General features: G+C 52.7%; 28 protein-coding genes and 1 tRNA gene. 18 read left to right on the top strand and 11 right to left on the bottom strand.

Going from position 1 to position 40,535, the window contains the following annotated elements:
- The 5 genes from WH50_RS18925 to WH50_RS18945 form a co-directional block, all read left to right on the top strand.
- A partial coding sequence (locus tag WH50_RS18925) for a VWA domain-containing protein (RefSeq protein ID WP_116453728.1) occupies nt 1-3,736 on the top strand: 3,736 nt, incomplete at its 5' end.
- Nucleotides 3,737-4,042: 306 nt separating this feature from the next.
- A complete protein-coding gene (locus tag WH50_RS18930; RefSeq protein ID WP_110188867.1) occupies nt 4,043-6,187 on the top strand; it encodes a type I secretion system permease/ATPase in 2,145 nt (714 codons plus the stop codon).
- A gap of 4 nt (nt 6,188-6,191) precedes the next feature.
- Nucleotides 6,192-7,514 carry an HlyD family type I secretion periplasmic adaptor subunit gene (locus WH50_RS18935; RefSeq protein ID WP_110188868.1) on the top strand — a complete coding sequence of 441 codons (1,323 nt, stop codon included), beginning with the start codon at nt 6,192-6,194 and terminating at the stop codon, nt 7,512-7,514.
- 2 nt (nt 7,515-7,516) lie between these two features.
- A complete protein-coding gene (locus WH50_RS18940; protein WP_110188869.1) occupies nt 7,517-8,143 on the top strand; it encodes a response regulator transcription factor in 627 nt (208 codons plus the stop codon).
- Nucleotides 8,144-8,195: 52 nt separating this feature from the next.
- Entirely contained in the window at nt 8,196-9,851 is a 1,656-nt protein-coding gene (locus tag WH50_RS18945; protein WP_165838481.1) for a TolC family outer membrane protein, read from the top strand.
- A 91-nt stretch (nt 9,852-9,942) separates the two neighbouring features.
- Here the strand turns inward: WH50_RS18945 and WH50_RS18950 are convergent, their stop codons facing one another.
- The 3 genes from WH50_RS18950 to WH50_RS18960 all read right to left on the bottom strand — a co-directional run bounded on the left by WH50_RS18950 (nt 9,943) and on the right by WH50_RS18960 (nt 14,490).
- Nucleotides 9,943-10,452 carry a hypothetical protein gene (locus WH50_RS18950; protein ID WP_110188871.1) on the bottom strand — a complete coding sequence of 170 codons (510 nt, stop codon included), beginning with the start codon at nt 10,450-10,452 and terminating at the stop codon, nt 9,943-9,945.
- A gap of 156 nt (nt 10,453-10,608) precedes the next feature.
- Nucleotides 10,609-11,481 (bottom strand): AEC family transporter, encoded by an 873-nt coding sequence (locus tag WH50_RS18955; RefSeq protein WP_110188872.1) that lies wholly within the window; start codon nt 11,479-11,481, stop codon nt 10,609-10,611.
- Nucleotides 11,482-11,655: 174 nt separating this feature from the next.
- Nucleotides 11,656-14,490 (bottom strand): FAD-binding and (Fe-S)-binding domain-containing protein, encoded by a 2,835-nt coding sequence (locus WH50_RS18960; RefSeq protein WP_110188873.1) that lies wholly within the window; start codon nt 14,488-14,490, stop codon nt 11,656-11,658.
- A gap of 393 nt (nt 14,491-14,883) precedes the next feature.
- On the opposite strand from WH50_RS18960, the gene pdhR reads away from it, so the two are divergent.
- The 4 genes from pdhR (at nt 14,884) to WH50_RS18980 (ending at nt 22,178) form a co-directional block, all read left to right on the top strand.
- Nucleotides 14,884-15,642 carry a pyruvate dehydrogenase complex transcriptional repressor PdhR gene (pdhR, locus tag WH50_RS18965; protein ID WP_104152975.1) on the top strand — a complete coding sequence of 253 codons (759 nt, stop codon included), beginning with the start codon at nt 14,884-14,886 and terminating at the stop codon, nt 15,640-15,642.
- A gap of 341 nt (nt 15,643-15,983) precedes the next feature.
- Nucleotides 15,984-18,644 (top strand): pyruvate dehydrogenase (acetyl-transferring), homodimeric type, encoded by a 2,661-nt coding sequence (gene aceE / locus WH50_RS18970; protein WP_110188874.1) that lies wholly within the window; start codon nt 15,984-15,986, stop codon nt 18,642-18,644.
- 34 nt (nt 18,645-18,678) lie between these two features.
- The gene (gene aceF, locus WH50_RS18975; RefSeq protein WP_110188875.1) at nt 18,679-20,622 is read left to right on the top strand and encodes a dihydrolipoyllysine-residue acetyltransferase; all 1,944 of its coding nucleotides are present in this window, start codon (nt 18,679-18,681) and stop codon (nt 20,620-20,622) included.
- A gap of 170 nt (nt 20,623-20,792) precedes the next feature.
- Nucleotides 20,793-22,178 carry an aminotransferase-like domain-containing protein gene (locus WH50_RS18980; protein WP_165838482.1) on the top strand — a complete coding sequence of 462 codons (1,386 nt, stop codon included), beginning with the start codon at nt 20,793-20,795 and terminating at the stop codon, nt 22,176-22,178.
- Between the two features lie 10 nt (nt 22,179-22,188).
- On the opposite strand, the gene tdh is transcribed toward WH50_RS18980, so the two are convergent.
- Both tdh and WH50_RS18990 read right to left on the bottom strand, forming a co-directional pair.
- Nucleotides 22,189-23,214, bottom strand: a complete 1,026-nt coding sequence (gene tdh / locus WH50_RS18985) for an L-threonine 3-dehydrogenase (RefSeq protein ID WP_110188887.1) — start codon at nt 23,212-23,214, stop codon at nt 22,189-22,191.
- Between the two features lie 34 nt (nt 23,215-23,248).
- The gene (locus WH50_RS18990; protein ID WP_110188888.1) at nt 23,249-24,436 is read right to left on the bottom strand and encodes a glycine C-acetyltransferase; all 1,188 of its coding nucleotides are present in this window, start codon (nt 24,434-24,436) and stop codon (nt 23,249-23,251) included.
- A 333-nt stretch (nt 24,437-24,769) separates the two neighbouring features.
- Here WH50_RS18990 and WH50_RS18995 point away from each other — a divergent pair, with 333 nt between their 5' ends.
- Nucleotides 24,770-26,038 carry an Nramp family divalent metal transporter gene (locus WH50_RS18995; RefSeq protein WP_243410178.1) on the top strand — a complete coding sequence of 423 codons (1,269 nt, stop codon included), beginning with the start codon at nt 24,770-24,772 and terminating at the stop codon, nt 26,036-26,038.
- Between the two features lie 159 nt (nt 26,039-26,197).
- Complete coding sequence (gene mntR / locus WH50_RS19000) at nt 26,198-26,614, top strand: manganese-binding transcriptional regulator MntR (protein WP_110188878.1); 417 nt, start codon at nt 26,198-26,200, stop codon at nt 26,612-26,614.
- A gap of 41 nt (nt 26,615-26,655) precedes the next feature.
- Here the strand turns inward: mntR and WH50_RS19005 are convergent, their stop codons facing one another.
- Nucleotides 26,656-27,954 carry a hypothetical protein gene (locus WH50_RS19005; RefSeq protein WP_110188879.1) on the bottom strand — a complete coding sequence of 433 codons (1,299 nt, stop codon included), beginning with the start codon at nt 27,952-27,954 and terminating at the stop codon, nt 26,656-26,658.
- Nucleotides 27,955-28,136: 182 nt separating this feature from the next.
- Between WH50_RS19005 and WH50_RS19010 the strand changes: the two genes are divergently transcribed.
- On the top strand, nt 28,137-31,496 hold the full coding sequence (locus WH50_RS19010) for a transglutaminase family protein (RefSeq protein WP_110188880.1): 3,360 nt from the start codon (nt 28,137-28,139) through the stop codon (nt 31,494-31,496).
- A 223-nt stretch (nt 31,497-31,719) separates the two neighbouring features.
- Here the strand turns inward: WH50_RS19010 and WH50_RS19015 are convergent, their stop codons facing one another.
- From WH50_RS19015 to WH50_RS19025, 3 genes are all read right to left on the bottom strand, one after another.
- Nucleotides 31,720-31,962 carry a phosphatase gene (locus WH50_RS19015; protein WP_110188881.1) on the bottom strand — a complete coding sequence of 81 codons (243 nt, stop codon included), beginning with the start codon at nt 31,960-31,962 and terminating at the stop codon, nt 31,720-31,722.
- Complete coding sequence (ppk2, locus tag WH50_RS19020) at nt 31,959-32,954, bottom strand: polyphosphate kinase 2 (RefSeq protein WP_207780392.1); 996 nt, start codon at nt 32,952-32,954, stop codon at nt 31,959-31,961. The genes WH50_RS19015 and ppk2 overlap by 4 nt, the downstream gene beginning before the upstream one ends.
- Before the next feature lie 73 nt (nt 32,955-33,027).
- Nucleotides 33,028-33,936, bottom strand: a complete 909-nt coding sequence (locus WH50_RS19025; RefSeq protein ID WP_110188882.1) for a ketopantoate reductase family protein — start codon at nt 33,934-33,936, stop codon at nt 33,028-33,030.
- 69 nt (nt 33,937-34,005) lie between these two features.
- Here WH50_RS19025 and WH50_RS19030 point away from each other — a divergent pair, with 69 nt between their 5' ends.
- Both WH50_RS19030 and WH50_RS19035 read left to right on the top strand, forming a co-directional pair.
- Nucleotides 34,006-34,491 (top strand): YajQ family cyclic di-GMP-binding protein, encoded by a 486-nt coding sequence (locus WH50_RS19030; protein WP_104152964.1) that lies wholly within the window; start codon nt 34,006-34,008, stop codon nt 34,489-34,491.
- A gap of 181 nt (nt 34,492-34,672) precedes the next feature.
- Nucleotides 34,673-35,929: an AmpG family muropeptide MFS transporter gene (locus WH50_RS19035; RefSeq protein WP_110188883.1), complete on the top strand. Its 1,257-nt coding sequence runs from the start codon at nt 34,673-34,675 to the stop codon at nt 35,927-35,929.
- A gap of 72 nt (nt 35,930-36,001) precedes the next feature.
- Here the strand turns inward: WH50_RS19035 and WH50_RS19040 are convergent, their stop codons facing one another.
- Complete coding sequence (locus tag WH50_RS19040; protein WP_110188884.1) at nt 36,002-36,763, bottom strand: SDR family oxidoreductase; 762 nt, start codon at nt 36,761-36,763, stop codon at nt 36,002-36,004.
- A 319-nt stretch (nt 36,764-37,082) separates the two neighbouring features.
- Between WH50_RS19040 and WH50_RS19045 the strand changes: the two genes are divergently transcribed.
- The 3 genes from WH50_RS19045 to groL all read left to right on the top strand — a co-directional run bounded on the left by WH50_RS19045 (nt 37,083) and on the right by groL (nt 39,766).
- Complete coding sequence (locus tag WH50_RS19045; protein ID WP_110188885.1) at nt 37,083-37,613, top strand: FxsA family protein; 531 nt, start codon at nt 37,083-37,085, stop codon at nt 37,611-37,613.
- 167 nt (nt 37,614-37,780) lie between these two features.
- On the top strand, nt 37,781-38,068 hold the full coding sequence (locus WH50_RS19050) for a co-chaperone GroES (protein ID WP_104152960.1): 288 nt from the start codon (nt 37,781-37,783) through the stop codon (nt 38,066-38,068).
- A gap of 57 nt (nt 38,069-38,125) precedes the next feature.
- Nucleotides 38,126-39,766, top strand: a complete 1,641-nt coding sequence (groL, locus tag WH50_RS19055) for a chaperonin GroEL (protein ID WP_104152959.1) — start codon at nt 38,126-38,128, stop codon at nt 39,764-39,766.
- 116 nt (nt 39,767-39,882) lie between these two features.
- On the opposite strand, the gene WH50_RS26405 is transcribed toward groL, so the two are convergent.
- Entirely contained in the window at nt 39,883-40,047 is a 165-nt protein-coding gene (locus WH50_RS26405) for a hypothetical protein (protein ID WP_165838483.1), read from the bottom strand.
- A gap of 165 nt (nt 40,048-40,212) precedes the next feature.
- Here WH50_RS26405 and WH50_RS19065 point away from each other — a divergent pair.
- Nucleotides 40,213-40,302, top strand: a tRNA-Ser gene (locus WH50_RS19065).
- Nucleotides 40,303-40,535 lie beyond the last annotated feature (233 nt).

Raw genomic sequence — 40,535 nt, forward strand, 5'->3', positions numbered from 1 at the left:
CCCGTGCGGAGCGTCAGGCGTCACCGCCATTCAGGCCCAGGCCACCGAGCCTGCCGCCGATGGCAGCCAGACCCATGCCGTGTTCAGCATTGACCTGAGCAACCCCAGTGAATACGCCACCACCATGACCGTCAGCGTGGCCCCGGGCAGCAGCGGCAACCCCATCGAAGAAGGCGATGTGCAGACCATCACCGTCAGCGTCGATGGCACCGACTACACCCTGACCTGGGACAGCAGTGCCGGCGCCTACACCGGCGACGTCACCTTCGCCGCCGGCACCACCCGTGCCGAACTGACCCTGGTGGCGGCCGATGACGCCACCTACGAAGGCGTGGAAGGCTTCACCGTCAGCGTCAGCAACGCCCAGACCAACGGTCAGGCGCTGAACGACGCCAGTGCCGACGGCTCCATCGCTGATGAAGATGGTGATGAGCCAGGAGATCACGAAGGGGATGTGCCGGTACTGGATGTTGCTGCTGTAGTCGACACAGCGGTCGAAGGTGGGCAGGATGCCAGCTTCACGGTCACTCTGAGCAACCCGAGTGAGTACGAAACCACCATGACTATCAGTGTGGCTCCTGGGTCGACTGATCCGATTGAGGAGGGTGATGTTCAGACCATTACGGTGGATGTGAACGGAACGGATACCATACTGGTCTGGGACAGCAGTCTTGGCGCTTTTACTGGTGATATCACCATGGCTGCGGGGCAAACCGAGGCAACCCTTACTTTAGTGGCTGCGGATGATGATCTGTATGAGAAGTTGGAGAACTTCGTTGTTACCGCAAGCAATGCCCAGACCAACGGCCAGGCTATTAACAGTGATAGCGCTGATGGCAAGATTCGCAGCAATGACATGCCAATGTTGATCGCTGCTGCTGCAATCGTCTCCGAAGAGGGGCTGATTGACGGTATCAAGGACAATGTCGGTAATGTTGACACGACCGACAGTACTGAGGACTCTGGCAACGTTGGCCTTGCTAATGCCAGTGTCGCCGACTTTACATTCAGCCTGAGCGCTCCTACTGATACCCTGACGTCTGATGGTACTGCGCTGAGCTGGAGCCTCTCTGGTGATGGCCATACGCTCACGGGCAGTGCTAACGGTGCTGATATCGTGGTAGTGACTATCGATGACAATGGCGACTACGACGTCAAACTGACGGGGCACCTTGATCACACGGATCCAACCAGTGAAGACAACCTGTCATTCAATGTGGGTGTCGCGGCTACGGATGGCTCTGCAACAGCCAACTCCACTATCACTGTGACCGTAGAGGATGACTCCCCCGTCGCTACTGCCCATCAGCTGACAGCGTCCGTCACTACTGGTGATGTCAATCTCATGATCGTGTTGGATATGTCGAAGAGCATGGATGGTGATTCTGGTGTGGCAGGCTATGCCAGTACCTTGGATCTGGCCAAAGCTGCCATTAACGATCTATTGACCTACTACGGGGAAAATGCCAACAACGTCAAGGTTTCTATCGTCACCTTTAATTCGGAGTCAGAGCAGCAGGGCACCGCGTGGATGGATCTGTTGACTGCTAAAGCTGTCATCGATGGGCTGACCGCAGCAGGGGGGACAGACTACGATGCAGCCATTGCTACGCTGGAGTCGTTAGTAAGCGATAATTCTGCTGGCATGATTTCTGGTGCGAACAATATCTTGTACTTCATCTCCGATGGCGTGCCGAATGAGGACAATAATACTGGCTCTAACGGTATTGTCGGTGCTGAGGAGACTGCTTGGCAGACGTTCCTGTCTGATAACAGCATAACGGCATATGCTATCGGATTGGGTAGTAGCGCCACTAACGAATATCTGGACACTATTTCCTATGATGGCGTTACGGGGACAGATACTGATGCCATTATCGTTACCGATTTGTCTCAGTTGTCTGGCGTCTTGAAGTCACTGGTAGAAGTGGAGACTGCTACTGGTACTACCGATGGTTCTAGCTTCGGCGCAGATGGTGGCCACATCCAGTCCATAGGTTACGATGGTGTTACCTATACGTTCGATGCTGGCAGTAACACTGTCGCGACCAGTGACGGCAGTGATGCTGATTACGATACAACTTCTACCACGCTGTCGATTGATACCGAGCATGGAACCTTGGTTGTTAATCTTGTTAGTGGTAGCTACTCCTATACTCCTGACAGTGAACAGGATGCCTTACAGTCACAGGAAAACTTCACCTATACCCTTGTCGACAATGATGGTGATACCTCCAGTTCTACTTTGACTGTCACCATTAATGCTAACCAGTCTGAGCTATATGTTGGCGACAATGACGACAATACTAAAACGTCTACCTTAGGCAGTGATGTATTGATTGGCGATGTTGCCGGGGTTGTCGTCACTCCGGGAGAAGCGCCAAACTATAACGTATCCCTGATACTCGATATTTCAGGAAGTATGGTGGGGGATCGCCTGGCAAATCTAAAAGAGGCAGTAAATACTCTGCTGTCGCAGCTAGCGGATTTTGAAGGCACCATCAATCTGCAAATTGTCGCATTCAACGGTAGCGCAACAACTGTCTATAGCATTGATGACTTTGACTCGAACGAATTGTCGGATGCTCAGACTGCAGTGAATGCGCTGACGGCTGATGGCACTACCAACTATGAGGCTGCGTTCAATGCAGCCAGTGACTGGTTTAGTACTGAAGCAAGTGCTGGCTATGACAGTGGGGCTGACTACAGCAATATCTCCTTCTTCCTGTCTGATGGTGAGCCACGCAGCTACTATGACGACAGTGGCAAGTTGCAATATAGCGACAGTGTTGGCTACACCGAAGGCTTGGAGGCCTATAACAATCTTGTCAGCAATAATCAGGTTACTGTCAGTGCCATTGGTCTAAATATTGACCCTGACAGCACTTTTGGTCAGCAGCTGACCAATTTTGATAGTGATGGTAACCCTGATTATGTTGAAGATTCTGCGGATGCTGATGCCTTGACAGCTGCATTGCAGGGGGCTTTGGATGATCTGACTGAAGTACCATTAGGTAATGACACCCTGGTTGGCACTGCCGGTAATGATGTCATCTTCGGTGATACCGTCAATTCCGACAGTCTCAGCTGGGATGGTTATGCGGCTGGCACTCATGACGGGCTCGGCTACACAGGTCTGCTCGAGTATCTGACTCAGCTTAATGGAGGTACTGCGCCTACTGATGCGGAGATCCGCAACTACATCATCAACAATGCAGATGCGTTAAATGATGACACTGATACTCGTGGTGGCAATGACATCCTGATTGGCGGTGAAGGCGACGATCTGATCTTCGGCCAGGGCGGAGATGATCAGATCACCGGTGGCGCTGGTGACGACGTCATGCATGGTGGTCAGGGACAAGATACATTCATATGGCTATCGGGAGATCAGGGCTCTACCGGAGATCCTGCCAGCGATGTAGTTGCTGACTTCCATATTGCAACCAGTAGCTCGGATAGCAATGCTGATGTGCTGGATCTTTCGGATATGCTGCCAGATACCTCAGGACAGGATCTGAGCAACTACCTGCACTTTGAGACAGACTCCAGCAGTGGTTCTACTGACACTGTTCTCTATGTCAGTACATCTGGTCAGTTTGCTTCGGGTGATCACAGTCAGGCTGATCAGGTCATTACTCTTAAAGGCGTTGACCTGTCGTCTTCAGGCAGCAGCGATACTGAGATCATCAATAATCTGCTCAACAATCATCAGCTGGTGGTGGATCACAGCTAACACTTGATGTAAATCCGAGCAAAGAGCCCATGCGTTGCATGGGCTTTTTTTTGCCTGTTGGAAACATAAAGCGATCAGACTAGTTCTTTATATTTGGAGGCGAATAGTGGGATGGGTGTACTACACTTCAAAACCATAAGGAGTCCTTAAGTTTTTATTCAGAGTTTTGTTAACTCACTTTGTAATCATGTGTTTACTTGTTTTATTGACACTGTTTGTGTTGCAAATGAACGCATTGTTTTCTAGTCTAGCGATGCTGTTTATTTATTAATTCAAATGTAAATAAAGGTAATTGAGAGTAATTTTATGTTGTTGGATGAGCGTGAAGTAGTCGCTAACATGGCCAGCACTGACCCGTTGCTCGAGTGTCTGATGATATTTTGTCGTTTGCTTGGTGTATCCAAGTCAAAAGACCAACTCATTGCAGGCCTGCCTATGGAGGGAAACCGCATAGGTATCAACCTGCTTCCCCGTGCTGCGGCCCGAGCAGGGCTAGCATGCAAGATCATACAAGGTGATCTTGGTCAGATTAGCCAGCTGGTACAGCCGACGTTATTGCTCACTCAGGATAATTCAGCCTGTATTCTGGTAAGAAAGACAGCCGAGGAGGCTATCTTACTTTTTCCAGAAGATCCGCAAATGGAGGTTGCTGTTCCACTTGCCGAATTGCAAAAGAGTTATGCTGGCTATTATGTTCTACTCAAAAAAGAATATCGGTCTGATAAGAGTAATAGGGAGATATATCAGGTAAAGACCGATCATTGGTTTTGGGGGACAATTAAAAGATATAAACCCATTTATCGTGATGTATTGATCGGCAGCCTGTTTATAAATCTACTCGCTTTAGTCAGCCCACTGTTCACTATGAACGTTTATGACCGGGTCGTTCCCAACCAGGCATTTGATACGCTTTGGGTGCTGGCTCTAGGGGTCGGCATTGCCTACAGCATGGATTTCATACTGAAGAGTGTGAGAGCGCATTTCCTGGAGGTGACTGGAAAGAAGATTGATGTCGTGCTGTCGTCTAAATTGTTCGAGCACACACTCAATTTGAAAATGAAGGCTAAACCTCATTCTGTCGGGAGCTATGCTTCCAATCTGCGTGAGTTTGACTCCGTCCGAAATTTCTTTACCTCTGCTTCACTGGTTACCCTCATAGACTTCCCCTTCTCTATCATTGCTGTGCTCACGATTGGCTGGATCGCGCCAATGATGATGATAGTACCTGCGGTCGCGATGCCGTTGGTGTTTGCTTATGGTTACTTTGCACGTGTTCCGATTATGGCTGCGATGGAGCATGTCTACAGTTCCGGCTCGCAGAAAAATTCTGTTCTGGTGGAAACCCTGACAGGTCTTGAGACCGTACGTATTCTCGGAGCTGAGTCCTGGGCGCAGCGCAAATGGGAACAGGCTGTGGCCCATTCCAGTAACTGGGGAATCAAGGCCAAGGCGTGGACGTCATCGGTCTTCCATGTTTCAGCTGTCATTCAGCAGCTGGCTTCAGTCGCCACCGTTGTGTTGGGTGTCTATCTTATTTCTGACCAGAATATGACCATGGGTGGTTTGATTGCCAGCGTTATTCTGACCTCCCGAGCTATTAACCCCATGGCTCAAGCTGCAGGATTGGCCGCAAACTTTCAGCAAACCAAACTGTCTCTGAATGGTCTCGAAGAAATTATGCAGAGGCCCGTGGAGAATGACCCAGAAAGAGAGTTTGTTGAGCGTTCGCATTTTGACGGTGATGTGGAGTTTATCGACGTATCCTTCAAATACCCGACTCAAGAATACAATGCACTGGAAAAGGTCAATTTAAAGATTCGTAAAGGCGAAAAAGTAGCCATTATCGGAAAGATCGGCTCAGGGAAATCCACAATCGGAAAATTGATCATGGGTCTTTATGATCCGATTGAAGGGTCTGTCCGCATGGATGGTATTGACCTTAAGCAGGTCAGTATTGCCGATATTCGACGAAATGTCGGATATGTGCCACAAGACATCATTCTCTTTTCCGGTTCTCTTAAAGAGAACCTGCTTATTGGCTCACCTTTTGCTACCGATGAACAGCTAATCAGTGCCTCGGTTCTGGCCGGGGTGTCTGACTTTGCCAATCATCATCCCAAAGGGTTTGACATGGCCGTCGGTGAGCGGGGTGAGGGGCTCTCTGGCGGGCAGCGGCAATGCATTGGGTTAGCGAGAGCGCTAATCAACGATCCTCAGGTACTCATTCTGGATGAGCCAACCAATTCTATGGACTCCAGTACAGAGGAGCGTTTCAAAAAGCACATCAGTGTACTGCTTGAAAATAAAACGTTGGTGCTGGTAACTCACAAGTCTACGTTGCTGCCGCTGGTGGACAGAGTAATTGTGTTGCATCAGGGCAAAGTAGTGGCCGACGGACCCAAAGAAGCTGTACTGGAGGCGCTGAAAAACGGGCGCCTCAAGGTGGGTTAAGAACATGATATTTACATCTGCAGGTAAGAAAGAACAGCATTTGGAGTTTGCTTCGGATCTGGCCGAGGCTTTGCGCAATCAGGATATTGAGCGGGGCAAATGGCTGTATTGGAGTGTGATTCTGCTGATTGTGTTGGCCGTCACCTGGGCGTATTTCGCCAAGTTGGATGAAATAACCCGGGGTAACGCCAAGGTCATTCCCTCTAACCAGTTGCAGACAGTGCAGAATCTTGAAGGGGGGATTGTCTCCGAGATTCTGGTCAAGGAAGGGCAGCATGTCTCAACGGGGGATGTATTGGTGAAAATCGATGCGACCCGCTTCAATGCCAGCTTTATGGAAAACCAGCAAAAGAAAAACTCGCTGGAAGCCAAAATTGCCCGTTTGCAGGCTGAAACCGAAGGAAAGCCCTTCGTTCCTAAAGGAAGCGATGACTTCTGGAAGGAAGAAGACAATTTTTATCAGATTCGCCAGCGCTCACAGCAAGAACAGCTGAGTACGCTGCAATATCAGGTCAAACAGCGTGAACGTGAGCTGGAAGAGGCTCAGACTAAACTGGGGCAGTTGAAGCGCAGCTATGGCCTGATCATGAAGGAGCTGAATATTACCCGTCCTCTCGCTAAGCAAGGGGTGGTGTCAGAGGTGGAGTTAATTCGTCTGGAGCGTGACGCGAATGATGCCAAAGGACAGATGGATGCCCTGAGTGTCTCTATTCCGCGCCTCACTGCGGCGTTAAACGAGAATAAGCAAAAAATTGCTGAGCTGAATGTTGGCTTCCAGCGAGATGCTCAGAAGGACCTCAACGATGCGCTGACTGACTATCGGAGTCTGTCTGAAATGGGGGGGGCATTAAAAGATCAGGTGACGCGAACTACGGTTCGGGCTCCGGTTGACGGGATTGTTCAGCGTATTTTGGTGAATACCGTTGGCGGTGTAGTGCAGCCAGGTATGGATATTATCGAGGTCGTGCCGACCAAAGACACGCTGCTGATTGAAGCCAAGATCAAACCCCGTGACATTGCCTATCTGCATCCTGACCAGAAAGCCATGGTGCGCTTTACGGCCTATGACTTTTCTACTTATGGAGGTCTTGAGGCAGAGCTGGTCAACATCAGCCCTGATACCGTGCTGGATGATGTCGACCATGAATACTATTACATAGTGAGATTGCGAACGCTGAAAAGCCATCTGGGAGATGCTAATTCCCCTCTGCCAATCATTCCGGGCATGACTGCCACAGTGGATATTATGACGGGCAAAAAGTCTGTCCTGGATTATTTACTCAAGCCGGTCTATCGGGCTAAAGAGACAGCGTTAAGAGAACGATAAGAATGGATATTCTTTTCAGCCGTAATGACTCCCTTTGCCAGCGTGTTAAACAGGCACTTCATCCTTACGATGTATGGTTGGTGGAAGCGCTAGGCGAATTCAAACCTGACGTGATCTGGTTGCACCATCATGGTGAGGATGGGCTAGACAAACGTGTGGCTAATCTGAAAGACATTGTGCCTGATACTGCCATTGTGGTGCTGAGCAATGTACCCGGGAATAAAGAGGGCATGTCAGTCATCATGGCAGGCGCTCAGGGCTACATGAACAGCTTTGCTCGCCCCGATGTATTCAGACTGGTCAGAGATACGGTAGTGTCTGGCCATGTCTGGTTAGGACAGTCGCTGATGCTGGCTTTGGTGGCTCAGCTGGGCAATGTGGCCGGCATTGGTAATACGTTGAAAGAGCAGGGTCTTAATTCGCGTGAAGAAGAGTTGTTGCGTTGTCTATCGATCGGATTAAACAATCAACAAATTGCTGAGCAGCTCTCTTTGTCGGAGCAAACAATAAAAAATCAGCTTAGTGCTTTATATAAAAAGTATGGCGTGAAAGATCGGCTATCCTTAGTTTTGGCAGTCAGCAATATGCGAAGGGAAGCTGAATACAAAAGATATGGGGAGGACGCTTAAGGTGAAGACTACAAAGCCATTTACACTGACATTGCTTGCTACATCTGTGTTGATGATGGCGAGTGCAAGCCAGGCAAAAACGTTACAAGAAGTCATTAAGGAAAATATCTACACCAGTCCCTATGTGGAGCAGGCCAAGTATCAGCAACGTTCTGATGCTTCGGCAATTGATGAGGCGCGTGCTGGCTATTTTCCTAAGGTCGATGTGAGTTTTGGCTCTGGACGTGAGCACACCTATTACACCAATGGTGTGAAGGTTGATAAAACCCTTAACCGTCGTGAGGGTGCATTAACCGTTACACAAATGCTGTTTGACGGCTTTCAGACCCGCTCGGAAGTAGCGCGTGAAACGGCAGCAGCGGATGCGTCAGCCTGGAAGCTGTCAAGTGAGACTGATCGTGTGGCCTTGGAGATCGCCCGGGCTTACCTGAATGTCTATCGCCGGACACAGTTGATGCGCCTGGCTGAAGAGAACCTCGCCAAGCACCAGAATATCTATGAGCAAATTCGCCAGCGCAGCCAGTCCGGGGTTGCCTCGCAGGCAGAACTGGCGCAGGCCGAGAGCCGTTTGTCATTGGCTCAGGCCAACACGGTCTCTGCACGTAATAACCTGAGCGATGTCAAAGCGACCTATCAGCAGATCGTTGGCCAGCCTTCGGATGACGATGTGATCTTCCCAGACTTTGATAACGCATGGCTACCTCCAAGTGTTGATGATGCGGTAACTCGTGCCATTGATAACAACTACGTCCTGAAATCGGCCACATCGGATATCGATGAAGCCCAGGCACAGATCAAGTCACGCGAGAGTGCCTATCTGCCACGAGTGACTGTTGAGCTGGGACGCACCTGGAACAACAACATTGATGGTATCGAAGGTAAAGACTCTGATTATCAGGCGATGCTGAAAGTTAACTACAACCTGTTCAATGGGGGGGCTGATAAGGCTCGTCATATGGAGAGCGTTGAACAACTGGGTAAGGCCAAGGCGATTCGTGATCAGACCTATCGTGAAGTGGTAGAAAGCATGCAGCTTTCCTGGTCTGCTTATGAATGGCTGTCACAGCAGGTTCCTCATTATCAGGACCAGGTAAAAGCTGCCGATCAGACACGTGAGCTTTACAAGCAGCAGTTCAATCTGGGGCAGCGTTCCTTGCTGGACCTGCTTGATTCTGAAAACGAGCTGTTTGAAGCGCGTAACTCACTGGTGAATGCTCAGTCTGACATGCGTCTGGCGCAATATCGTATTCTTGCCGCATCCAGCTCACTGATGACCAGTGTGGAGAGCCCTGATGCAGCGCCACAACAGGCCGCCACTGAAACAGCTCAGCCTGAGGACTCAGTGCAGGGCAGTGTTGATCACAGTATGGATCAGGGTGATCAGGCGGTGCTGGCCTCTGTAGAAGGATGGCGGCAGGCTTGGCAATCCAAGGATGTAGATGCCTACCTGTCTCACTACGCCAGTAACTTTGCTCCTGAGAAAGGCAGTTATGCCGCATGGGAGAAAGATCGACGCTCTAAGCTGGCCTATCCACAGTGGATAGAACTGACGATTGGTGAGCCTCAGGTCTCTATGGTGGATGGTAAGGCGATCGTTCGTTTTGATCAGCACTATAAGGCCAATCACTTCGAAGATAACGTGGTGAAAGAGCTGACCATGGAACAGGAAAATGGTGAGTGGAAGATTGTAGAGGAACGTAGCATCTAATCTCTGCTGCATCGGAATATAGTGTTAAAAATGGCGCTTCGGCGTCATTTTTATTTTCTGCTATGCACCAGGGATCAATTATTGGAGAGGGCTACGCAATACGGTTGTGACCTTGAGGCGTCTTGAGAGCCAGCTCTTCTTTCTGGTTGGTGCCGTCACCGAAATAGCGTTGCAGGTTGTATACCTGCAGGCGTAGTTCTGCCTGTTTGATGAGCAGTCTGGGGCTATCCCATTGTGCCAGCAGGAGCTCAAGTGTCAGAGGGAGCAGCGACAGGCAGCGCTGGCGAAAGTCAGAAGGTCTGCCATAGTCGATAATGGCATCAATAAGGCCGTCATGGACCTGAAGCAAGTAGTCTTCCTGTCCTTGTTCGTCCCGAGTGAGTCCAAACAGGTGTGCCAGAGTCCGTGTTGCTTCGACATAGGCGTCAGGTACTTCCAGTGCTGATGGAGTGTAGTTTTTGTCAAAGAACAAGCGTTCCGCAGCATGATGAGCCTGAGTGTAGTGAGTCATCGCCTGGAAATAGTCAGCGGCTATATATGCTTTGCGCCCTGCTTGAATGTGGTAGAGATAAATACCTTCGTCGGCTTTACTGGCAGACATATCCTGTTCTCCTTTCACGGCAATGTGCTCCTGATTAAGGACGAATCTGCAGCCGCAAGAAAAACAAAATAATGAAAATAGTTCTCAATATCAAACTAGCTTCTCGCTACCGCAGAAGCGTGGCAGCGAGGAGGGCGTTGGCCTGTTCAGCTTAGACTAGATAGCCCACATCAGAGCCAAAGGAATGATCACCAGACTGGCAATATTCCCCAGCATGACGATTGAAGCGACCTTGGCGGGCTCCTGCCTGAATTGCTCTGCCAGCATGTAGTTCAGTACTGCAGGTGGAAGCGCTGCAAAAACGATCAGATAGGCCCACTGTTCTGCAGGCAGCGGCCATAAAGTTTGTACGACCCAGGCGAGCAACAGACCGGATGCGGGGCATGCTATTGCTCCCAGCACGCCTACATGCCAATCCTTCAGGTTGATATGGGTCAGCCGGATGCCAAGGGTGAATAGCATTAGTGGAATGGATATCTGCCCTATCATGTCGAGCGGCGTATAAAGCCATTGAGGCAAGTGTAAGCCACTAAAACTCAATGCCAGGCCCAGCAGCGTTGCCAGTGTAATGGGCATACGTAACAGTTGCCTGGGTGAGGTTCGGTGATCAAGCATGTAGATGCCCACCGTGAAATGCAGCAGCATCTCAACGATGAAGAGCACAACTGCCGCTGGCAGAGCCTTGTCTCCGAAAGCGAAAGCCAGCAACGGTATACCCATATTGCCGGTGTTGTTGAACATCATCGGAGGCAGAAAGGTCTTTAGCGAAACTCCTGGGAGCCTGCACAGCGGCAGCAGTACCAGGCCCGAGCCGAGCACAATTGCAGCTGCCATTATGGCCAGCTGCGAGTAATCGGTGAGTTGAAAGTTTTTGCCTGCAAGTACGCTGATAAGTAGGGCAGGAACGAAGAGCTCCATATTAATTTGATTCGCAACCCTGACGTCGGGACGGCGCAGGCGACCGTAAATGCTGCCAATCAATACAACAGCGACCACCGGGAAGACGGTCAGGAATATCCTTTCTAACATTAGCGTTTCACTTCCGGAGAGAGCATGTCAGGTGCCTGAATGCTCTCTTTGTTCATTGGCGAACGGCTTGCCATCCATGGATGCATCGTTCAATCCAACAACCGAAAAGCAAAGCCATGAAGGTCTGTGCAACAAATGCAGCAAGCAGACCTGGATTCCTTTCACGCTGTGAGTTCAGCCTTCTGTTGTAGCTTGGCTGCAGCGGTCGAGCAAGTAGACGATGGACTTGTAATCGACACCACTGTGATGCGAAAGGCCAATTTCGCAAGTCCGGCTGGTAGAGAAGCCTTCCTGACAATTCGCTGGGACTTGTCGTTTCAACGCGCGCAATGCCGATGCATTCAGCTCTGGCGTGGAGAAGCCTTTGTCACCTGCGAAGCCACAGCAGGTAATGTCATCAGGTATTACCACTTCCGTGGCGCAGCGCTTCATGATTTTGACCAGACGTTCTGCCAACCCCTGTCGTACCGTGCTGCAGGTAATATGCAGCATGACCGGCTCATCAACAGGAGTAATGCTCAGGTTATCGAGCACATGGCTGTCAATAAAAGCAACGGGATCATGGAGTTGCAAGCGCACATCCAGCTGTTCGCCGAGGCGCAGGGAGCATGGGCTGGTATCGCAGTAGATAGGCCATGCACCATTGTCAGTAGCTTTGAGTAGCGCAGCATTTACCTCTCTACGTTTCTGATCGGCCTGTTCAAATAATCCCTTGCTCTGGAACGGCATGCCGCAACACAGACTATCCAGCCCTTCTGGATAGATGACTTCAAACCCTGCTTTCTGTAGCAGGCGTTCAGTCATGGCGACCAGAGACTCTGTTTCCTGACTGCCTTCGGCTGGGCCCATAACGCGTGATGCACAGCTGGGCAGGTAGATTACTCTGGGCTTGTCACTTGTGCTCTGTGTTGAGTAGTGATGTTTGGAGGCTGCTGTGGGCATCGCTGGTGTCCAGAAGCCTACACTGTTGTGAGAAAGCTTGCGTACCCCCTGCGTTAATCTGGTCATGGCTGCCGTGCCCAGTATTTTGTGAGTAGCGTGGGCCGTTGCCAGAGTGAAGCGGGTGGCCGTAGTAATAGCAGCAAAATGATTGGCTATCCATGTACCTCGTGGGGCAAGACGCTGGCTTTGCTGTGACCTGATTTGGCGGGTCAGATCGCCGGTATTGATGCCAACCGGGCAGGCGGTAGAGCAAAGTCCGCAGGCGGCACATGTGCCGGTACCCTGATAATGATAATCCTGTTGTAACGCTTCCAGTCGTTGGGGGTCTTCACCTGAGCGCTGCAAACGTGCGATTTCACGCCAGATGACAATTCGTTGTCTTGGGGTGAGGGTGAGCGCCCGAGAAGGGCAGGTGGGCTCACAAAAGCCGCATTCGATACAGGTATCCACCAGAGTGTTAGCGGCAGGCAGGGGCTTGAGGTTTTGCAGGTGAACCTGAGGATCGCGATTCAGCAGGACACCGGGGTTGAGCAGATTGTCTGGGTCAAACAGCTCCTTGATTTCCCACATCAGCTGATAACCATCTGCTCCCCATTCCTTTTCAACATAGGGAGCCATATTTCGGCCAGTACCGTGCTCCGCTTTCAGTGAACCGTCGTATTTATCGACGACCAGTCTGGCGACGTCATCCATCAGGCCTTCATAGCGTTGAATTTCCTCCGTAGTATCAAAGCCCTGAGTGAAGACGAAGTGCAGATTGCCTTCCAGCGCATGGCCAAAAATGATGGCTTCATGATAGCCCCACTTATCAAACAGCTGATGAAGGTCTCTCACGGCCTCTGCCAGCCGCAGTACAGGAAAAGCGACATCTTCAATGATGACAGTGGTGCCCGTTTTTCGTACGGCGCCTACCGCCGGGAACATCCCCTTGCGAATGCCCCAATACTGGCCCGTCACTTTGGGGTCGGTACTAAAAGAAGGGGGAATAATAGGGGACAAGCCAGCTTGATCCAGTATGGTGGCTACCGCTTGCAACTGGCTTTCAAGTTGTTCTGCGCTGGTGGCGCGGCATTCAACCAGCAGCGCTGCTGCATCATCGGGCAGGGTACGCACATAGTCCGGCATACCCGGTTTATCTTGCACAGAGCGCAAGCTTGGGCGGTCCATCATTTCCACTGCGGCGACGGGAGCAGTCTTCAGTGCGGCGACGGCTTGGCATGTCGTATCCAGTGACGCGAAAAACAGCAGTCCTGAGGCCTTGTGGGCATGCTCCTCGACCGTGTGATAGGTGATTTCACTGATAAAACCCAGTGTACCCTCGGAGCCAATCATCAGATGTTGAAGGATGTCGAAGGGGTCTGTGAAGTCAATCAGTGCGTTCAGGGCATAGCCAGTGGTGTTTTTCAGTCGGTACTTATGGCGGATGCGTTCGGCGAGCATCGTGTTGGCACGAGCCTGATGTCCCAGGCTTTCCAGTGCGTCCAGCAAACTCCCATGGCTGTGCCTGAACGTGTCACGCGATTCCTGATCGCTGGTGTCCAGCTGCGTTCCATCCGCCAGAATCACCTTCATGCTTTTCAATGTGTTATAGGAGTTCTGTGCCGTCCCGCAGCACATACCACTGGAGTTGTTCGCGGCTATTCCGCCAATCATGGCCGCGTTGATGGACGCAGGATCCGGGCCGATCTTGCGTTGAAACGGAGCCAGATATTTGTTGGCCTGTGCACCAATGACACCGGGCTCCAGGCTAATGGCATGTGCCCCATCATGAATATGGTATCCCTGCCAGTTGCCGGCCAGCTGGATGAGAATCGAGTCTGTGATCGCCTGGCCGGACAGGCTGGTGCCGGCTGTGCGAAAGGTTACGGGAAGGTTGTGCTGGCGTGCTTTGCGGAGGATGGAAGATATTTGCGCTGAGGTTTTGGGGCGCAGTACCAGCTGTGGAATCAGACGATAAAAGCTGGCGTCTGTTCCATACGCAAGTAGGCGCAAGGGATCATCTATGATGCTGTCTGCAGTCAGGATGCCATCCATCTCGCTGGCAAAGGCACGGTACTCAGGTTTCATGGCTAATCACTTTATTTGTTGTTAGCAACCTCTCCCACGGAGAATGCGGAGAGCAGGCAATGCAGGATGGCTTTATTGGTATTACCAATTAACCATTGTGAATGCTGGAAGCATAGGTGCTTCAGATGATTCCTGTCAATTTAGCCGATGGCATTAGCTTACACGTGGACGTGAGTGAGTGTCTAAAGCATGAAGATTTCAAAGGGTGTATTGGTAAGACCTTTTTGTTGTATGCTCTTTCGTTACTCTGACCGCTCAATGTTGCTGATGAGCGCCATGAGTATGATGAGTTTCCAAAGGCCAACAGTGCTGGACTTTTATGGTCCTGAAGCTGTACGAATGCTTTTTAGTATCAATACTTATCCCCAATAACAAGGCGAGTCGGCGCAAGTCATGGCTTACGAACGTGTAAAACAACCCAAACTCTCTGATGTGATCATGACTCAGCTGGAGTCAATGATTCTTGAGGGAACTCTCAAGCCAGGTCAGAAGTTGCCACCCGAGCGGGAACTTGCCAAACAGTTTGAAGTATCCCGGCCTTCTCTTCGTGAAGCTGTGCAAAAGCTGGTGGCTAAAGGCCTTTTGTTCAGTCGGCAAGGCGGGGGGACTTACGTTGCCGAAGCTGTTGGAGAGTCATTCTCTGATCCACTGATTGAGTTGTTCGCCGCTCATCCTGAAGCTCAGTACGATCTGCTGGAGTTCCGTCATGCGCTGGAAGGCGTGTCTGCATACTACGCAGCCATCCGCAGTACAGAAGCTGATCGTGAAAACTTGAGACGGAAATACGAATGGTTGCAGCAGTGTCATGAGCGGAAGGAGTTTGAGCGAGAGGTAGCAGCGGATGTGGATTTCCATCTCGCTATCGCTGAGGCTGCTCACAACATGGTGCTTTTACACACTATGAGGTCGCTCTTCTCACTGCTGCAGAAGAATATTTTTGGCAACTTGAGCCAGATCTATCCTAAAACTGACTATCGCAAACAGATTCACAATCAGCATGCGATATTACTGGACGCCATCTGCAGAGGTAATCCAGAGGAGGCCAGGCGTGCAGCGCATACTCATCTGGCCTACGTTGAGGAGGTATTGCTGGAGTTCGGTAAGGAAAAAACGCGTTTGCTCAGAGCAATGCGACGTTCTGAATTGTCATGATCTGGGTTGCGTGATGTTTGCCGGAACGAGCTGTAGCTTTCTGTCCGGGCCAAACAGATGTTTTATTACACCTATCGCTCCTGATCGACTGGAGCAGGGGTCGAACAGCAGTGTCGCTGAGTTTTGTAGTCGCTGAAGGTGAGTGGCGGTTTTTCCTCTGACGTGGATCACGTCAGTAGCGTTCACCTCACTGTAACTCAGTAGATTTATGTTGTGTGCTTTTGTAGTATTACTACAAAAATAATAACAACCAGCCTGTTGCAATGCACAATGGGATAAGGCTTGTGTAGGAAAAATACACAAGTGCGGGTACAAAAAGAATTCAATATGGGGAATTCACAGTGCAAGACTTTATCGAAGATAAGGATCCTATCGAGACTCGTGAGTGGCTAGAAGCCCTTGAGTCGGTTGCCAAAAATGAAGGCGGTGAGCGTGCAACTTACCTGTTGCGACGCCTTGGCAGCCACGCACGCGAGATGGGGGTAGATGGGTTCGGCAGTCTCAACACTCCCTACATCAACACTATCAAACCCAAAGATGAAGCACGTATGCCTGGCGACCTGTTCATGGAGCGCCGTATTCGTTCTTTGATTCGCTGGAACGCTCTGGCCATGGTCATGCGCGCCAACGACAATGACGAAGGTCTGGGTGGTCACATCTCTTCCTTCTCATCCTCAGCCACTCTGTACGATGTGGGCTTCAACTACTTTTTCCGTGGGCCGGATGGTGAGCAGGAAGCGGATATGGTGTTCTTCCAGGGGCACATCTCTCCCGGTATTTACGCCCGCGCGTATCTGGAAGGTCGTCTGACTGAAGAGCAGCTGGACAACTTCCGTCGCGAAGTGGATGGCAATGGTCTGTCTTCGTACCCTCACCCTTGGTTGATGCCTGACTTCTGGCAGTTCCCGACCGTATCTATGGGCTTGGGTCCCATTCAGGCCATCTATCAGGCGCACATCATGCGCTACCTGTCAGCGCGTGACATGGTCAAGCGCGGCGATCGAAAAGTATGGTGTTTCCTGGGTGACGGTGAGTGTGACGAGCCAGAGAGCCTGGGGGCCATTTCTCTGGCTGGCCGCGAGAAGCTGGAAAACCTTATCTTCGTCATCAACTGTAACCTGCAGCGTCTGGACGGCCCGGTACGTGGCAATGGCAAGATTGTGCAGGAACTGGAAGGTATCTTCCGTGGCGCTGGCTGGAACGTCATCAAAGTGCTTTGGGGACGTCACTGGGATCCGTTGCTTGAGCGTGACGAACAGGGTCTGCTGCAGAAGCGTATGGACGAAGTCGTCGATGGTGAGCTGCAGAACTACAAGGCCAACGGCGGTGCTTACACCCGCGAGCATTTCTTTGGCAAATACCCAGATCTGAAAGATCTGGTAAAAGATCTGTCTGATCAGGACATCATGAATCTGAACCGTGGTGGTCATGACCCCTACAAGGTGTACGCTGCGTATCACGCTGCGGTCAACCACAAAGGTCAGCCAACCGTGATTCTGGCGCAGACCGTTAAAGGTTACGGTACCGGTCAGTCTGGTGAAGCGAAAAACGATACTCACTCACTGAAAAAAGTGAAGGTTGACGATCTAAAAGCCTTCCGTGACCGCTTCAATATCCCGCTGTCTGATGAGCAGCTGGAATCTGTTCCTTATTATCGTCCAGCACCTGATAGTGCTGAGCTGAAGTATATGTTCGAGCGTCGTAAGTCTCTGGGAGGTATGTATCCTGCCCGTCGTAAAGACTTCACCGCGCTGGAAACGCCGCCACTGGACTTCCTTGGCAGCCAGCTGAAAGGCACCGGTGATCGCGAAATCTCCAGCACCATGGCGTTTGTGCGTATTCTTTCCACGCTGGTGAAGGACAAGAATATCGGTTCCCGTATCGTGCCCATTGTGCCTGATGAAGCGCGTACTTTCGGTATGGAAGGTATGTTCCGTCAGCTGGGTATCTACAGCTCTGCTGGTCAGCGTTATGTGCCTCATGACCGTGACCAGATCATGTTCTACAAGGAATCAAAAGACGGCCAGATTCTCGAGGAAGGTATTAACGAGCCAGGTGCCATGTCAGCATGGATTGCCTGTGCAACCGCTTACTCCAACAGTAACTGCCCGCTGATTCCGTTCTATGTGTATTACTCCATGTTCGGTTTCCAGCGTATTGGTGACCTGGCGTGGGCTGCCGGTGACATGCAGGCACGTGGCTTCCTGATTGGTGCCACTTCTGGCCGTACTACCCTGAACGGCGAAGGCTTGCAGCACCAGGATGGTCATAGCCATCTGGTCGCCAGCACCATCCCGAACTGCGTAACGTACGATCCTACCTACAGCTACGAGCTGGCCGTGATCATTCAGGACGGTATCCGTCGCATGTATCACGAGAAGGAAAACAAGTTCTACTACATCACTACCATGAACGAAGCCTACCAGCATCCTGACATGCCTGTCGGTGCCGAAGAGGGCATCATCAAGGGTATGTATCTGCTTGAAGAGGCGAATCCTTCCAGCAAGCTGAGTGTTCAGCTGATGGGCTCGGGTACCATCCTCAATGAAGTGCGTGAAGCAGCCAAACTGCTGCGTGAAAATTTCAATGTCGATGCCAATATCTGGAGCGCTACCAGTATGAACGAGCTGCGCCGCGACGCGCTGGACTGTTCGCGCTGGAACCTGCTGCATCCTGAATCAGAGCCTCGTGTTCCATATGTGACCGAGTGCCTGAACAAGTTCAATGGCCCGGTAATCGCCTCTACTGACTACATGAAACTGTACTCTGATCAGTTGCGTGAGTTCGTTCCACATCGCTTTAAAGTACTGGGTACTGATGGTTTCGGCCGTTCTGATACCCGTAAGAAACTCCGTCACTTCTTTGAGGTTGACCGTTACTTTGTTGCCATTGCTGCTCTTAAAGCACTGGCGGAAGAAGGCAGCATCGACGTCAGCGAAGTATCACGTGCCATCAAGCTGTTCGGTATCAATCCCGACAAGTTGAACCCGGTAACGGTTTAACGCTAGCACTTGAAACGGATGAGAGGTGATCAACGTGAGTACTGAAATCATTAAAGTGCCTGACATCGGTGGTGGTGAAGCTGATGTCATTGAGGTCTGTGTCAAGGCTGGCGACAGCATCAACGAAGGTGATTCCCTGATCGTTCTGGAGACCGACAAGGCCTCCATGGAAGTGCCTGCACCCAAAGGTGGGGTGGTGAAGTCCATCATCATCAAAGAAGGTGACAAGGCTTCCGAAGGTCTGGATATCCTTGAGCTAGAACTGGAAGGTGCATCAGCACCCGTGGCTTCAGCGCCCGCTCCGGCGGCTGAGCCGGTTGCCGCAGCTCCAGCCCCTGCACCCGTTGCTGCACCTGCGGCGGCCAGTGGTGGTGAGGAGCAGGTTACTGTCCCGGATATCGGTGGTGCTACCGGTGTCGACGTCATTGAAGTGGTAGTCAAGGTAGGTCAGGAGATTGCTGAAGGCGATTCTCTGATCGTGCTGGAAACCGACAAGGCGTCCATGGAAGTACCTTCACCCAAGAGCGGTGTGGTGAAAAGCATTGCTGTTGCTGAAGGTGGCAAGGTTTCCGAGGGTGATCTGATTCTGGTCCTGGAAGTTGCGGCAGGGCCTGCGCAACCTACACCTATCGAGTCGTCTTCAGTTGCTGCTCCTGTGGCTGCAACCGCAGCTCCAGCAGCACCGGTTGCCGCTCCGGTGGCGGGTGGTGTTGAGGCGGTTAAGGTACCTGATATCGGTGGTGCGACCGGTGTGGATGTCATTGAAGTCTGCGTCAAGGCCGGTGACACCATTGCAGAAGGTGACTCGCTGATCGTGCTGGAAACTGACAAGGCATCTATGGAAGTGCCTGCGCCAAAAGGTGGCGTGGTCAAATCCGTTGCCCTGAAAGAAGGTAGCAAGGTCTCGGAAGGTGATCTGATTCTTGAGCTTGAAGTGGCCGGCTCTGTTGCTGTTGCCGCCCCTGCGCCAGTTCAGGCTGCTGCGCCAGCCGCACCTGCTGCTGCCGCTCCTGCTGCGAAACCCGCTGCTGCCCCGGTGGCTGCAACAGGTGAAGCAGGTAAGAACGTTCATGCAGGTCCTGCTGTGCGTGCTCTGGCGCGAGAGTTTGGTGTTGATCTTGGTAAGGTGACGCCAACGGGTCCGCGTGGTCGCATCCTGAAAGAAGATGTCCAGACTTACGTCAAGCAGGAGCTGGCCAAGCCCAAGGCGGCTGCCGCTCCCGCAGCCACCATGTCTGGATTGGGGATTCCTCAGGTACCGGCAATCGACTTCAGCCAGTGGGGTGAAGTGGATATCCAGCCAATGAGCAAGATCCACAAGGTGACGGCTTTCAACATGAGTCGCGCATGGCTGAATGTGCCACACGTGACTCAGTTTGATGATGCCGATATCACTGAGCTGGAAACCTTCCGTAAGGAAGTCAAAGCCGAGGCTGAGAAGGCTGGCGTCAAGTTGACTCCGTTGCCCTTTATCATCAAGGCGTGCGCCATTGCACTGCGTAACCATCCGAAGTTCAACGCTTCTCTGCACGCAGACGGCGAGAGCATTGTGTACAAGAAGTATGTGCACATCGGTATGGCAGTAGACACCCCTAACGGTCTGGTGGTCCCGGTTATCCGTGATGCTGACAAGAAAAGTGTCTATGAGCTGTCGCGTGAAGCCAACGAGCTGGCCAAGAAGGCCCAGGAGAAGAAACTCAAACCTGCGGAAATGCAGGGTGCGTGTTTCACCATCTCCAGCCTCGGTGGTATCGGTGGTATCGGCTTTACACCGATCGTTAACACCCCTGAGGTAGCGATCCTGGGTGTATCTCGTGCCGATATCAAACCACGCTGGAATGGTAAGGAGTTCGAGCCTCGCACCATGTTGCCGCTGTGTCTGTCCTATGACCACCGCGCCATCAATGGTGGTGATGCTGGCCGCTTCCTGACCTATATGGCTCAGCTGCTGGCTGACGTTCGCCGTATGCTGCTCTGAACGGACTTCGGGTAGCCTTTTCTGCCCCATAGCTTGTACCCTTAAAGGCCACTGTTCGCAGTGGCCTTTTTTGCTTCTGTTGCATGAGACTGTAGCGATACTTTGCTGCCGAGTGATCAGGCTGTGTGCTGCGGATACCAACGATTTTTAAGCGTGATCAGGAAGGTCTGGTGTTATATCAACAGGTTGCAGAGCAGTTAGCTGAGCATATCCGCACCGGGGTATTTGCCGAGGGCGAACGGATCCCTTCTATTCGCAAATTGCATCAACAATGGGGTGTCAGTCAGAGCACTGCTCTGGCGGCCTTGAGTGCGCTGGAAGCGCAGGGCTTGATTGAGGCGCGCCCACGCTCTGGTTTTTATGTGAAGGCTTTGCCGGAGCGTCTGCAGGTTGAAGAGCATGTGCCAGCCCCCGTGGCGGTTTCTCGCCACCAGCTGATCAATCATGTACTCAATCAGTCTCGCCAGCCTGGCCTGATGCATCTGGGTGCCGCGGTGCCTGAGGCGGTGTTCCTGCCTCAGGAGATCCTGAGGCGAATCTCCAACCGTTGCTTGCGTGAACAGCCGGGCCTGATTACCGACTATGCCTTTCCTCCGGGCAACAAGGTCTTGCGACAGCAAATCGCTGTACGTATGCAGGCTGCGGGGTGTTCAGTATCTGCCAGCGAGCTATTGATTACTCAGGGTTGCCAGGAGGCGCTCAGTCTTTGTTTGCGTGTGCTGGCGCGGCCGGGTGATCTGATCGCTATCGAATCGCCTGCCTATCATGGATTGTTGCAGGCTCTGGAGGCGCTCGGCTTGCAGGCTCTGGAGATTCCCTGTGATCCGGCCAGAGGTATGGACCTGGAGGCGCTGGCTGCAGCTATTCAGGAGTGGCCCGTCAAGGCCTGCGTGGTTTCAGCCAATTTTTCTAATCCTACCGGCAGTCTGATGCCGGATGAGCATAAGCAGCGTTTGGTTAACATGCTAAGCGAGGCTCAAATTCCTTTGGTGGAAGATGATACCTATGCGGATCTGCACTACGGCAGGCGTCAGCCGCTGCCGTTGAAAGCCTGGGACCGCGAAGGCAATGTGCTTTACTGCAGTGCTTTCTCCAAGACTATTGCACCGGGGTTCAGGGTCGGCTGGGTGGCGGGAGGTCGTTATCACCAGCCGCTACAGCAGTTGCTGACGGTGACAACTATGGCAAGCCATGCCCTGTCACAGCAGGTGATGGCGGAGTATCTGCACAGTGGTGACTATGATCGGCATCTGCGCAAGGTTCGTCGCCAGTATCGGCAGCAACTGCATAATCTGGTCGATGCCCTGCATGCCTCTGGCTTGCCTGTAGCCTGGTCCTTACCTCAAGGAGGTTTTTTGCTGTGGCTGATTTTACCTGCCGAGGTGGATGCACTTGCGGTGTATGAGCAGATGTTGCAGAAGGGAATCAGCGTGATGCCCGGCAGCCTGTTCTCAGCGTCCGAGCGTTTTCGCCACTGTATGCGTATCAGTATTGCGGTCAGTCAGCCAGACTGGTCACTGCTGGTAGCAGCATTGCGAGGCAGTCTGACTGACTGAGCCGGAAGGGTCAGGTCCAGTCCAGAATCACTTTGCCAGACTGGCCAGAGGCCATGGCTGCAAAGCCCTGCTCGAAATCAGCCACCTTGTAGTGGTGGGTGATCATTGGGCTAAGGTCCAGTCCACTTTGGAGCATGGCGACCATCTTGTACCAGGTCTCGAACATTTCGCGGCCATAGATCCCCTTGATGATCAGGCCTTTGAAAATAACCTGATTCCAGTCAATGGCTGTCTCCCCGGAAGGAATACCCAGCATGGCAATCTTGCCGCCATGATTCATGCTCGACAGCATGCTGCGAAACGCGGCAGGTACGCCTGACATCTCCAGACCCACATCAAAGCCTTCGGTCATATGCAGATCATGCATGACATCCTGCAGAGAGGTTGTCGCGACATTGACTGCACGCGTCGCCCCCATTTTCTCAGCCAGTTGCAGGCGATACTCATTGACGTCGGTAATGACCACATGACGGGCGCCGACATGGCGGCAGATCGCCGCAGCCATGATGCCAATGGGGCCGGCTCCGGTAATCAGCACATCTTCCCCGACCAGATCGAAGGACAGTGCGGTATGGGCTGCGTTGCCAAAAGGGTCGAGAATGGCGGCAATGTCATCGGGAATGTTATCTGGCAGTTTGAAGGCATTATCGGCCGGAAGGACCAGATAGTCGGCAAAGGCACCTGGACGGTTGACGCCGACACCGATGGTCTCTCGGCAGAGATGGCGCTTGCCTGCGCGACAATTACGGCAGTGCCCGCAGGTAATATGACCTTCACCGGAAACCCGGTCCCCCAGCTTGAATCCGCGTACATCGCTGCCCATCGCAGCGACTTCGCCGACATACTCGTGGCCAACATGCATGGGGACAGGAATGGTCTTCTGTGCCCATTCATCCCAGTTCCAGATGTGCATGTCGGTACCGCAGATGGCAGTCTTGCGAATGCGGATCAACAGGTCGTTGTTGCCGTATTCGGGCACATCGCTCTCGTGTGCCCATAGTCCTTTCTCAGGATGAAGTTTGGCCAGTGTACGCATGGAGATCATTCCCGAAGCGATATTGTTGTTTCTGTTAAATGATAGCGAGGGCTTGGCCGACGCGGATGAACGCCGCCAGCGCTTTATCCAGATCTTCCTTGCTCAGGGCAGCTGACATCTGGGTGCGAATGCGTGCCTGACCCTGGGGGACGACAGGATAGGAGAAACCCACCACATAGATGCCTTCTTTCAATAGTTCGTCAGCCATGGTTTTGGCCAGTGTTGCATCACCGAGCATGACAGGGATGATGGGATGCTCACCTGCGACCAGTTTGAATCCGGCTTTCTCCAGACCCTGACGGAAGTACAGGCTGTTCTCGGTCAGCTGCTGACGCAGGGTAGCAGATTGATCCAGTAGCTCCAGTGCTGCAATGGATGCTGCAGTGATCATTGGCGCCAGACTGTTGGAGAACAGATAGGGCCGTGAGCGCTGACGCAGCAGGTCAATCACTTCCTGACGGGCACTGATATACCCTCCAGAAGCACCGCCCAGCGCTTTGCCCAGTGTGCCTGTCAAAATATCGATGCGGCCCATCACCTCGCAATACTCATGGGTGCCACGGCCGTGCTCGCCCATAAAGCCTACGGCATGGGAGTCATCTACCATGACCAGCGCACCGTATTTATCCGCCAGGTCGCAGATGGCAGAAAGGTTGGCGATGATACCATCCATGGAGAATACGCCATCGGTGGCGATTAGTTTGAAACGACAGCCCTCGGCTGCCTGCAGCTGCCGCTCTAGATCGGCCATGTCGTTGTTGGCATAGCGGAAGCGCTGGGCTTTGCACAGACGGATACCGTCGATGATGCTGGCGTGATTGAGAGCGTCGGAGATGATGGCGTCTTCAGCGCCCAGCAGGGTCTCGAACAGACCGCCGTTGGCATCAAAGCAGGAGGAGTAAAGAATCGTGTCCTGCATGCCCAGAAACTGGCTCAGCGCTGCTTCCAGCTGGCGGTGTAATGTATGGGTGCCGCAGATAAATCGTACTGAGGCCATGCCATAGCCATAGTCATCCAGTGCACGCTTGGCTGCTTCAACCAGTGTTGGATGATTGGCCAGCCCCAGATAGTTGTTGGCGCAGAGGTTGATGACTTCGCGGCCATCCTGAGTCGAAACACGTGCCTGCTGAGCCGACTGAATCAAGCGCTCATGCTTGTAAAGGCCAGCGTTTTCGATGTCTGCCAGGGTCTTGTGCAAATGGGAGTAGAAATCCGGTTGCATGGCCGTCTCCATTAAACAGTCGAGGGATTAGGCATTGTCCTCAGATAAAGACTATCGGGAGACAGCTACCTTCGAAGTAAGTAAGAGCACTGTAGAATGTCGATCTGTTATTGAGTAGATACAGTTTTTCAATAAAACAGCATAGCAGTTGGTGCGGGAATTCACCGCTGGCCAATCGAATGTGAACTACCTAACGTTCGGGGAGGGGATAAATAGGCTCAGCCTATCAGAATCTTTAGAAAGCTTAATGAGAATGAATCTTGTTTTATGATTAACCAGTCGCTATCTTGTTAACCACGGTTAACTTTTTGGACGGTCATCATGATTCATGCAATGTCTGATCAGACTGTGCGTGTACAGGCCCAACGTGTGCTCTCTGGTCACGGCACAAGTCTGGTGCGGCGCTTTCTTCCTTTTATGGGGCCAGCAATGATTGCCGCTGTGGCCTATATCGACCCGGGCAACTTCGCCACCAACATTGAAGCAGGCTCGCGCTATGGGTATACCCTGCTGTGGGTAGTGCTGTGGGCTAACCTGATGGCAATGCTGATCCAGACCATGTCTGCACGGCTTGGCTTGGCAACAGGCAAGAATCTGGCAGAAGTGATTCGTGACCGCTATCCGCGCCCGGTAGTGTGGCTGTTTTGGGTGCAGGCGGAGTTGATCGCTATTGCGACGGATCTTGCTGAGTTTCTGGGCGCGGCACTGGCTTTCAATCTGCTGTTCGGCATGTCGATGCTGGAAGGCGCATTGCTGACCGGGGCGATTACCTATGCGGTGCTGCATATGCAGCGCTATGGGTTCCGCACCATGGAGATGATCATTGGGGCTATGATTCTGGCCGTGTCAGCGGGCTTCCTATTGGAAATCCTGCTGGGCAAGCCACCGGCAGAGCCCATCATCAAAGGCTTGCTGTTGCCTTCTTTCCCGGATAGCTATTCCATTTTTCTGGCGGCTGGGATTCTGGGCGCAACGGTGATGCCGCATGTGATCTATTTGCACTCGGCATTGTCGCAAAACCGTATCAAGGTAACGGCTGACAGTGATCGTAGCCGCATCATGAAGTACTACCGCATGGACGTCATCATCGGTATGGCACTGGCCGGGCTGATCAACATGGCTATGCTGGTTTTGGCGGCAACCGTGTTCTTCAACAATGGCGAAACGACAATTGCGTCCATTGAGGAAAGTTACAAGTTGCTGTCGCCTCTGATGGGGCACGATGCTGCCAGCATGATCTTTGGCTTGACGCTGCTGTTTGCTGGCCTGTCTTCATCGATTGTTGGCACCATGTCGGGGCAGGTGGTGATGCAGGGATTTGTTAACTTCACTATTCCTCTGTGGTTGCGACGCCTGATTACCATGGCGCCTGCTATCGTCGTGATCCTGATGGGATTGCCAGAGCAGCAGGTTCTGGTAGTCAGCCAGGTCGTATTGAGTTTTGGTATCCCCTTTGCGCTGGTGCCATTACTGCTCTTTACCGCCAACCGTCAGTTGATGGGGAATCTGGTGAATCATCGCTGGGTCAATATCGCAGGGGGAATCGTTGCAACGATCATTATTGCCCTCAACCTCTACGTTCTGGTGTTCGAGCTGATGTAAGCATCTGTTATCGCAGCAGCTATACTGACGAATCATCGAGAGTAAAAGCGCCTTCTTTGGAAGGCGCTTTTGTTTTAAGGTGTCAGGTCCGTGAGCAGATGATTGGCAACCGTCATTGCTGGAGCCGCAGCGGTACCGATGACAGGTAGCAGGAAGAACATGACAGAACCACATCGTTATGCCCCGTTTGAGCGGGTGCGCCAGGACCACCAGAGAGAGTTGGTGGAAGACTATGTCGAAGAGATCGCGTACCTCCACCAGCTGCACGGTGAAGCCCGCGCCAGTGATCTGGCTGAGCGTCTCGGCGTGACCGCAGCGGCTGTTTCTAAAGTGGTCACCAAACTCAAGCGTGACGGTTTTGTCGAGGCCCGCCCTTACCGTGGCATATTTCTGACTGAGGAAGGTCAGGAGCTGGCGGTGAAGGTCGCCGAGCGCCATCAAGTGGTGCTGTCGATGCTGATGGCACTGGGCGTGTCAGAAGAAGCCGCGTATGCCGACTCCGAAGGGATAGAGCATCACTGTAGTGATGAAACAGTGGCCGCCATGCGCCGCTATCTCGATTCCCTCGCTAGCTGAGTTTCCCCTGTATTATCTTTTGCTGGTTGGACTACTAATGACTAATGGTAGCTGTCCAACCAGAACAACCCAGCCCAAATAAGCGGTAGCAGCATCAGGAAGAACGGTGCCTGTGCCCGCCATATCTGCTTACTACGCACCCCATATCGTAACGCCAGCATCAGGTTCATGCCCGACAAAGGGCTGGAACCCGACCCCATTGCCCACGAACTCAGAAACATGAAGCCCAGCATGTTCGGGTTCGGTTGTAACGGCAGCAGTATGGGGCTCAAGACAGCGACGCTGATCATGGCATGAACACCAGACCATGCCAGTATCAGGATAAAGGGGAACAAAATACTGGCTTCCAATGCGCCAAAGTGGTGCAAAGGTAAGCTGAATCCGGTTTGCTGGGTAATCAGTGTCAAACCAACGCTCAGCACCCCGGCGGCCAGAAAGAGGGCCAGTTCTCCTCCCATGCGCCCCAGTCCAGCACTGACATGCTGCGTTATTGCAGGGAAACAGCTACTGCGCTGTCTGATGCCGCTCAACGCCAGCGCTACGCTCGGTGCAAGGATGGTAATCAGCAAAGTAACGGACAGCTGAGGGCTCCATTGATGTGCAGCGATCACCAGGGCGGCAAGACCAACGGGAAGCGACAACCCCTGTCGGTTCAGGGGATAGCCCTGAAAGTCTGCTGCATCCTGGCGCAAATGCCACCAGCTCAGTATCAATGCACATACGGCGATAACCGCACCCACCGGAAATACCTGAGCAAAGGACATCCCGGGGGCAGACAACAGCGAAACGTTCATGGCCACAAAGAAAGGCGACCACAGTGCAGCAAAGGTGAAGCCACGGCCGATCACCAGCACCTGTTTCAGTGTGAGCTGACTGCTGCGAGCCATACGGTCACCCATGATCGCGAGGATGGAGAGGTTGAGTACGGCACCCAGCAGATGTGCCGCCGCCAGTGTAGAACCAATGGCACGGCGGCCGCTGGGCAGTGCTTCCTCACTGCGGCTGGCCAGTAAGCGCAGGAAACTGACCGCTACCAGCATGCAAAGCAGTGGTACGTAATTACCCAGCAGGCTGCTCCAGGGGATGCGGGCGCCAAGACCTGCAGAAATAACCACGCAGACTACACCGATTGTCATTAATATCAGGCATTGTTGGCGATTAACGGGTGGCAACGCTGGCCAGACCAGTAGCAACGCCAGCCATGCCGCAATACTGGGAGCCAGGCTCTCGCTGCTGGTCAGATGTTGTAGTAGAAAGGTGACGAGCATGATGACGAGACTGAACCCGGTCAAGCCAGAGCGATGACGCGATATCAGAGAAAACAGGAATTGTATTTGCATGACTGCAGGGTGTGTCAGGAGGCAAGGGGGATGACCATTAAAGCACGTTCAATCCTCGCCATGACAGCAGGCTCATGCTGAATAACAGCGTTCCGGAGCAGTCATCAGATGTTCCGTGGTTTCATTCTTTGCGTCAGCGATGACGCTTGCGCGATCTGCCCGGTCGATAAGGAAATGTCAGAATGACAATACGTGTAGCCATCCAGCACAAGACATCCTACAAGTTTGACCGCCATGTGGGGGTGGGGCCTCATGTGTTGCGCCTCCGCCCAGCCAGTCATAGCCGTACCAAGATTCATGGCTACTCGCTGAAGGTCAAACCGGAATCGCATTTCATCAACTGGCAGCAGGATCCCTACGGCAACTTTCTGGCTCGTCTGGTGTTCCCGGAACCAACCACCGAGCTGAGCTTTGAAGTCGAAGTGATTGCCGATATGACGGTCATCAACCCCTTCGACTTCTTTATCGAAGAATATGCCGAAACCTTCCCGTTCCGTTATGACAAGCAGCTGCACAAGGAGCTGATGCCCTATCTCGAAGTCACCGAAACCGGCCCTCGTCTGACGGCGTGGATGGAGCGGCAGCTGCCCAGAGAGGAGATGTCGACCATTGACTATCTGGTGCATGTCAATCGTGTGCTGCAGGAAGACATCGGCTACGGCATTCGTCTGGAGCCGGGCATCCAGAGTTGCGAAGAGACCCTGGCGCTGTCAAAGGGTTCCTGTCGGGACACGGCCTGGTTGCTGGTGCAGATTCTGCGTCACAAGGGACTGGCTGCTCGTTTTGCTTCCGGTTATCTGGTGCAGCTGACATCGGATGTCAAAGCGCTGGATGGTCCTTCAGGCCCGGAGTCAGACTTTACTGATTTGCATGCATGGTGCGAAGTATTTGTACCCGGTGCGGGTTGGGTAGGGCTTGATCCTACTTCCGGCTTGCTGGCGGGAGAGGGGCACATCCCGTTGGCTTGTACGCCTGATCCTGTCTCTGCCGCCCCCATCACCGGCTTTACCGACAAATGTGAGGTGGAGTTTGACTACAGCAACGTGGTCACTCGTATTCATGAGGATCCGCGTGTTACCAAGCCGTATACCGACCATCAGTGGGAGTCGATTCTGGCGCTGGGGAATGCCGTGGATCAGGAACTACTGGACGGTGATGTACGCCTGACCATGGGCGGTGAGCCTACTTTCGTTTCCATCGATGACATGGATTCTCCGCAGTGGAATACCGAGGCGCTGGGTGAAGATAAGCTGCGACTGGCTAAGGATCTGCTGCTGCGCCTGCGCAATCGTTTTGCGCCGGGTGGGTTGCTGCACTACGGCCAGGGCAAGTGGTACCCGGGGGAAGAGATTCCCCGATGGGCGCTGGGCTGCTTCTGGCGTACGGATGGACAGGCATTGTGGCAGGACCCGCAATGGCTGGCGCGTGTGGACAAAAATTATGGTCTGAAGACTACTGATGCTGAGCGATTCGTGCAGCAGCTTTGCCAGAATTTGGGGGTGCGTTCAGATTTTGTGCTGCCGGGCTACGAAGATGCGCTTTATTACCTCTGGCGTGAGCAATCGCTGCCAGACAACATTGATCCGGTCAATGCGGATTTGTCTGACGATATGGAGCGTCGCCGCCTGGCACGCCTGCTGTCCGAGCAGGGGCTGAACACCCCCACAGGCTACGTGTTGCCTTTGGCATGGAATTATTTTGAACAATGCTGGCGCTCCAGCGACTGGCAGCTGCGGGCAGGGCGCCTGACGCTGGTACCTGGTGACTCACCCATGGGGCTGCGGCTGCCTCTGGGGTCTTTGCCACACATAGAAGAAGAGGAGCGCGAGCTGGAGCCTGAGGTTGATCCTTTCGCTCCCAAGCCAGAGTTACTCCCCCCCGGCGGCACGTTGTATGCCCAGACTCATGCTGCAACGGGGCAGAATGGCTTCTCTGCAAGTAAGTCGACCCTGAAAATCACCCGCGATGTTGTGCGCACAGCGCTATGTGTTGAAGTGCGAAATGGTCGTCTGTATCTGTTCCTGCCGCCGATGCAGCATCTGGAGCATTTCGTCGGTCTGATTGAAGCCATTGAACTCAGCGCCGCCGAGCTGAAGCTGCCTGTCGTTCTTGAAGGTTATGAACCTCCCCGTGACTTCCGGCTGCAGAAGTTGCTGGTAACGCCTGACCCCGGTGTCATCGAGGTGAATATTCATCCGGCCAAAAGCTGGCAGGAACTGGTGGACAACACCACCTCACTGTATGAAGAGGCACATCAGTGCCGTCTGGGAACTGAGAAGTTCATGCTGGACGGCCTGCATTCAGGAACTGGCGGCGGTAATCACATTACATTGGGAGGCGCGACGCCAGCAGACAGCCCGTTACTACGTCGCCCAGACCTGTTGCGTAGTCTGGTCACTTACTGGCAACACCATCCCGGTTTGTCCTATCTGTTCTCTGGCAAGTTTATTGGGCCAACCAGTCAGGCTCCCCGTGTAGATGAAGGGCGGGATGAGTTGCTCTACGAGCTGGAGGTGGCCTTCAAGGAAATGCCTGAGGGGCTATGTGACAAACCCTGGCTGATCGACCGCCTGATGCGTAACCTGCTGGTGGACATTACCGGTAACACGCACCGCTCCGAATTCTGTATCGACAAACTCTATGCTCCCGGATCATCTACCGGGCGTCTGGGATTGTTGGAATTCCGTGGGTTTGAAATGCCTCCGCATAGCCGTATGGCGTTGGTGCAGGTGCTGCTGTTGCGCTGTCTGGTGGCGCGCTTCTGGCAGAAACCCTATACCGGCAAACTGATTCGCTGGGGCACTCAGCTGCATGACCGTTTTATGCTGCCACATTATGTGTGGTCGGATATTCGTGATGTGGTTGCTGATCTCAATCAGCATGGCTATCCCTTCCAGCTTGACTGGCTGGCGCCCTTCGAGGAGTTCCGCTTCCCTCATTATGGCAATGTGCAGGTGGATGATATCAATCTGGAGCTGCGCTGGGCGGTGGAGCCATGGCATGTGCTGGGTGAAGAGATCAGCAGCTTCGGCACCGCCCGCTATGTAGACTCAACCGTCGAACGATTACAGGTGAAAGTGCGCGGTGTTACTGGTGAGCGTTATGTGGTGGCCTGTAATGGCCGACGTGTACCCTTGCGCGAAACCGGACGCCACGGTGAACTGGTGGCCGGGGTACGCTATCGGGCATGGCAGGCACCTTCGGCGTTGCATCCTACAATTGGGGTACATACGCCGCTGACCTTTGACATCATCGATACCTGGAACGGACGTTCGATCGGTGGCTGCACCTACCACGTATCTCATCCAGGTGGGCGCAGCTATGACACCTTCCCGGTGAATGCCAACGAAGCCGAAGCGCGCAGGGTTAATCGTTATTGGGATCACGGACACACTCAGGGACCTATTACACCGCCACCGGCGTTGGGCGGACTGCGGCAATTCTATGCCAGTGAACATCCGCCTCGGCCTATGGCGCCCCCCGCGGAAGAAACTACCTACGAGTATCCGTTTACCTTGGATTTGCGTCGCAAGCCAGATTAAGGGCTCCTCACATATAGTGAGGTAACAGTTAATAGAACTAAGCCCGCTGCCTTATTATCGGTTCAGATAATAGGCAGCGGGCTTGGTCATTTACTGGGGCGGATCAGTTTTCTGGCGGCAGCAAGCGGATGCTTGAAGGTGCTGTGTTTATCAGGTGCCCTCAACCCACAGGTGATGACTGCCTTTTCATCAAGATTCCATAGCGTTCGTTGATGTTATTTCACTACTCTTCTGGCTGGTTTGGCTCAAAGCGTTTAGCGGCATGATGCAATGCCCCGCTGAGCTTATCGACCTGATGCGTTATCTGTTGCAACTCTTCATGGACCGCATTAGCAATGGCCGATTCGATTAGCCATTGCAGTTCCAGCATATGTTTCTGACCGATATGGGTCGCAGCGCTGGCACTGATAATACGGCTGAATGATTCCACAACCCGCTGGGCGTGCTCCTTGGGTGGGTGGTTCATGTTGGCGTCTCCTGCTGTTCGGGTAACAGATCTGCCGGAATGGGAAGATCTTCCTCGCTGGGATACTCCTCGTTGGATTCCCCTTCCATATTTTCGTGATCCTGAACTTCGCAGGCGCGGCCCACAATCAGAGGGTCGGCGGGCTGGACGATGTCGAGATCTTTTCCGGGGTAATCCAGCTGACTGAGGATAAAGCGCATGGCGTTGATGCGGGCCCGTTTCTTGTCATCCGATTTGACGACCGTCCAGGGAGCATCGGCCGTGTCGGTGTAGAAGAACATAGCCTCTTTGGCTTCCGTATAGGCATCCCACTTGTTCAGCGATGACAGGTCGATGGGGCTGAGCTTCCACTGTTTCAGAGGGTCATGGCGACGGTCTTCAAAGCGCTTCAGTTGCTCCTTGCGGCTGACCGAGAACCACAGCTTGAACAGTCGGATACCACTGCGCACCCACATGCGCTCCAGCTCTGGCGCTTCACGCATGAACTCCAGATATTCGAGAGGAGTACAGAAGCCCATCACTCGTTCCACACCCGCACGGTTGTACCAGGAGCGGTCAAACAGTACGACTTCACCTGCCGTAGGAAGGTGATGTACATAGCGTTGGAAATACCATTGGCCACGTTCCACTTCATTGGGCTTTTCCAGGGCGACCACTCGCGCTCCCCTGGGGTTGAGATGCTCCATGAAGCGCTTGATGGTCCCTCCCTTGCCAGCGGCATCACGCCCCTCAAAAAGGATGATCACGCGCTGGCCCGTTTCCTTGGCCCAGCTCTGCATTTTCAGCAGTTCGATTTGCAGCAACTGCTTGGTATGTTCGTACTCGCGGGTGGTCATCTCCTTTGCATAGGGATACTTGTCGTTCACCACCTTGCGGTTAGCCTTTTTCCTGAACTCCTTGGTTCCGTGATCAACGGCCAGCTCGGCTTTTTCTCTGGCAGGATGATGATGCCTGGCATCGGCAGTGGATTTTTCATCTTGTTGTTTGGACATACAGCCTCCTTTTGCTTGAGTCTAGTCAATCCTTCGCGTTCTGGCCTTGCAGCAGGTCAAAGGCAGGGTGAGATCATGCCGAGCCGGAGTGGACCATGAAACGCGTCATGACCTCTTCATGGGCCGGGCAGGTTATGCCGAGCTGCTGCGATTTGCGCAGGATATAGCCGGTAATGGCATCGATCTCGGTTGGTTTGTTGTTGAGCACGTCCTGGCGCATGGATGAAATATTGGCTGCAGTACGTTCAGCAATGCTCCTGACCAGCGGCCAGAGGCCATCTGCGGGGAGAGGGATAACCAGTTGATGCATGATGGCAGTCAGTTCTGTACACAGTGCCTGCATCAGCGCAAGCGCCTCGGTGTTCTGCAGCAGTTCGCCATTCTTGCAGTTATAGAGCACGGTCAGAGGATTGATAGCGCTGTTGACGGCAAGTTTGTGCCAGAGGCGAACCTGCATATCGTCACACCATTGAGCTTCCCAGGCAGAGGAAAGCAGCGGTGTCATGGTCTGTGGTGCTGTGCTCGGTTGCCAGGTGCCCCAATAGCATTGTCCCCAGCCTGAATGGACCACATGATCAGCGCGGGTACGGTAAGCACCGTGTGAGATGGTACCGAGAATAAGTGGGTTGTCGGGGAAGGTCTGCATCATCCACTCATGCATGCCCATGCCGTTCTGCAATAGCAACAAGGTGGTCTGGGGCGTGATATAAGGCAGTAAAGGCGCCAGTGCACGCTCGGTTGCGTAGGTCTTAGTGCAGATCAGCAGATGGTCGAGGGGGGCTTTCAGCTCTGCAGCACACAGGAGTTGTACTGCAACCTTCTGGCGCTGTTGCTGATACTGGTAGTCAAGTTGTTCAGCCTGCCAGTCAGCGCGGCGTGCAGGGGAGCTCAGAATTAATCGGGGGCTGATGTCATGCTCAGCCAGCAGACGTGCCATCAGGCAGCCTACTGAGCCGGCGCCTAGAATGTGCCATTGCGTCACAGGTGTCTTCCTTTGCGATACCGGGGTGTTTCAGTAGAATGCCCGGCAACGAATGAACGAGGGATTATTATGCCGTCTTTTGATGTGGTCTCCGAACTGGATAAACACGAACTGTCCAATGCTCTGGACCAGGCCAACCGTGAAATCACCACGCGTTATGATTTCAAGGGTGTGGATGCTTCCTTTGAGTTGAAGGAAGAAGTCATCACCATGGTTGCCGAAGCTGAGTTCCAGTTGCAGCAGATGCTGGAAATCCTGCGTGGCAAGCTGGTCAATCGTAAGATCGATGTGCGTTGTCTGGAGGAAGGGGAGGTCGAAACGGCCAACCTGCGTTGCCGTCAACCTGTCACCGTCAAACAGGGTGTTGATCAGGCGCTGGCGAAAAAAATCGTCAAGATGATCAAGGATGCCAAGCTGAAGGTGCAGGCTCAAATTCAGGGCGAGCAGGTACGTGTAACGGGCAAAAAGCGTGATGATCTGCAGGAAGTGATCGCACTGCTGCGCGCTGCTCCGGATATTGAACTGCCGCTGCAGTTCACCAACTTCCGCGATTGATGGCTGTTTTCCACCGCTGACATCCAGTCTGCGCGATCAGGGCGATGTGTGATCACGTCGCCGTATTGTCTTTGGTCTTGGCATAAGGCATTACTCCACCTTACGTGATGTGGCTGGTACAAAAAGTGCCTCATGTTCAGGTGTAGCTGTTTTATCCGGCAACTTAAAAAGGATCTGGAGTATGCCAAGTCCCGCTTTCTGGCAGTCAATCTTTAATCGTCGTACGTTGATCTGCGTTTTTACTGGCTTTGCCTCGGGTATGCCTCTTTATGTGCTGTTTCAGTTGCTACCGGCATTTCTGAGCAAACAGGGAGTGAGTATCAAGGAGATTGGGCTGTTTGCGCTGGTGACCTTCCCCTACACCTGGAAATTCATCTGGTCACCGCTGATGGATCGCTTCACGCCGTTGCCGTTGGGGCGTCGGCGCAGCTGGATGTTACTGACACAGCTGGCACTACTGGTGTCAATTGCAACACTTGGCTTTCTTGATGCAAGCCGGTCCATTGGTATGGTCGCGTTTGTCGCGTGGCTGGTGGCTTTTTTCAGTGCCAGTCAGGACATCGTGCTGGATGCCTATCGGCGTGAATTGCTGCCGGATAGCGAACTGGGCTGGGGTAACTCTGTGCATGTACAGGCCTATCGTATTTCCGGCCTGGTGCCAGGAGCACTGGGTCTGATTCTGGCGGATCATTTACCCTGGCAGCAGGTCTTTCCGATCATTGCGGCGTTTATGCTGATAGGTGTGGCAATGACGCTGTTCGTCCATGAGCCACTGGCACAACTATCGGCTCCCGCTACATTGCGATCGGCCATCGTTGAGCCTTTCCGTGAGTTTGTTTCCCGCAATAACTGGGGTATGGCGCTGATGATCCTGAGCTTCATGTTTCTCTATAAGCTTGGCGACAGTATGGCCACTGCACTGTCTACTCCGTTTTATATCGATCTGGGCTTTTCCTTGAGTGAAATAGGGGTAGTTGCCAAGACGTCTGCACTGTGGGCATCCATTGTAGGAGGCGTGCTGGGCGGCCTCTGGATGATCAGGATTGGTATCAATCGTGCTTTGTGGCTGTTTGGTATTGTTCAGGTTGTCACCATTTTAGGTTTCGCCTGGCTGGCGGTGGCCGGTGCCAACCTCTGGCTGCTGGCCATTGTGATCAGTCTGGAGTACCTGGGAGTGGGGTTGGGGACGGCTGCTTTCACTGCCTTTATTGCCCGAGAGACCAGCATGGCATTTGCGGCCACGCAATTTGCGCTGTTTACGGCACTGTCAGCATTGCCCCGTACCTTTGCCAACGCCACCACGGGCTATATTGTCGACGCGATAGGGTGGACTCACTTCTATCTGCTGTGCGCTGTGCTGGCGCTGCCGGGGATGCTGCTGTTGATCAAGATTGCTCCCTGGCCGCGCTCAGTGGGGCAGATGGCCGTCGAGCGGTAGTATCCTTGTATCGGAACAGAGCAGGCATCGGCGTGCTCTGTTCAATGGATTGATGTGGGCTTCCTGGAGTGATTACAGGCGCAAGCCACCATCCATCTCAATTACGCGGCCTGTGAAGTAGTCGTTTTCCAGAATGTAGGCTGCTGTCATCGCAATCTCGTCAGGCTGGCCCAGACGACCGGCCGGGATCATCGCCTCGATTTTCTGTAAGGCTTCGGGTTTCATGCTGGTCACCATTTCTGTGGCGATAAAGCCGGGTGCGATTGCGCCAACGCGAACACCATATCGTGCCAGCTCTTTTGCCCAGGTCACCGTCATTGCAACAATGCCCGCCTTGGCGGCTGCATAGTTCGTCTGGCCCATGTTACCTGCACGAGAAATGCTGGAAATATTGACGATACAGCCCCCCGTGCCTTGTTCAACCATGATGGCAGCGGCTTCGCGACCACACAGAAAACACCCGGTCAGGTTCACATCGATTACGCTTTGCCATTGTTGCAGTGACATTTTCTGCACGACCTTTCCTTCCTTGACCTTGATAAATAACGCATCTCTAGTAATACCGGCGTTATTGATCAGTGCATCCAGACTGCCGAAGTCTCTGGCGATCGACTGAAAGGTTGCTTCAACCTCAGCTTCTTCAGCGACATTGATGGCATAGGTTTGCACCTCTGCCCCCAACTTTTCGCAGCTGTCACTGGCTGCACGCAGGCGCTCTGCATTCATGTCTATAAGGGCCAGTCGTGCTCCTTTGGCAGCAAAGTTATAAGCCATTGCCAGGCCAAGTCCTTGGGCGCCACCGGTGATGGCGACTGTCTTGCCTTTGAGGTCCATATCTCTCTCCTACATGGAATGTCGCCATGCCAGACGGCAACTGGGGAATACGATTACAAGTCCGATGTTAACAGGTGTTGGTTTGTGCATTGCACCACGAAGAGCATGGGCGAAAGGCGAGAATCAGGCAATAGACATAGGTCACGAGGTAGAAGCTGGAAGGAGTGATCAGAACGCATATTTATCAAAGCCAGACAAAGTGTCGCTTTTTTGTGAAGGGCAGTTTAACTTCCTCTGCCTGGCATCCATCTCTCATGTATATCCAGTAGCAGCAGAGTCGTTGCCACTGTCTGTTTTGTAACAATCGTGGGTATTGTCTATGCGTTTTCTATTTCCGTTGCTGATCATCATTCCCATGGTGGAGTTGGCATTGCTCATCAAGGTAGGGCAGACCATTGGGGTGCTCAGTACTCTTTTGCTGGTGATCGGAACCGCCTTGTTGGGTAGTTATATTTTGCGTAAGCAAGGGGCGGCAGCACTCTGGCGAGCACAGGAAAAAATGCGCCGTGGAGAGCTTCCCGCCAAGGAAATGGTAGAAGGACTTTTTATCGGCTTGGGTGGCGTATTGCTGCTTACTCCCGGGGTGATGACTGACGTGATGGGGCTGCTCTGCCTGCTGCCCGCTACACGTGCTGCTGCCATTCGTTGGGCGGCAAGACACATAAAAGTAGCTGGAGCAGGGCAGGGGTATTCACCTTTCGGTGGGTTTGATCAGCGAGGTTTTGATGAAACTCATACGCAACAAGGAGAAACCGTATTTGTCGCGGAAAATGACAAGCATCAGGGTGAACAGAGTACGGCGTCGCATAAACCCATTACACTGGAAGGTGAGTTCGAGCGAAAGGAGTGACACGTCATTTTCTGTTCACGCATGCGTCAAAAAAAATTTAAAAAAAATCTTGATTGGGTGTTGAAAAGCAATGTGCTGGCCCCATCTTGGGAGTCACGAATAAAAGGCTCCGGCTCTGCCGGTAATTCAACACTAAGACTTAACAAGTGTCTGGGAGATTAGTAAGCATGAACATTCGTCCCTTGCATGATCGTGTGGTTGTTCGCCGCAAAGAAGAAGAAACCAAATCTGCTGGCGGTATCGTTCTGCCTGGCAGCGCTGCGGAAAAACCAAATCAGGGCGAAGTTGTTGCAGTTGGCCCTGGTCGTCGTTTGGAAAATGGTGAAGTACAAGCACTGGACGTCAAAGTAGGTGACGTTGTGCTGTTTGGACCATACAGCAACACCATCAAAGTGAATGGTGAAGAACTGTTGATCCTGAAAGAAAGCGAAGTCTACGCAGTCGTTGAGAAGTAATTGCGACCGCTTTCGTACGAACTGTTTCCAATCAAGTGAAATTAGGATTCTGAGATTATGGCAGCTAAAGAAGTAAAATTTGGTCAGTCAGCTCGTGCCAAAATGCAGGCCGGCGTCAACATTCTGGCTGATGCAGTAAAAGTAACTCTGGGCCCTAAAGGCCGTAACGTTGTGCTGGAAAAGTCCTTTGGCGCTCCTACCGTGACTAAAGACGGTGTTTCTGTTGCCAAAGAAATCGAACTGAAAGACAAGTTCGAAAACATGGGCGCACAGATGGTCAAGGAAGTCGCTTCTCAGGCGAACGACAACGCTGGCGACGGTACTACTACTGCAACCGTTCTGGCTCAGGCGATCGTTAACGAAGGTCTGAAATCTGTTGCCGCTGGCATGAACCCAATGGATCTGAAGCGTGGTATCGACAAGGCAACTGTTGCTGTTGTTGAAGAGCTGAAAAAGCTGGCCAAGCCTTGCACTGATACCAAAGCCATCGCTCAGGTTGGTACCATCTCCGCAAACGGCGATGAGTCAATCGGTGAAATCATCGCCCGCGCGATGGAAAAAGTAGGTAAAGAGGGTGTTATCACCGTCGAAGAAGGCAACAGCTTTGAAAACGAGCTGGATGTTGTAGAAGGTATGCAGTTTGATCGTGGCTACCTGTCTCCCTACTTCATCAACAACCAGGAAAATATGTCTGCAGAGCTGGAAAGTCCCTTCATCCTGCTGGTAGACAAAAAGATCTCCAATATCCGTGATCTGCTGCCCGTACTGGAAGGTGTGGCCAAGGCTGGTAAGCCTCTGCTGATCATCGCTGAAGATGTGGAAGGCGAAGCGCTGGCAACGCTGGTTGTCAACAACATGCGCGGTATCATCAAAGTTGCAGCTGCTAAGGCTCCAGGTTTTGGTGATCGTCGTAAAGCAATGCTGCAGGATATCGCCATTCTGACTGGTGGTACTGTGATCTCTGAGGAAGTGGGTCTGTCTCTGGATACCACCACTCTGGAGCACCTGGGTACAGCTAAGCGCGTTACCCTGACCAAAGAAGAAACCACCATCGTTGATGGTGCTGGTGTAGCAGACGATATCAAGGCGCGTGTTGAGCAGATCCGTCGCGAAATCGAAAACTCAACTAGCGACTACGACAAAGAAAAGCTGCAGGAGCGTGTTGCTAAACTGGCTGGCGGCGTAGCTGTCATCAAAGTGGGTGCTGCTTCTGAAGTTGAAATGAAAGAGAAGAAAGCGCGCGTTGAAGACGCCCTGCATGCTACTCGTGCAGCGGTCGAAGAAGGCGTGGTTCCTGGCGGTGGTGTTGCTCTGATCCGCGCTCTGCAGCAAGTACAAGGACTGGAAGGTATCAACCACGACCAGACCATTGGTGTTCAGCTGGCTCTGCGCGCGATGGAGGCTCCACTGCGTCAGATCGTTGCCAACGCTGGTGACGAAGCTTCTGTCGTTGTAGACAAGACCAAGCAAGGTGAAGGTAACTTTGGTTACAACGCTGCTACTGGTGTGTACGGCGACATGATTGAAATGGGTATTCTTGATCCAGCTAAAGTAACTCGTTCTGCTCTGCAGGCGGCTGCTTCTGTTGCTGGTCTGATGATCACTACCGAAGCTATGGTTGGTGAGATCCCTGAGGAAAAGCCTGCTGCACCTGACATGGGTGGCATGGGCGGCATGGGTGGCATGGGCATGATGTAATCATCTGCCCAGGTTATCTGATAGCCTGACGAAAAAGCCCGCTAGTAATAGCGGGCTTTTTTGTTTCTGAGTTGGCGCAGCTTTACTCGTTGTAGCCTTCACTAGGACATGGCGTCTCAAAGCTTGCAGGCGTCACCGCAGTCTGACAGGAAGCTGCTCAGCTCTTCTTGTTCCCTCTCTCGCTGTTGAATCAACTCTTTCACCTGCTGGCCCAGGGCTTGGTCTGACAGGTTGTTGTGACAGAGCTCTATGATGGTTGCTAACAATTCTGCGTCGTTCACTGTTAATACCTCGTACTGAAAAACGCGCAATAGGGTAAAGGATAACTGGGCACTGTTATAGGGTTGCTGTTGTTAAGTCCAAGGCAGAACTAAAAAGTTTGAAAAATCAGTAATTAACAGTTTGCTTTTTGAAATGATGCTTGCTAAAGTTCGCCGCCGTTAGACGGAGAGTTGGCCGAGTGGCTGAAGGCGCACCCCTGCTAAGGGTGTATAGGGGAAACTCTATCGAGGGTTCGAATCCCTCACTCTCCGCCACTAACTGCTGAGAATGCAGGGTGGAAAAAAAAGAGGTTGACGAAATAAATAAGCCTCTTATAATGCGCCACCACAACGACGCAGCAAGCGCTGCGAGGAAGTTGAAAGCTCTTTAAAAATCAATCGGATAATTCGTGTGGGCACTTGTTCCTGACTCGACAAAATAGTCAGAGAACGATGCTCAATTCGTTGAGTAATGTGGATCTCTGAGTCAAGTTTGGTGCACTTAAGCA

Origin of the sequence: Pokkaliibacter plantistimulans, assembly GCF_003194385.1 — a bacterium.
GTDB classification, from domain to species: domain Bacteria; phylum Pseudomonadota; class Gammaproteobacteria; order Pseudomonadales; family Balneatricaceae; genus Pokkaliibacter; species Pokkaliibacter plantistimulans.

Coding starts and splice junctions, on each gene's coding strand:
- WH50_RS19050 (WP_104152960.1), top strand. CDS start 37,781: ATGAACATTCGTCCCTTGCATGATCGTGTGGTTGTTCGCCGCAAAGAA.
- WH50_RS18990 (WP_110188888.1), bottom strand. CDS start 24,436: ATGCAACCGGATTTCTACTCCCATTTGCACAAGACCCTGGCAGACATC.
- WH50_RS18955 (WP_110188872.1), bottom strand. CDS start 11,481: ATGTTAGAAAGGATATTCCTGACCGTCTTCCCGGTGGTCGCTGTTGTA.
- WH50_RS19035 (WP_110188883.1), top strand. CDS start 34,673: ATGCCAAGTCCCGCTTTCTGGCAGTCAATCTTTAATCGTCGTACGTTG.
- ppk2 (WP_207780392.1), bottom strand. CDS start 32,954: ATGTCCAAACAACAAGATGAAAAATCCACTGCCGATGCCAGGCATCAT.
- tdh (WP_110188887.1), bottom strand. CDS start 23,214: ATGCGTACACTGGCCAAACTTCATCCTGAGAAAGGACTATGGGCACAC.
- pdhR (WP_104152975.1), top strand. CDS start 14,884: ATGGCTTACGAACGTGTAAAACAACCCAAACTCTCTGATGTGATCATG.
- WH50_RS18940 (WP_110188869.1), top strand. CDS start 7,517: ATGGATATTCTTTTCAGCCGTAATGACTCCCTTTGCCAGCGTGTTAAA.
- WH50_RS18950 (WP_110188871.1), bottom strand. CDS start 10,452: ATGTCTGCCAGTAAAGCCGACGAAGGTATTTATCTCTACCACATTCAA.
- WH50_RS18935 (WP_110188868.1), top strand. CDS start 6,192: ATGATATTTACATCTGCAGGTAAGAAAGAACAGCATTTGGAGTTTGCT.
- WH50_RS18960 (WP_110188873.1), bottom strand. CDS start 14,490: ATGAAACCTGAGTACCGTGCCTTTGCCAGCGAGATGGATGGCATCCTG.
- WH50_RS19010 (WP_110188880.1), top strand. CDS start 28,137: ATGACAATACGTGTAGCCATCCAGCACAAGACATCCTACAAGTTTGAC.
- WH50_RS19040 (WP_110188884.1), bottom strand. CDS start 36,763: ATGGACCTCAAAGGCAAGACAGTCGCCATCACCGGTGGCGCCCAAGGA.
- WH50_RS19045 (WP_110188885.1), top strand. CDS start 37,083: ATGCGTTTTCTATTTCCGTTGCTGATCATCATTCCCATGGTGGAGTTG.
- WH50_RS18995 (WP_243410178.1), top strand. CDS start 24,770: ATGTCTGATCAGACTGTGCGTGTACAGGCCCAACGTGTGCTCTCTGGT.
- mntR (WP_110188878.1), top strand. CDS start 26,198: ATGACAGAACCACATCGTTATGCCCCGTTTGAGCGGGTGCGCCAGGAC.
- WH50_RS19015 (WP_110188881.1), bottom strand. CDS start 31,962: ATGAACCACCCACCCAAGGAGCACGCCCAGCGGGTTGTGGAATCATTC.
- WH50_RS19030 (WP_104152964.1), top strand. CDS start 34,006: ATGCCGTCTTTTGATGTGGTCTCCGAACTGGATAAACACGAACTGTCC.
- WH50_RS18945 (WP_165838481.1), top strand. CDS start 8,196: ATGATGGCGAGTGCAAGCCAGGCAAAAACGTTACAAGAAGTCATTAAG.
- WH50_RS19005 (WP_110188879.1), bottom strand. CDS start 27,954: ATGCAAATACAATTCCTGTTTTCTCTGATATCGCGTCATCGCTCTGGC.
- groL (WP_104152959.1), top strand. CDS start 38,126: ATGGCAGCTAAAGAAGTAAAATTTGGTCAGTCAGCTCGTGCCAAAATG.
- WH50_RS18930 (WP_110188867.1), top strand. CDS start 4,043: ATGTTGTTGGATGAGCGTGAAGTAGTCGCTAACATGGCCAGCACTGAC.